53 protein-coding genes and 4 pseudogenes (2 of these 57 running past the window's edge) are annotated in these 54,442 nt (G+C 72.1%); 35 read left to right on the top strand and 22 right to left on the bottom strand.

Translation table 11 applies throughout. From position 1 onward, the window contains the following. Positions 1–283: the 3' portion of a hypothetical protein gene (locus M6G65_RS08830; protein ID WP_250103832.1), read on the top strand. Its footprint begins 38 nt before the window's first position; only the last 283 of its 321 coding nucleotides appear in the window; its start codon lies beyond the left edge, outside the window; it ends in the stop codon at positions 281–283. A 35-nt stretch (positions 284–318) separates the two neighbouring features. On the opposite strand, the gene M6G65_RS08825 is transcribed toward M6G65_RS08830, so the two are convergent. The 4 genes from M6G65_RS08825 to M6G65_RS08810 all read right to left on the bottom strand — a co-directional run bounded on the left by M6G65_RS08825 (position 319) and on the right by M6G65_RS08810 (position 1,988). Further along, entirely contained in the window at positions 319–492 is a 174-nt protein-coding gene (locus tag M6G65_RS08825) for a hypothetical protein (protein WP_238195802.1), read from the bottom strand. Between the two features lie 220 nt (positions 493–712). Continuing rightward, positions 713–1,195 carry a DUF2721 domain-containing protein gene (locus tag M6G65_RS08820; RefSeq protein WP_238195803.1) on the bottom strand — a complete coding sequence of 161 codons (483 nt, stop codon included), beginning with the start codon at positions 1,193–1,195 and terminating at the stop codon, positions 713–715. Positions 1,196–1,404: 209 nt separating this feature from the next. Further along, positions 1,405–1,557: a hypothetical protein gene (locus M6G65_RS08815; RefSeq protein WP_192709268.1), complete on the bottom strand. Its 153-nt coding sequence runs from the start codon at positions 1,555–1,557 to the stop codon at positions 1,405–1,407. 38 nt (positions 1,558–1,595) lie between these two features. After that, the gene (locus M6G65_RS08810) at positions 1,596–1,988 is read right to left on the bottom strand and encodes a hypothetical protein (protein ID WP_238195804.1); all 393 of its coding nucleotides are present in this window, start codon (positions 1,986–1,988) and stop codon (positions 1,596–1,598) included. Between the two features lie 656 nt (positions 1,989–2,644). Here M6G65_RS08810 and M6G65_RS08805 point away from each other — a divergent pair. Next, on the top strand, positions 2,645–3,490 hold the full coding sequence (locus tag M6G65_RS08805) for an outer membrane protein (protein WP_238195805.1): 846 nt from the start codon (positions 2,645–2,647) through the stop codon (positions 3,488–3,490). Positions 3,491–3,691: 201 nt separating this feature from the next. On the opposite strand, the gene M6G65_RS08800 is transcribed toward M6G65_RS08805, so the two are convergent. Then, positions 3,692–4,207, bottom strand: coding sequence for a DUF5872 domain-containing protein (locus M6G65_RS08800; protein ID WP_238195806.1), 516 nt, complete (start codon positions 4,205–4,207; stop codon positions 3,692–3,694). 274 nt (positions 4,208–4,481) lie between these two features. Between M6G65_RS08800 and M6G65_RS08795 the strand changes: the two genes are divergently transcribed. The 7 genes from M6G65_RS08795 (at position 4,482) to M6G65_RS08765 (ending at position 8,733) form a co-directional block, all read left to right on the top strand. After that, positions 4,482–4,697, top strand: a complete 216-nt coding sequence (locus M6G65_RS08795) for a hypothetical protein (protein WP_238195807.1) — start codon at positions 4,482–4,484, stop codon at positions 4,695–4,697. Positions 4,698–4,757: 60 nt separating this feature from the next. After that, a complete protein-coding gene (locus M6G65_RS08790; protein WP_238195808.1) occupies positions 4,758–5,762 on the top strand; it encodes an SDR family oxidoreductase in 1,005 nt (334 codons plus the stop codon). Positions 5,763–5,865: 103 nt separating this feature from the next. Further along, positions 5,866–6,078, top strand: a complete 213-nt coding sequence (locus M6G65_RS08785; protein WP_238195809.1) for a hypothetical protein — start codon at positions 5,866–5,868, stop codon at positions 6,076–6,078. A gap of 155 nt (positions 6,079–6,233) precedes the next feature. Then, positions 6,234–6,776 (top strand): sigma-70 family RNA polymerase sigma factor, encoded by a 543-nt coding sequence (locus tag M6G65_RS08780; protein ID WP_192709274.1) that lies wholly within the window; start codon positions 6,234–6,236, stop codon positions 6,774–6,776. After that, complete coding sequence (locus tag M6G65_RS08775) at positions 6,773–7,597, top strand: anti-sigma factor family protein (RefSeq protein WP_250103831.1); 825 nt, start codon at positions 6,773–6,775, stop codon at positions 7,595–7,597. The genes M6G65_RS08780 and M6G65_RS08775 overlap by 4 nt, the downstream gene beginning before the upstream one ends. A gap of 192 nt (positions 7,598–7,789) precedes the next feature. After that, positions 7,790–8,452, top strand: coding sequence for a helix-turn-helix transcriptional regulator (locus M6G65_RS08770; protein ID WP_250103830.1), 663 nt, complete (start codon positions 7,790–7,792; stop codon positions 8,450–8,452). Between the two features lie 53 nt (positions 8,453–8,505). Then, positions 8,506–8,733, top strand: a complete 228-nt coding sequence (locus tag M6G65_RS08765) for a DUF1127 domain-containing protein (RefSeq protein ID WP_250103829.1) — start codon at positions 8,506–8,508, stop codon at positions 8,731–8,733. A gap of 28 nt (positions 8,734–8,761) precedes the next feature. On the opposite strand, the gene M6G65_RS08760 is transcribed toward M6G65_RS08765, so the two are convergent. Next, entirely contained in the window at positions 8,762–9,781 is a 1,020-nt protein-coding gene (locus M6G65_RS08760; protein ID WP_238195813.1) for a zinc-dependent alcohol dehydrogenase family protein, read from the bottom strand. A gap of 220 nt (positions 9,782–10,001) precedes the next feature. Here M6G65_RS08760 and serA point away from each other — a divergent pair, with 220 nt between their 5' ends. Beyond that, positions 10,002–11,225 carry a phosphoglycerate dehydrogenase gene (gene serA / locus M6G65_RS08755; protein WP_238195814.1) on the top strand — a complete coding sequence of 408 codons (1,224 nt, stop codon included), beginning with the start codon at positions 10,002–10,004 and terminating at the stop codon, positions 11,223–11,225. Positions 11,226–11,483: 258 nt separating this feature from the next. Here serA and M6G65_RS08750 read toward each other — a convergent pair whose 3' ends face one another. From M6G65_RS08750 to M6G65_RS08730, 4 genes are all read right to left on the bottom strand, one after another. After that, the gene (locus tag M6G65_RS08750; RefSeq protein ID WP_238195815.1) at positions 11,484–13,496 is read right to left on the bottom strand and encodes a family 2A encapsulin nanocompartment cargo protein cysteine desulfurase; all 2,013 of its coding nucleotides are present in this window, start codon (positions 13,494–13,496) and stop codon (positions 11,484–11,486) included. Further along, positions 13,483–14,886 carry a family 2B encapsulin nanocompartment shell protein gene (locus M6G65_RS33435; protein WP_284042376.1) on the bottom strand — a complete coding sequence of 468 codons (1,404 nt, stop codon included), beginning with the start codon at positions 14,884–14,886 and terminating at the stop codon, positions 13,483–13,485. The genes M6G65_RS08750 and M6G65_RS33435 overlap by 14 nt, the downstream gene beginning before the upstream one ends. Positions 14,887–15,321: 435 nt before the next feature. Beyond that, positions 15,322–16,167 carry a serine O-acetyltransferase gene (cysE, locus tag M6G65_RS08735; protein ID WP_238195816.1) on the bottom strand — a complete coding sequence of 282 codons (846 nt, stop codon included), beginning with the start codon at positions 16,165–16,167 and terminating at the stop codon, positions 15,322–15,324. 40 nt (positions 16,168–16,207) lie between these two features. Then, complete coding sequence (locus tag M6G65_RS08730) at positions 16,208–16,414, bottom strand: hypothetical protein (RefSeq protein WP_192709282.1); 207 nt, start codon at positions 16,412–16,414, stop codon at positions 16,208–16,210. A 535-nt stretch (positions 16,415–16,949) separates the two neighbouring features. Between M6G65_RS08730 and M6G65_RS08725 the strand changes: the two genes are divergently transcribed. The 3 genes from M6G65_RS08725 to M6G65_RS08715 all read left to right on the top strand — a co-directional run bounded on the left by M6G65_RS08725 (position 16,950) and on the right by M6G65_RS08715 (position 18,811). Then, a complete protein-coding gene (locus M6G65_RS08725) occupies positions 16,950–17,228 on the top strand; it encodes a hypothetical protein (RefSeq protein ID WP_192709283.1) in 279 nt (92 codons plus the stop codon). Positions 17,229–17,268: 40 nt separating this feature from the next. Continuing rightward, positions 17,269–18,501, top strand: coding sequence for a COG3904 family protein (locus tag M6G65_RS08720; protein WP_238195817.1), 1,233 nt, complete (start codon positions 17,269–17,271; stop codon positions 18,499–18,501). An 88-nt stretch (positions 18,502–18,589) separates the two neighbouring features. Beyond that, the gene (locus tag M6G65_RS08715; RefSeq protein WP_250103828.1) at positions 18,590–18,811 is read left to right on the top strand and encodes a hypothetical protein; all 222 of its coding nucleotides are present in this window, start codon (positions 18,590–18,592) and stop codon (positions 18,809–18,811) included. 32 nt (positions 18,812–18,843) lie between these two features. Here M6G65_RS08715 and M6G65_RS08710 read toward each other — a convergent pair whose 3' ends face one another. From M6G65_RS08710 to M6G65_RS08690, 5 genes and pseudogenes are all read right to left on the bottom strand, one after another. Continuing rightward, positions 18,844–19,650 carry an ABC transporter ATP-binding protein gene (locus tag M6G65_RS08710; RefSeq protein WP_238195818.1) on the bottom strand — a complete coding sequence of 269 codons (807 nt, stop codon included), beginning with the start codon at positions 19,648–19,650 and terminating at the stop codon, positions 18,844–18,846. Continuing rightward, positions 19,647–21,014 carry an ABC transporter substrate-binding protein gene (locus tag M6G65_RS08705; RefSeq protein ID WP_250103827.1) on the bottom strand — a complete coding sequence of 456 codons (1,368 nt, stop codon included), beginning with the start codon at positions 21,012–21,014 and terminating at the stop codon, positions 19,647–19,649. The genes M6G65_RS08710 and M6G65_RS08705 overlap by 4 nt, the downstream gene beginning before the upstream one ends. 257 nt (positions 21,015–21,271) lie before the next feature. Beyond that, positions 21,272–22,294: pseudogene (locus tag M6G65_RS08700) on the bottom strand (branched-chain amino acid ABC transporter permease); the annotation flags it as partial. Between the two features lie 6 nt (positions 22,295–22,300). After that, positions 22,301–23,194 carry a branched-chain amino acid ABC transporter permease gene (locus tag M6G65_RS08695; RefSeq protein WP_238195820.1) on the bottom strand — a complete coding sequence of 298 codons (894 nt, stop codon included), beginning with the start codon at positions 23,192–23,194 and terminating at the stop codon, positions 22,301–22,303. Then, positions 23,191–24,108 carry an ABC transporter ATP-binding protein gene (locus tag M6G65_RS08690; protein ID WP_238195821.1) on the bottom strand — a complete coding sequence of 306 codons (918 nt, stop codon included), beginning with the start codon at positions 24,106–24,108 and terminating at the stop codon, positions 23,191–23,193. The genes M6G65_RS08695 and M6G65_RS08690 overlap by 4 nt, the downstream gene beginning before the upstream one ends. 453 nt (positions 24,109–24,561) lie before the next feature. Here M6G65_RS08690 and M6G65_RS08685 point away from each other — a divergent pair, with 453 nt between their 5' ends. Both M6G65_RS08685 and M6G65_RS08680 read left to right on the top strand, forming a co-directional pair. Beyond that, positions 24,562–25,302: a Crp/Fnr family transcriptional regulator gene (locus tag M6G65_RS08685; RefSeq protein ID WP_238195822.1), complete on the top strand. Its 741-nt coding sequence runs from the start codon at positions 24,562–24,564 to the stop codon at positions 25,300–25,302. 57 nt (positions 25,303–25,359) lie between these two features. Continuing rightward, positions 25,360–26,094: an HWE histidine kinase domain-containing protein gene (locus tag M6G65_RS08680; RefSeq protein WP_238195823.1), complete on the top strand. Its 735-nt coding sequence runs from the start codon at positions 25,360–25,362 to the stop codon at positions 26,092–26,094. Positions 26,095–26,184: 90 nt separating this feature from the next. Here the strand turns inward: M6G65_RS08680 and M6G65_RS08675 are convergent, their stop codons facing one another. Beyond that, complete coding sequence (locus tag M6G65_RS08675) at positions 26,185–26,871, bottom strand: Crp/Fnr family transcriptional regulator (protein WP_238195824.1); 687 nt, start codon at positions 26,869–26,871, stop codon at positions 26,185–26,187. A 359-nt stretch (positions 26,872–27,230) separates the two neighbouring features. Between M6G65_RS08675 and urtA the strand changes: the two genes are divergently transcribed. From urtA to M6G65_RS08645, 6 genes are all read left to right on the top strand, one after another. Then, positions 27,231–28,472, top strand: a complete 1,242-nt coding sequence (urtA, locus tag M6G65_RS08670; protein WP_238195851.1) for an urea ABC transporter substrate-binding protein — start codon at positions 27,231–27,233, stop codon at positions 28,470–28,472. 176 nt (positions 28,473–28,648) lie between these two features. Then, positions 28,649–30,220, top strand: coding sequence for an urea ABC transporter permease subunit UrtB (urtB, locus tag M6G65_RS08665; protein WP_238195825.1), 1,572 nt, complete (start codon positions 28,649–28,651; stop codon positions 30,218–30,220). Positions 30,221–30,371: 151 nt separating this feature from the next. After that, positions 30,372–31,526, top strand: a complete 1,155-nt coding sequence (gene urtC, locus M6G65_RS08660) for an urea ABC transporter permease subunit UrtC (protein WP_238195826.1) — start codon at positions 30,372–30,374, stop codon at positions 31,524–31,526. Further along, the gene (gene urtD, locus M6G65_RS08655) at positions 31,523–32,320 is read left to right on the top strand and encodes an urea ABC transporter ATP-binding protein UrtD (protein ID WP_238195827.1); all 798 of its coding nucleotides are present in this window, start codon (positions 31,523–31,525) and stop codon (positions 32,318–32,320) included. The genes urtC and urtD overlap by 4 nt, the downstream gene beginning before the upstream one ends. A gap of 2 nt (positions 32,321–32,322) precedes the next feature. Then, positions 32,323–33,018: an urea ABC transporter ATP-binding subunit UrtE gene (gene urtE / locus M6G65_RS08650; RefSeq protein ID WP_238195828.1), complete on the top strand. Its 696-nt coding sequence runs from the start codon at positions 32,323–32,325 to the stop codon at positions 33,016–33,018. Positions 33,019–33,468: 450 nt separating this feature from the next. Continuing rightward, positions 33,469–33,678 (top strand): hypothetical protein, encoded by a 210-nt coding sequence (locus tag M6G65_RS08645; protein ID WP_238195829.1) that lies wholly within the window; start codon positions 33,469–33,471, stop codon positions 33,676–33,678. Positions 33,679–33,695: 17 nt separating this feature from the next. Here the strand turns inward: M6G65_RS08645 and M6G65_RS08640 are convergent, their stop codons facing one another. The 3 genes and pseudogenes from M6G65_RS08640 to M6G65_RS08630 all read right to left on the bottom strand — a co-directional run bounded on the left by M6G65_RS08640 (position 33,696) and on the right by M6G65_RS08630 (position 36,280). Further along, on the bottom strand, positions 33,696–34,739 hold the full coding sequence (locus tag M6G65_RS08640; RefSeq protein WP_238195830.1) for a fumarylacetoacetate hydrolase family protein: 1,044 nt from the start codon (positions 34,737–34,739) through the stop codon (positions 33,696–33,698). Positions 34,740–34,871: 132 nt separating this feature from the next. Beyond that, a complete protein-coding gene (locus M6G65_RS08635) occupies positions 34,872–35,162 on the bottom strand; it encodes a hypothetical protein (protein WP_373323716.1) in 291 nt (96 codons plus the stop codon). 75 nt (positions 35,163–35,237) lie between these two features. Continuing rightward, positions 35,238–36,280: pseudogene (locus M6G65_RS08630) on the bottom strand (YihY/virulence factor BrkB family protein). 124 nt (positions 36,281–36,404) lie between these two features. Here M6G65_RS08630 and M6G65_RS08625 point away from each other — a divergent pair. From M6G65_RS08625 to M6G65_RS08610, 5 genes and pseudogenes are all read left to right on the top strand, one after another. Further along, the gene (locus tag M6G65_RS08625) at positions 36,405–37,745 is read left to right on the top strand and encodes a glycosyltransferase family 2 protein (RefSeq protein WP_238195832.1); all 1,341 of its coding nucleotides are present in this window, start codon (positions 36,405–36,407) and stop codon (positions 37,743–37,745) included. Positions 37,746–37,748: 3 nt separating this feature from the next. Further along, positions 37,749–38,993 carry an NAD-dependent epimerase/dehydratase family protein gene (locus M6G65_RS08620; RefSeq protein WP_238195833.1) on the top strand — a complete coding sequence of 415 codons (1,245 nt, stop codon included), beginning with the start codon at positions 37,749–37,751 and terminating at the stop codon, positions 38,991–38,993. Next, a pseudogene (locus tag M6G65_RS33955) lies at positions 38,990–39,061 on the top strand (hypothetical protein); the annotation flags it as partial. The gene M6G65_RS08620 and the pseudogene M6G65_RS33955, both read left to right, overlap by 4 nt. A 95-nt stretch (positions 39,062–39,156) precedes the next feature. Next, positions 39,157–40,515 carry a GMC oxidoreductase gene (locus M6G65_RS08615; RefSeq protein WP_250103826.1) on the top strand — a complete coding sequence of 453 codons (1,359 nt, stop codon included), beginning with the start codon at positions 39,157–39,159 and terminating at the stop codon, positions 40,513–40,515. Next, entirely contained in the window at positions 40,512–42,137 is a 1,626-nt protein-coding gene (locus tag M6G65_RS08610; RefSeq protein WP_250103825.1) for a hypothetical protein, read from the top strand. Before M6G65_RS08615 ends, M6G65_RS08610 begins: the two co-directional genes overlap by 4 nt. A gap of 127 nt (positions 42,138–42,264) precedes the next feature. Here M6G65_RS08610 and M6G65_RS08605 read toward each other — a convergent pair whose 3' ends face one another. Further along, the gene (locus M6G65_RS08605; protein WP_192709303.1) at positions 42,265–42,825 is read right to left on the bottom strand and encodes a PAS domain-containing protein; all 561 of its coding nucleotides are present in this window, start codon (positions 42,823–42,825) and stop codon (positions 42,265–42,267) included. 373 nt (positions 42,826–43,198) lie between these two features. Here M6G65_RS08605 and M6G65_RS08600 point away from each other — a divergent pair, with 373 nt between their 5' ends. Then, positions 43,199–43,846 (top strand): ParA family protein, encoded by a 648-nt coding sequence (locus M6G65_RS08600; RefSeq protein WP_192709304.1) that lies wholly within the window; start codon positions 43,199–43,201, stop codon positions 43,844–43,846. Then, entirely contained in the window at positions 43,830–44,156 is a 327-nt protein-coding gene (locus tag M6G65_RS08595; protein ID WP_192709305.1) for a ribbon-helix-helix domain-containing protein, read from the top strand. The genes M6G65_RS08600 and M6G65_RS08595 overlap by 17 nt, the downstream gene beginning before the upstream one ends. 135 nt (positions 44,157–44,291) lie before the next feature. Here the strand turns inward: M6G65_RS08595 and M6G65_RS33430 are convergent, their stop codons facing one another. Next, entirely contained in the window at positions 44,292–44,420 is a 129-nt protein-coding gene (locus tag M6G65_RS33430) for a hypothetical protein (RefSeq protein ID WP_284042375.1), read from the bottom strand. 36 nt (positions 44,421–44,456) lie between these two features. Here M6G65_RS33430 and M6G65_RS08590 point away from each other — a divergent pair, with 36 nt between their 5' ends. The 4 genes from M6G65_RS08590 to M6G65_RS08575 all read left to right on the top strand — a co-directional run bounded on the left by M6G65_RS08590 (position 44,457) and on the right by M6G65_RS08575 (position 49,029). After that, complete coding sequence (locus tag M6G65_RS08590) at positions 44,457–45,722, top strand: septal ring lytic transglycosylase RlpA family protein (protein ID WP_250103824.1); 1,266 nt, start codon at positions 44,457–44,459, stop codon at positions 45,720–45,722. 149 nt (positions 45,723–45,871) lie between these two features. After that, a complete protein-coding gene (locus tag M6G65_RS08585) occupies positions 45,872–47,104 on the top strand; it encodes a D-alanyl-D-alanine carboxypeptidase family protein (RefSeq protein WP_238195836.1) in 1,233 nt (410 codons plus the stop codon). Positions 47,105–47,114: 10 nt separating this feature from the next. After that, positions 47,115–47,837 (top strand): dTMP kinase, encoded by a 723-nt coding sequence (gene tmk, locus M6G65_RS08580; protein ID WP_250103823.1) that lies wholly within the window; start codon positions 47,115–47,117, stop codon positions 47,835–47,837. A gap of 139 nt (positions 47,838–47,976) precedes the next feature. Further along, entirely contained in the window at positions 47,977–49,029 is a 1,053-nt protein-coding gene (locus M6G65_RS08575; protein ID WP_238195838.1) for a DNA polymerase III subunit delta', read from the top strand. 107 nt (positions 49,030–49,136) lie between these two features. Here the strand turns inward: M6G65_RS08575 and M6G65_RS08570 are convergent, their stop codons facing one another. Further along, positions 49,137–50,639, bottom strand: a complete 1,503-nt coding sequence (locus M6G65_RS08570) for a Dyp-type peroxidase (RefSeq protein WP_250103822.1) — start codon at positions 50,637–50,639, stop codon at positions 49,137–49,139. A gap of 1,141 nt (positions 50,640–51,780) precedes the next feature. Between M6G65_RS08570 and metG the strand changes: the two are divergent. The 3 genes and pseudogenes from metG to M6G65_RS08555 form a co-directional block, all read left to right on the top strand. Beyond that, positions 51,781–53,357, top strand: a pseudogene (gene metG, locus M6G65_RS08565) (methionine--tRNA ligase). A gap of 17 nt (positions 53,358–53,374) precedes the next feature. After that, a complete protein-coding gene (locus M6G65_RS08560; RefSeq protein ID WP_238200303.1) occupies positions 53,375–54,175 on the top strand; it encodes a TatD family hydrolase in 801 nt (266 codons plus the stop codon). A gap of 23 nt (positions 54,176–54,198) precedes the next feature. Continuing rightward, positions 54,199–54,442, top strand: partial view of an MBL fold metallo-hydrolase gene (locus tag M6G65_RS08555; protein ID WP_250103821.1) — the 5' end (the start) only. Its footprint extends 560 nt past the window's final position; the window shows 244 of its 804 coding nt (coding positions 1–244); the start codon lies at positions 54,199–54,201; the stop codon falls past the right edge of the window.

The following is a 54,442-nucleotide window of genomic DNA, read 5'->3' as shown; positions in this document are numbered from 1 at the left end:
CGCCATGACCGGCCCGGACGCCGCCACGGACCCGGGCTCGGCTCCGCCGCCGGCGCGCTACCGGCTGCAATGTGTCGTGCACCGGGAGAGCGCGAGCGGCATCATCATCCACGACGAGCCGATTTTCGGGCTCTCCGAAGACGCTGCGGTTGCGGACGCGAAGGCGCGGTTTGCGCATCTGCTCGCTGGCCGCTCGGGCTCGGCGGCCCTGCGGGATGCGGCCGGACGGGTCGTCTGGTCCACGCAACAGAAGGCTTCGGCCGGGGTGCCCAAACCCCTGTAACGGCCCGTCCGGTCGCGCGGTGCCGCCGGCAGGCCTCAGCGATTCGGTTCCAGGTCGATCACCGGGCCGCCGACATCGAAGAACTCGTCCTCGAAGGACAAGCTTTCTCCAAGTTCATCTTCCTCTCTCCGCCGCAAAGGCACGATGGAGGACAGTACTCCGAGGCAGAGCGCTCCGGCAATGAAGGCAATCAGGATGGCGATGCTCATGACGGAACACCCGGACGCAGCGTGCAGCTGCAGCAAGCACCGACAAGATTAAGACTCGGTTCCCGGTCGACGCAATCGAAATCGGCGCCGCCGGTGACCGCAGGCCGGATCCGGCCCCGAACGGCAGGGTCCGGCCTTGGCCCGGCGGCCGTCAGCCCACCGGCCGGTGCAGCCCCGAGCGGGACCGGAGCCCCTGCGCGGGCCGTGATTCGCGCCCGGCTCAACCCTGCGCGGGGACCTTATCCTTCTGGTGATCGACCTCGTCGCGGATGCCGTGGCCGGCCATCAGGATCTCGGCCATGAACGCGCCGATCGCCGCCACCGTGCAGACCAGCGCCGCCCCGAAGCACGCGAACAGGATCGACGCCGTGGCGGCGTCGCGCAGCGCCCCGACGAACAGGGTCAGCACCGCCATGCCGATCAGGCTGCCCCCCAGCGAGGCCAGCACGACGGCGAGGTCGAGGACGAAGGAGCGCCGCCGCAGGAAGGTCAGGCGGCGGCCCAGGCGTGCGGCCTCGGCGCTCGTCGCCTTGGCGGCCTCCGCCGAGAGCGCGTCGACCTTGTCGGAGATCCGGCCGAGCCGGGTCGAGAACACGTTCAGCAGGGTCGCGAGCGCCGAGAGCAGGAACGCGGGCGCGAGCGCCACCTGGATGATATGCGCGATGCTGTCGGGCTCGGTGGAGCTGAGGGAGAATCCGAACATCGACGCTACGCCCGCGGCCGCGTCATGCCCGGGCAGATCTCGGGGCCAATCGGGGGGCCAATCTCGGGGATGGGCCGGAAAGCGGCAGGGGCTCGCGAATGTACCATGCCGGGAGGGTCACCACGGGAGGCCCTCCGCGTGCAACCCGACGACCAGCAGCGCCAGGGCCGTGAGGAACGCGACCGTGAGGTAAGGGGCCGGGGTGTCGGTCACCGGAGCCTCCACACCCGCGGATTGGTGGCGACCACCGCCAGGACGTAGAAGGCCACGCCGAGCGGCGTCCCGTAGGCCACGACGGCAACGCCGATCCCGATCCAGGCCGACAGAAGGGCCAGCATCGACAGCAGCGCGAGCGGGTTCATGCGCGTCTCCCCGAGGTTTCAACCGCTGGGCCGGATCGTCATCGTGCGGGCGCCCGTGACTGCGCGACGAACGCCGTCGGCACATAGCGCCGGATGCAGGCGAGGGAAGCCGCGAGCGCGGGCCGGCTGAGGAACGGCCCGAACACGACCGGCGCATCGCCCGGCGGCGCCGCGAAGGCGTCGCCCGCATCGAAGCGGGCCGGGAGCCCGCAGCCCCGGCCCGCTTGCGCGATCGCCGCGCCCGCGGGCGTGAGGTCTTCCGGCCCGATGAAGCGCGTCAGCAGCGTGCTGCGGATCGAGCCGGCATAGATCCACCAGCCGACCGTCTCCTCCTCGACCGCCCCGGCCGGCCTCGACAGCCCGGACAGCGCGGCGGCGACGAGTCCGCACGCCGTGAGCTGCCGCGCGATCCGCCCGTCTACCCTCGGCATCCGTCGCTTCTCCACAGGTCGCCTGTCCTGTCCCCGCACAAGTCCTGCCGATGGCCGAGCGTGTGCGGCCTGCGGTTCCGACCCGCAACCCGGCGGGTTCAAGCCAGGTTACGATGATCAGAACGGTGATGCCAAGAACTGGTCCGCGCCGTGACAGTTTCCGAGCGCAGGGACTTCGCCGCGCGCCTGGATCAGGACTGTGCGGCGGCCGCCCCGGCCCGCAGAATGACGTCCCGGCTGCGGACCGAACCCGGACGGCGATTGCCAGGCTGCCGGCCGTTCACGCCGGTCCGGCAACCGGCCGCATCGTAAATTAATGTTAACCGCGTTCCGCACCCCGGAGCAGGCTTGCGGGCCGATCGCCGGTAGGATCTAAGAAATGATGAAGCTTCCTGGTTGGTCCTGGGAACATTCACGAGCGAACTCGAGCCCCGCCCGCCACCGTGCGGCGGGGCTTTTTGTTTCCAGAAACATTCGGATACGCTTTCACATCGCTGCTTGAGCCGGCGAAAAGCGGGATGTGCTCTAACGCACCAGGCCGCCTCGGCCCGAAAGCCTGGATTCCAGGCTGTTGCAGCGATGCACTATCGCGTCCTCGCATCCTGTCGTTCTTGTCGCCGGGTCAACATCCCGCCCAACGGGAGACAGAGGACCAGATGACCAAGACGCTTCTTCTCGCGAGCGCCGCCACGGCTCTCCTGGCCGGCGCCGCCTCGGCCGCCGACCTGCCGCGCCGCGCCGCTCCGCCGCCGGTGTTCACCCCCGTCCCGGTCTTCACCTGGACCGGCTTCTACGCGGGTTTCAACGCCGGCTACGCCTTCGACGCCAGCAGCAACAACACCAACAGCTTCGCCGTGCCGGGTGGCCCGGGTGGCTTCACGGGCGGCGGACCGGGCACGACGGCCTTCTTCAGCCAGCGGAACCAGGAAGGTTTCACCGGCGGTGGCCAGATCGGCTACAATGTCCAGTTCACCCCGGGCTCGGGCGTGGTCGTCGGCATCGAGGCCGACGCGCAGTACCTCGACTTCGGCCGCAACCGGAACAACGGCTTCGCTGCCGGCCTGTCGCCTGCCTACTACGTGACCGACCCGCGCGGCCTGTCGAGCCTCGACTTCTTCGGCACCGTGCGCGGCCGCATCGGCTACGCCTTCGACCGCGTGCTGGTGTACGGCACCGGCGGCTTCGCCTACGGCTCGGGCAGCGCTGACCGCTCGTTCGGCGGCTTCGCCGGCAACGACAGCTTCCGCACCGGCTACGCCGTCGGCGGCGGCATCGAGTACGCCCTCCCGACCGACTCGTTCCTGAACTTCTTCCGCTCGTCCGCCGTGACGCTGAAGGTCGAAGGCCTGTACGTGAACCTCGACCGCAACACCCGCAACCAGGGTGCGCTCGTGATCAACGCCGCCTCGAACGTCCCGGCCTATTACAGCCCGGTCGGCCGCCGCGACGACGAGTTCGCCGTGGTCCGCGCCGGCCTGAACTACAAGTTCGGCTCGTACTAAGGGCACTTCGCGAACGCTCCCTTCGCGCCGAACGGCGCGGAGGGGGCCTCCCGGTGACCGGGACCTTGCGCGGCCTCCGGCCTGCCGCACCCCGCTCGACCTTGAGCATCCCCAGCCCGATCAGACTGGCCGCTTGAGCCGAGGCGCGTCCCGGGAGTCACTCCCGGGACGTTTTGCCGTCTGGAGAGCCTCTGGCCGGGTTCAGGCGTGGACGGCGTGCTCGAGCTGCGCCTTCGACATCCGCGACCGGCCCGGCACGTTCTGCGCGCGGGCCTTGCGCATCAGCTCCGCCTTCGTCGTGGTGTCCTTGTCGCCCTTGCCGGTCTTGCGCGCCGCGGCGGACTTCTCGGCGGCCGCCTTCGGCTGCTTCGAGAACTGCTTGCCCTTGCGCGTGTCGGCCCGCTTCTTGGCCGTGCTGGCCGCGTATTCCGTGTCGGTCAGGCTCTCGCGGGCCTTCTTGGGCAGATAGCGCTCGCCGGTCTTGCCGCTCGCCTCGCCCGACTTCGTGCCCCACTCCTCGTCGGTCCACTGCTTGAGGTGGTTGTCGTCCGCCTTCTTGCCGGCGTAGCCGCCCCCTTCCTTCTTGTATTCGGCCGTCGCCATCTGCGCCTTGCGCGCCGACCACTGGCCAAGCTTGCCGCCCTTGTTCGACTTCGTGACCTGCGTCTTGACCTTGTCCCACAGCTTGGGATCGGTCTTTTTGGCAGTTCCTGACATCGTCGCGCCTCGCGAAAAAAGATTTGGCGGACAACACGGGACGTGCTGCTCCGTTCCTGCGGTCCGGTGACCCGGCACGAAGCCGGCCCCAGGGCGGGGGCGATCTCGGGCACGGCGGTCGCAGGCCGCGCATCCTGTTCCCGGCACATCCGCTGCTGGGCGCCTTGCTCGCGGCCCTGCAGAGCGTCCCGGATACGTCGGCGGTCTCGCCGGGTTGGCCACGAGGGATTGGCGCGCCGGACGCCGACCTCACGGACTTCGAAAAGGATGCAGCATGGCCGACGCGCCGGACGATACGCAGGCCCAGCGGATGCCCCACGGCAAGCCTGAGAGCGAAGGGCTGGCGAATGCGCCCCTCGACACCGCGACCGGCACGGTCAAGCCGCAGGACGGTCCGATGGAACGGGCCGGCACCGAGAAAGAAGAAGCGCGCCGGGGTGGAACGAGCCTCGGGGCGGAGCGGGACCGGCCGAGCGGCAGCCGGGGCTGAGCGCGGACGGCGCGCCCCGGGCCGGAACCCGGACGCGCGACCACGGAGAGAGGAAGACGCATGCGGATTCGGCACAAGCCCCTGCGCGAGCAGGTGATCGTCATCACCGGCGCCTCCAGCGGGATCGGCCTTGCCACGGCCCGCGCGGCCGCGCGCCGGGGCGCCCGCGTCGTCCTGGCGGCGCGCAACGCCGCCGCCCTCGACGACATCGTTCACGACATCCAGGAGCGGGGCGGCGAGGCCCGGGCCGTCGTGACCGACGTGTCGCGCCGGGAGGATATCGAGGCCCTGGCCGCCGAAGCCGTGCGCGCCTATGGCGGCTTCGACACCTGGGTCAACAATGCCGGCCTCTCGATCTTCGGCCGCCTCGAGGAGGTCTCGGACGCGGACCATCGCCGGCTGTTCGACGTCAATTTCTGGGGGATCGTCTACGGCTCGACCGTGGCGCTGCAGCACCTGAAGCGATCAGGCGGCGCGCTGGTGAACCTGGGCTCGGTGGCCTCCGATCTCGCCTTCCCGATCCAGGGCATGTACTCCGCCTCCAAGCACGCGATCAAAGGCTTCACGGACGCGCTCCGGATGGAGCTGCAGGAGGAGGGCGCTCCGGTCTCGGTGACGCTCATCAAGCCGGCCTCGATCGACACGCCGTTTCCGGAGCACGCCCGGAACTACATGACGCGGGCCCCGAAGCTGCCGCCGCCGGTCTACGATCCGGCGGATGTCGCGGAGGCGATCCTGTACGCCGCGGAGCACGGTCCGCGGGATGTCTATATCGGCGGCGGCGGCAAGCTGATGAGTTCGCTGCGCAAGCGCGTTCCCGCGGTGACCGACTGGATGGGCGCCGCCGTGGTGTCCAAGACCCAGAAGGCCGGGGTGGCTGGGCGGGACCGGAACGGAGCCCTCTACGCGGCCGGCCGCGACGGCGCCGTCCGGGGAGGCTCGCCCCACCACGTCATGCGCAGCGTCTACACGCAGGCCTCGATCAACCCGGTCCTCACCGGGATCCTGCTCGCGGGCGCCACGGCGGCCGCGGCCTCGCTGCTGGGCCGCCCGGGCCGGTCCTAGGCGCCCGCGACGCGAGGCCGTCCCCGCCCGGCAGGGAAGCCGATCTTTCAGCGCGGGATCGCGCGCATCCGAGCGCGCGATCCCGCTTCTGTCGGGAGAGTCCATGGCCCGCGATCAGAGCGGCGGCGCGACGCCATCTCCCGAGGAGCGGGCAGCGGGGATCCGCGCCGGCCGGAAGCACCTCGGCGAGGACGGCCGGCCGCTGACGCGTCCCACCTCCGACGCGCAGGAGGCGGCCGACCGCACCGCGATGACGGTGACCGGGAAGCCGGAACCGATCCCGTGCGCCACCGAGGACGGCCTGGACAAGGCCTAAGCCTTCACGGGCGCGTTCCCCCGGCGTTGGCCCGGGAATAAAGCCGGCGGCCTGCCGGTTCTTGATCCCGTGACTCAGGGCTGCAGGGTGGCGCCCCATGGCTTCGCTGGATCTCGACGGAGGCCCCCGGCCCTCTGCGCCGCCGGGTGGATCCTATGACCACCCTGGCGCGCGCGCGCTTCAGCCAGCTCGTCCTGCCGCGCCTCGACGAGGGCTACCGCCTCGCGCGCTGGCTCACCGGCAACGCCACCGATGCCGAGGACGTGATGCAGGAGGCCTGCCTGCGCGCCTACCGGGCGATCGAGGGTTTCGCCGAGGGCAACGCCCGGGCGTGGTTCCTGACCATCGTCCGCAACACGGGCTATTCCTGGCTGCAGCGGCACCGGCCACGGGCCGTGATCTTCGCCGAGGACCTCGCGCCGGAGGCCCAGGCCGCGTTGGAGACCGGAGGCCTCCTGGCCCAGGCGCCGGAGACGCCCGAGGCGGCGCTCATCGCCCGCGACGATGCGGGGCATCTCGCCCGGGCGGTGGAGGCCCTGCCGGTCGCCTTCCGGGAGGCGCTGGTCCTGCGCGAGTATCACGGCCTCAGCTACCGGGAGATCGCCGCCGTGACGAACGTCCCGATCGGAACGGTGATGTCGCGCCTCGGCCGCGCGCGGCAGCACCTGCTGGCTCGGCTCGCGGAGGACGGGCGATGACCGACGACGACGAGACTCTCCTGCTCCTCAGCGCCTACGCGGATGGCGAGCTGTCGCCCGGCGAGGTCCTGGCCATGGAGCGCCGCCTCGCGGCCGAGCCCGGAGCACGGGTTGCGGCGGAGCGTCTGCGCACCCTCTCGACGGCGCTGCGCGAGACCCTGGCCGGCCCCCCCGCCCCGGAGGCCCTGCGGGCGCGCGTGATCCAGGCGATCGGCTTCGCGGATCCGCCGCCCGAGCACGCATCGGAAGGCGCGTGGGGCGGCCGTTCGGGAGGAGGCTGGCACGGGTCCTGGCGCGGGTCCTGGCGCGGATCCTGGCAGGCGCTGGCCGCGACGCTCCTTCTCGGCCTCGTCGGCGGCGCCGCGCTCGGCAGCGGCGCCTATCGCGATCGCCCGGAGACACCGGCCACGATCGAGGCCGTGCTGGCCGGCCACCTGCGCGGCCTCGCGGCGCCGCAGCCCTTCGACATCGCCTCCTCCGACCGGCACGTGGTCAAGCCCTGGTTCAACGGCCGGACGACCATCGCCCCCGACGCGCCGGATCTCGCCGACCAGGGCTTCCCGCTGATCGGCGGCCGGGTCGACATCGTCACCCACACGCCCGTGCCGACCCTCGTCTATCGCCGGGACCGGCACGTGATCAGCGTCACGGTGGTCCCGGCCGCCGACAGCCCGCCGGCCGGCGAGGCGCGGCGGGACGGGTCCACGATCGAGCGCTGGAGCCTCGGCGATCTGACCTACTGGGCGGTGTCGGACCTGAACGCGCGCGACCTGCGCGGCTTCGCCGACCTGTACCGGTCTCGGACCGGGCGACCGGGATAGCCCCCCCGGGAATACAATCATCGTCCCAAGGTTTATAACTCTATCGCCCCATCTATTTGATGAGGATCCGCGCGTGATCGCCGAACTTGGACCGAATAGGGCAATAGCCGGAGACGTATCCGGATCTGCGCCCGGACCCGTGCGGGCCGGCGGCTGATCGCCGGCGGGAGCGACCGCACCGCCTTCGACCCGGTGCTCGCCGAGACGGCGCTTCACCTGCTGATCGAGCATTTCGAGCAGGGGCTGGCGGTCACCGACCGGTGCGGACGCGTGCAGTTCCTGAATCGCGCCGCCCGCGCCTATCTCGGCCGGGGCCTCCTGCGCCTCGAGCGAGGCTGCCTGCGCGGGACCAAGCCCGCGGATTCCGCGGCCCTGCGCAGGATCATCGCGGATGGCGTCGCCGGGCTCGGCGGCTCGGTGCGCCTCGAAGGCGGCGGCGCTCCGCTGCTGGTCGCCGCCTGCGCGATCCCTCCGCCCGCCGGCGCAGTGCCTGAGGGCGCCGTGCTCCTGCGTCTCGTCGATCCCGCGGCGGCGCGCCTGCCGACCGCCGCAATGCTGCAGGACCAGTTCGGCTTCACCCCGGCCGAGGCGGCTCTGGCGGTGGACATCCTGGCCGGACACGATCTCGCGGCGAGCGCGGCGCACCGCCGGATCACCCGGAACACGGCGCGCGTGCATCTGCGCCACCTCTTCGAGAAGACCGGCGCCCGCCGGCAGGCGGAGCTGATGCGCCTGCTCCTGCTCTGCCCGCAGCCGATCGCCGCCGCACAATCTGGCGGCACCGAAATATCCGCTTTCGGGCCGTTCAGTAGTTCAAATGGAGGATGCGAATACAGATCAATACAGCGAAGTTGACTCGGCCGATCGTGGATAGACCACAGATCTCTCGGCTCAACGGAGGCTGAATAATGATCTTCTCGCTCCTGAGCTCTATCCAGAAGCGTCGCACGGCGGCGCGGAATTTCCGTGTCCTCTCGGCTCTCGGCGACGAGATGCTCCACGATATCGGTCTGGACCGGCGGACGCTCCACGCCTTCTGCGAGAACGGCTGCACGCACACGCCCGTCCCGCCGAGCCGGCCGGACGCGCCCTGGGCGGCCGTGATGCCCGGCCCGGTTGGAGCCGCCTTCCGCTGAGCGCCCGATCCGGCCCGCTCGGGGCCGCTCAGATCTCGACGCAGATCTTGCCGAAGTGGCGGTTGCTCTCCTGGTGGCGGAACGCCGCGACGAGCTCGTCGAGGGGATAGCGGCTGTCGACCACCGGCCGCAGCCCGCAGGCCTCGATCCCGCGGACCATCGCGATCTGGTGGCGGCGGCTCCCGACGAGCACGCCCTGCAGGCGGATCTGCTTCAGAAGCGCCGGGACCAGGGGCAGCGCGCCCGCCACGCCCGTCAGGATGCCGATCACCGAGATGTGACCGGCGACCCGGACGGCGGCCATGGACTGTTCCAGCGTCGCCGGCCCGCCGACGTCGAGGACGTGATCGACGCCGCGCCCGTCCGTCAGGCGCCGGGCGGTCTCGCCCCAGGCCGGATCGGCGCGGTAGTTGATGACGTGGTCGGCGCCGAGCGCGCGCAGGCGCTCCAGCTTGGCGTCGCTGGAGGAGGTGGCGATCACCGTGGCGCCGGCCGCCTTGGCGAATTGCAGGCCGAACAGCGATACGCCGCCGGTGCCCTGCACCAGCACGACGTCGCCGCTCTTCAGGCCGGCATCGGCGTGCAGCGCCCGCCACGCGGTCAGGCCGGCGGTGGTCAGCGTCGCCGCCTCGGCGTGATCCCAGCCCCGGGGGGCGCGGGTGAAGGCGGTGGCCGGTGCGGTCACCCGCTCGCGGGCGTAGCCGTCGACCCCGTCGCCCGGAACGGTGGCGAAGCCCTCGACCAGCGGCGTGCCCTCGAGCCAAGTCGGGAAGAAGGTGCTGACCACCCGGTCGCCCACGGCGAATTCGGTCACGCCCGGCCCCACGGCCTCGACCGCGCCGGCCCCGTCGGACATCGGGATGCGCGGCTCGCTCGGACCCCACATCCCGCTGACCACGGCGTAGTCGTGATAGTTGAGGGAGCTCGCCCGGAGGCGGACGGTGATCGCGCCGGGTCCCGGCTCCGCCACCGGCCGCTCCCCGAAGGTCACGTGTTCGAAGCCGCCGCCCGGCTGGACGATGACGGCCCGGGCTGTCGATCCGGTCATGACGCACCTGTCGCTCCGCGGCCTCCGCGGCCGGGAGGCGGACCCTGGCAGGTGGCGCGGCCGACGTCGAGGGGCAGGGCGGTCTCGGTCAGCCCGGGCCCGTAGCCCGCGGCGGGCGTTCCGGCCCGGTGGGGCGCGCATGCGCCGCGCGCCCTTGCCGCTGCGCTGCGCCAGCGGCAAGGTCATAGGTCAGATTCCGTCCGTCGAAGGAGGACAGACCGTGTTGACCGAGCGCGTCGTTCTGACCGAAAGCATAGCGCCGACAGCGTCCAAGGTCTTCACGCAGGCCGGGATCGGCGACATCCGGCAATTGCCTCGGGCCGTCGGCCCCGGGGATTCCGGTGATCTTGCCGGCGCCACGGTCCTCGGCATCCGCTCGCGCACGAAAGTCACCGCCGCGCTGCTCGACGCGCTGCCCGATCTGACCGCCGTCGGTTGCTTCAGCGTCGGGACCAACCAGGTCGACCTCGAGACGGCGCGCGCCCGCGGCCTGCCGGTCTTCAACGCGCCGTTCTCGAACACGCGCAGCGTCGCCGAACTCACGATCGGCGAGATCGTGATGCTGCTTCGGCGCATCCTGCCACGCTCGGAATCCGCCCATGCCGGCGGCTGGGACAAGTCGGCCACCGGCGCCTTCGAGGTGCGCGGCAAGACCCTCGGGATCGTCGGCTACGGGAATATCGGCGCGCAGCTCTCGAACCTCGCCGAGGCGATGGGCATGCGCGTGATCTTCTACGACCTCACCGACAAGCTGCGCCACGGGAACACCGAGCCCGCCGAGAGCTTCGAGGCTCTGCTCGCCGCGAGCGACGTCGTCAGCCTGCACGTCCCGGAGACGCCGCTGACCCACGGGCTCATGAGCGCGGACCGGATCCGCGCGATGAAGCCCGGGGCCTACCTGATCAACAACAGCCGCGGCACCGTCGTGGACCTGGACGCGCTGGCCTCGGCCCTGCGCGACGGGCATCTCGCCGGGGCCGCGATCGACGTCTTCCCGGTGGAGCCCACCTCCAATGCGGAGCGCTTCGTGTCGCCCCTGCAGGGCCTCCCGAACGTCATCCTCACCCCGCATGTCGGCGGCTCGACGGAGGAAGCCCAGGACCGCATCGGCGCGGAGGTGGCCCGCAAGCTGGTCGACTACGTCCAGACCGGCTCGACGCTGGGCGCGGTGAACTTCCCGCAGGTGCAGCTGCCGCCGCGCCTGTCCGGCGCGCGCTTCCTGCACGTGCACCGGAACGTGCCCGGCGTGCTCGGGCAGATCAACGCGATCTTCTCGGGCCGCGCGCTCAACATCGACGCGCAGTACCTGCAGACGGACGGCGAGTTCGGCTACGTCGTGGTCGATGCCTCGGTGCGGCCGGACGAGGCGGAGGCGGTGCACCGCGCGCTGCGGGCCATCGACGGCACGGTCCGGACGCGGCATCTCCGGCCGGCGGCGGGGTGAAGAGCCCGGCCTCAAAAGGTCCGGGACCAGCCCTCAGAGTGTTCGGCTTCCACCCCGTCATCCCGGGGCGCCGCAGGCGAGACCGGGATGACGGGGTTGTCGTCGGAGCAGCCGATCCCCGCCCAAACACCTTGAAAGCGCTGGTCCGGGATCTGCTGCGGGTGCAGGACGGAGCCCTGCCGAGACACAGCATCAGGGCTCCGCCCCGATACCCCGCCCAAGGGCCTGCCCTTGGGAATCCCGGAACAGGGCGCCGGCTCAATGCCGCGGCAGGGTGTGCAGCGCCCTCAGGAAGGCGTCGACATCCGCGCGGGTGTTGTAGAAGGCGAGCGAGGCCCGCACCGACTGGTCGACCCCGAACCGGCGCAGGGCCGGCAGGGCGCAGTGGTGACCCGAGCGCACGGCGATTCCGTGCGCGTCGAGGTGGTGGGCCACCGCCTCGTTCTCCTGCCCCTCGATCACGAAGGACATCACGCTCGCCTTCTCCCGGGCGGTGCCGATCAGGCGCAGGCCCTTCACGTCGGCAAGCCCGCCCTGCGCATACGCCAGAAGATCGTGCTCGTAGGCGGCGATCGCCGGCATGCCGATGCCCGCGAGGTAGTCGAGCGCCGCTCCGAGACCGACCGCCCCGGCGATGTCGGGCGTGCCCGCCTCGAACTTCTCGGGCGCGCCCTTGTAGACGGTCTTCGCGAAGGTGACGTCCTCGATCATATGGCCGCCGCCCTGCCAGGGCGGCATCGCCTCCAGCAGGTGGGTCTTGCCGTAGAGCGCGCCGATGCCCGTCGGCCCGAACACCTTGTGGCCGGAGAAGACCAGGAAGTCGGCGTCGAGGGATTGGACGTCCAGCGGCATATGCGGCGAGGATTGCGCCGCGTCGACCAGCACCGGCACCCCGTAGGCGTGGGCGAGCTGGATGATCTCCCGCACCGGGTTCACGGTGCCGAGCGCGTTGGCCACCTGCGTCACAGAGACGATCTTCGTGCGGCCCGACAGCAGCGCCGCGTACTGCTCGAAGATGATCTCGCCGCGGTCGTTGACCGGGATCACCCGGAGCGTCGCCCCGGTCTGCTGCGCCAGCAGCTGCCAGGGCACGATGTTGGCGTGGTGCTCGATGGTCGAGACGATGATCTCGTCGCCCGGGCCGATATGGGCCCGGCCGTAGGACTGGGCGACGAGGTTGATCGCCTCCGTGGTGCCGCGCAGGAAGACGATGTCGTCCTTCGACGGGGCGTTGAGGAAGCGGCGCACCGCCTCGCGGCCGCCCTCGAACAGGTCGGTGGAGCGCGCCGCCAGGGTGTGGGCGGCCCGGTGGATGTTCGAGTTGTGCCGCCCGTAGAATTCCGAGGTCGCGTCGATGACGGCTTGCGGCTTGTGGGTGGTGGCGGCGTTGTCGAGCCAGACCAGCGGGTGGCCGTTGACGCTCTGGTGCAGGGCCGGGAAGTCCCGGCGGACATGCTCCACGTCGAACGGCGCCGCCACCGGGCTCGACCCGTGCGACGTCACCCGCGGCGCCGGGCCCGGGTCGCGGGCCGGTTCCACCCGCGGGCTCGCCGGCGCCCTGCGGGCCGGCCCGGGGCCGAGGTTCAGGAAGTAGTAGTCGGAGGGCGGTGCCTCGGGCGCCCGGGACAGCCGGCCGGTCCGGGCGAAGCTCTCCTGCGCCGCATCGCGGCCGGCCTTCGACGGGTCGGCCGGCACGAGAGTCGGCGCGAGGGCGTGCGCGAAGGCGTTGGCGCGCGGGTGGTCCGCGGCGATCTGCCGGTGCAGCTCCGGACCGCCGGGGAGGGCGGTCGCCAGCGCTGGGGCACCGGCGAAGGCGAAGTCCGGCAGGTCGGGGCGCGGGCTCGCCGGGTGGACCGGCGGGATCGCCCCCACGTCTGCGAAGGCCGGGCTCGCGGGTGCGAGATTCGGCAGGGTCGGCCCGGAGAGGCCCGGCAGGCCGACCGGCGGCGCCCCGAAGGCGCGCGCCGCCAGCGCCGACGCGTCCGGCTGCAGGCCGGCGGGCTGGCCGCCTGCGGGTGCCGAGGGGTCGCCCAGGGGCGCGCTCGGCAGCGGCGCGCCGCCCGGGCCCTGGGGCAGGCTCTCGAGAGCCTGCGGGACCTGGGGGCCGGCGGGGATCGCCGGGGCGAAGGGCTGGCTCGCGGCCTGCCCCTGCCCGACGATCTCCCGGGCGAGGCGCCCGACGAGATCCGCGTGGAGACGGTCGGACGGCGCCAGATCGCCCGGACTCGCCCCGGGCAGCCCGTGGGCGAAGGCGGCCTCAGGCGTAGTCATGGTAATTGCCCAGCAGCACGTTATCGAGGCGGGCGATCGCGTCCTCGACCAGCACGGCGGCCGAGAAGTAGCGGGTCACGAGGTGCGAGGCGATCGAGTGGTCGTTGGTGCCCATGTAGCGCACCGACAGGCCGGGCTCGATCTCGCCGGTCACGCCGGATTTCTGCAGGCCGACCACGCCCTGCTCGCCCTCGCCGACCCGCAGCAGCAGGATCGAGGTGGTCTCGGCGCCGGTCACCGGGTCGATGTCGATCGGCAGCTTGTCGCTCGGCACCAGCGGCACGCCGCGCCAGGTGATGAACGGCGCGCCGAACAGGTGGACCACCACCGGCGGCACGCCGCGGCGGGTCGCCTCCCGGCCGAAGGCCGCGATGGCGCGGGGATGGGCCACGAAGAAGGCGGGCTTCTTCCAGACCAGCGTCAGCAGCTCGTCGAGATCGTCCGGGGTGGGCGGACCGCCGCGGGTGGGGATGCGCTGGCGCGGGCCGACCTCGCCCAGCAGGCCGAACTGCGAATTGTTCAGGAGCTCCCACTCCTCGCGCTCCTTCACGGCGTCGACCGTGAGGCGGATCTGCTCGCGGAGCTGGTCGATCTCGTTGGAGTAGAGATCGGTGACCCGCGTGTGGGTGTTGAGGATCGTCTGGATGGTCGAGAGGTGGTACTCGCGCGGATCGACCTCGTAGTCGGCGAAGGTCGTGGGCAGGCGCGGCTCGCCGGCATGGACCGCCAGCAGCTCGATGCCCTGTTCGCCGTAGGAATTGGTGTGCCCTTTGAGGCGGTCGCGCTCCTCGCGGTACTGCGCGATCTTGGCGCGGATCTCCTCGCTCTCCACCGCGGCGGCGTCGAGGGTCAGGAGGGTCACGGCCGACAGGGCCTTCACGGCCGGGGCGGGCGCACGCTCACCGGCGAGACCGGCATCGCCGAAATAGTCGCCCTTCGTGGCCAGGCCCTGGCGCAGGCGGCCCTTGTAGGGGCCCGACAGGGTCAGCTCGACCGTGCCGTCGGCCACGACCGTGAGGCTGCGGCCCGCGGACCCCTCCTCGTGGATCACCGCGCCGGCCTGGTGCCGGCTCTCGGTGAACTTGGCCGCCAGTGCGGCGAGCTCGGAATCGCCGAGCCGGCTGAACAGCGGCACGGCACGCAGCGAGGCGGGACGGATCACCCGGCCCTTGCCATCGCCCTTGTCCTCGGCGGCGAGATCGATCCGGCCGGGCTTGGCCAGCACGACGGCGCGGCGGTTGACGCGGTAGACCCCGCCCGCCACGTCCACGAAGGGCAGGAGCCGCAGGAGCCAGCGCGGCGTGTTGGCCGCGTTCTGGACCGAGGTGACGGTCGCCGTCGCAAGATTGCGTGCCGCCGTGGCGCTCACGCTCAGACCCGGTCCGCTCATCGTTCGTCCTCACTCCAGTCAGGGTTGCAGGCGCGCCGCATCGATCCGCGCGGCGGCTTTTCGCCCCGCAGCCTGTGCAGGGCGGTCGTAAAACGTCGCGATCAAGACTTGATGACGAGAACGGCCTGTCGAATCCGCATCGCCGACAGATGAATCAGGTCTTTCCCGGCGGCTGGATCGCACTTGTCCGCCGCTCAGCCGGCCTCGATGCATCCCGTGTCCGGCAGGGCCTGGATAAAGTCTGATTCGGCCGAGGGTCAACGAAATGATTTCCCTATTTTCACCCCCTACCTGGAAGGCAATCCTCTGGCATGCACAACGCATAGGACATCACATTCGCCCGGACGCGAGTTCCGAGAATTTAATTTCGTCGGATCGGCGTACGCGGCGGTGGCCGGACGACTTTGTTTTAAGAGAAGAATTTCTCGGCGTGCCTCAGATCCCGTCCCCGTAGCCGAAGGACTGGTCCATGCTGAGTGCCGGCTCCTCGTCCACGGGCAGGCGCGAGACGACCCGGGCCGGCACGCCCGCCACGGTCGTGTGGGGCGGCACGTCCTGCAGCACCACCGCGGCGGCCGCGACCTTGGCGCCCGCCCCCACCCGGATGTTGCCCAGCACCTTGGCGCCGACGCTGAGCAGCACCCCGCGCTCGATCTTGGGATGCCGGTCGCCGCTCTCCTTGCCGTTGCCGCCGAGCGTCACCGACTGGAGGATCGAGACGTCGTCGGCGATCACCGTGGTCTCGCCGATCACCACCCCGGTGGCGTGGTCGATGAACACGCCGGAGCCGATCCGGGCCGCCGGGTGGATGTCGCAGCCGAACACCTCGGAGATCCGGCTCTGGACGTGCAGCGCCAGGGTCGCCCGGCCCTGGTGCCAGAGCCAGTGGCCGACCCGGTAGGCCTCCAGCGCCGCCAGACCTTTGTAGAACAGGAACGGGTCGAGGTAGCGGCGGCAGGTCGGGTCGCGCTCGCGGATCGCCACGAGGTCGCGCACCGCGTGGGCGCCGGCCTGCGGGTCCGCCTCGAAGGCTGACAGGCACAGGTCGCGCATCGACAGCCGGGCCAGGTCGCCGTCCCCGAGCCGGTGGGCGAGGCGGTAGGCGAGGGCCTGGGCCAGCGAGCGCTGGTCGAGGATCGTCGCCTGGATGACCCCGGCATAGAGCGGCTCCTCGATCAGGGCCGCCTCGGCCTCGGCGCGCAGGGCCGCCCAGACCTCGGATTCCGCGGTGCTGCGGCTCGTGGCGCGCAGGGGCGGCTGGGTCGAAGCCAGGGCGGTCATCGCAGACCGATCGCGGCGGGGGCGGGCGCGTCGACGCCGATCACGGAACGGGCCGGAACAGGTCGGGCAGGTAGCGCTCCAGGATGGCGTACCCCTGGAACTCCACGTCCACCGTGGCGGGTGCGTCGCCCGCGCGGTGGATGCCCACCACCCGGCCCCGGGCGTGACGCCAGATGCCCAGGATCTCGGCGAGGTCCGGCCGCGCGAACACGACCGCGTCGCCCTGCATCATCGTCGCTGAGGCCATCCGGCCGGTCCCCCTGGATTGGCCGCGCGCGGCGGCTCGATTCTGTGGCGGTCGTCGCCGGACCTGCGATCGGCCCGGTCGCGAAAAGTCATTTTCGAATGCCCCGGGCGGCGGAGAACGTTTCGGTCGCACACGGCCGGAACGGGAGCATCATTTTCACTAAGTCCTTGTTACAGAACGATATTTATGGATCGGACCGCATTTGGCAAGTCCCGCTCGCAGGGACGTGTCCGCAGGTGCGGGGCGCGTGATCGCGCGCAGCCGCGGCGGTCGCTCCGCGCCAGACCTCACCTTCTGCTCCGGGATGCACCTTCGGCGAACAACCTGCGCTGCAAGTCCTCGCCAATTTGGCAGCACATTCTCGAGCCCGGCCCCTAGATTGAAGGGATCGACGGACAGTCGATGCAGAGCCGGATGAGGTTTGCCGTGAGCGCCAGCAAAGATCGGATCGCCCTGATGACTGTGCCGTGTCTGCCGTGTTGCCGCGCCCAGGAGAAGGAGACCGCACGACATCAGACACGAGAGGCGACCAGCGATGCTGACCTATGAGACGGCCCGGAACACCCAACCTGACCTGAGCGCCGAAACGGCCGCGTCCCTCGGCCGAGCCCTGTCCCGGAGCGTCCGCTCCCACCCCTCCCATGAACGCGCCGCCCTGGCGAGCGCCCTCGACGACGGGCTGATGCCCGACGAGGTGGCCCGGATCCTCGCCGGCCGGCGGGTGGCCGAGGCTTTCCCGGTCCGCTGGGGCGAGAGCCCGGAAGCCTACGCCTCCCGGACCGTCTCCGAGATGTTCGTCGCCTACCTCCAGTAGCCGCGCCCGCCGCCCCGATCACCTGGACTGGAAACCTGCCATGTCGGTCTTCCCCCGCGGGTGGAAGCGCCGGACGGGAACGGCTGCCTGCGCGCTTGCCCTGGCGCTCGGCACCGCGGGCCCGACCGCCGCCGGGCCCCTGCCGAAGGGCCGCGCCTCTGCGGCGGACGCGCCGGACATCCCGGCCCGGCTCACGATCGGCCCGGGCGGCCGGGACCTGCGGCTCGCGGGCGACCTCACCGAGGGCGTCGCCGCGCGGGTCGCGGGGGTCCTCGCCGCGCAGCCGCAGATCGCGCGCATCCACCTCACCAGCGACGGTGGCCTGGTGGAGGAGGGGGCGGCGATCGGGGCGCTCGTGGCGGCGCGGGGGCTGTCCACCTACGTGCCCGATGCCTGCGCGTCGGCCTGCACGCTGATCTTCGTCCGCGGCCGGACCCGCGCCCTCGCGACCGGAGGACGGCTCGGCTTCCACGCGCCCTACGAGCTCGGTGCGCACGGCCGGATGCGCCCGGTGGATTCCGCGCCGGAGCGGGCGGCCTATCGGGCCGCCGGCCTGCCGGCCGCCTTCGTGGCGCGGGCCCTGGCGGTGCCCCCGGCCGGGATCTGGATCCCGGAGGCGGAGGAGCTGCGCGCGGCCGGCATCGTCACCGAGATCGTCGGCCCGGACCGCTTCCCCGATTCCACCCTCGACGCGGATCCGAGCGAGGCCGGAGCTCGGGCCGCGATCCTGCGCGCCCTGCCGATCCTGCGGCAGGCCGAGGCGGCGGGGCTCGATCCGATCGCCCGGTGGTACCGGGACGGCTACGCGGCGGGACGGCCGGAGGCGGAGGCGGCGGCAGGCCTGAAACGGCTGGCGGCCGCCTATCTGCGGCGGCGCTTCCGGGCGGCCGATGACGGCGTCGTCCGGGCACTGGGGCGCCGGGTCCTGGCGATGATGCGGGCCGCCGGGCCGCGGGACGCGGCCGCCTGCGGGGCTCTGGCCGCCGGCGACTTGGTGGCGCTCGACGCGCGGCTCCGCGCCGAGAGGCCCGGCGCGTTCGGGCTGGCACCGCTCCTCGCGCGGACGCGCGGGGCATTGCCGGGCCGGAGGGACCCGTCCGATCCCGACGCGGGCGCCCCGATCCCGAGCCCGCTCCGATCGGAGGATTGCGCCGGGCGGATCGCCGGCGCGACGCACGCCCTCGCGCTGCCGCCCCGCCAATCGGCGGCGGCGCTCCGGTCCCTGTTCCTGGCCGAGCCGCAGCAGACGCTCGCCAACGGCACTGCGCCGTAGCGCCCCCCTCGACACGCGGCGCCGGCGCCTATCTTCGCACCGTCGGTCGGGCCACGGCAGGGCGCCGACCGGTCGGGAGGAAGGACGGATGCCGGATTATCGCCTGCGCGGGGCGGCTCGTGGCGAGGACGGGGAGATCGGCGCGCCGATCGTCGACGAGGTGCTCACGGCGGTCGACGCCAAGGAGGCGGTGCGGCTGGCCAACAGCCGCTCGGTCACGGTCGGCGACGAGGCGGTCAACGCCCTCTGGCTGGTCGATGCGAACGGGACCCTGCTCTGGTCCCTGCGCCGGGCCGACCGGGAGAGCTGACGGCGCCGTCCCGCGCCGCCCCGGCGCGGTCGTCAGGCCGGCGCGCGGACGCGCGAATCGGGCGACCGGTCGGAGGCGGCGCGCGCGGCGCCGCCGAGATACAGGGCCTGGACGTCGTCCCGCGCCCGCAGGGCCGCCGCGCTGCCGGCGAGCGCGCTGCGTCCGTTCTCCAGCACCACGGCGTGGTGGGCGTGGCGCAGGGCGAGACGGACATTCTGCTCGGCCACCAGCAGGGTCAGGCCCTCCGTCCGGTTCAGGCCGGTGAGCACCCGGTAGATCGCCTCCACCACCTTGGGCGCGAGCCCCATGGAGGGCTCGTCGAGGACGAGGAGCCGGGGCCGGCCCATCAGCGCCCGGCCGATCGCCGCCATCTGCTGCTCGCCGCCCGAGAGCAGGCCCGCGGCGACGTCCCGCTTGGCGGCGAGTGCGGGGAACAGGCCGTAGACCCGCTCCAGGTCGGCGCGCACGGCCCCGCGGCCCGAGCCGCGCCCGAGGCCGCCCGCGACGAGATTGTCCCGGACGCTCAAGGCCCGGAAGCAGTGGCGCCCCTCCAGCACGCCCACGAGCCCGGCGCGGACGAGGGCGTCGGTCCGGGTCCGCGTCACGTCCCGTCCGTCGAAGGCGAGGCGCCCGGCCGTGACCTGCCCGCGCAGGGCCGGCAGCAGGTTCGACACGGCCCGCAGCAGCGTGGTCTTGCCGGCGCCGTTGGCACCGACCAGGGCGGCGATCTCCCCCGCCCGCACCGCGAGGCCGACGCCGTGCAGGGCGTGGACCGCCCCGCCGTAGACGACCTCCAGCGCTTCGACCTCGAGGAGCGGCCGACCGGCGCCGTCGCTCATCGGCCCGCCGCGGCGGCCTGCTGGCCGCCCTGGCTGTCGGCGGCCTCCTCGGCCGCGCAGTCGCGCGGGGTGATGCCGTGCTCCTTGGCGTAGGCGGTCGGCGAGGCCTCGATGATCGGGCGCAGGCTCGCCCAGTCGGGGGCGATCCAGTCGGACACGACGGCCCACTTCGCCCCGTCCCATTGCTGGAAGGTGACGCGGCCCTCGCCCTCGTGGTTGGCGCAGGTGACGTTGATCGAGTGGAACAGCCCCTTGGCGCCCAGCGCCGCCACCCGGGCCTCGTCGAGGCGCAGGTGCTCGAAGCCCCAGCGGACCTCGTCGCCCGTGAGGGTCCGGTGGCCGAACCGCGTTTGCGCGATCCGCACCGCCTCGACGTTGAGGAGGCCGTTCAGCACCCCGAGATTGTGGTAGACGCTGCCGATGCGTTTCCGGTCGGCGAGGTTGCCGTGGCCGGGCTCGTAGACCTTGCCGACGACCTCCTGGATCACCGGGTAGGCGGTACCCGAGGCCTGGGTGGTGATCGCGACGTAGCCCTTGGCGGCCTCGCCCGCCGGGATCACGTCCTCCTCCGAGTTCGACCAGACGTTGCCGACGATCCGGTCGGCCGGGAAGCCGGTCTTCTGGGCGGTCTTCAGGGCCACCGGGTTCATCACGCCCCAGCCGCGCAGCACCACGAAGTCGGGCCGCAGGCGCCGGATCGTGAGCCATTGCGACTGCTGCTCGTTGCCGGGATGGGGCACCTCGATCTGTTCGACGGTGAAGCCGTAGCGCTTGGCGAGCTGCGCGTAGATCGGGATCGTCTCCTTGCCGTAGGGCGAGCCGTGGTAGAGCACCGCGACGGTCTTGCCCTTCAGCTTGTCGAGCCCGCCCGCCCGGGTGCCGAGATACTGGATGATGCCGCTCGTCTCGCTGTAGGGGTTGAGCAGCAGCGGGAACACGTACGGGAAGACGCGGCCGTCGGTGGAATCGGTGCGGCCGTGGTTGATCGTGACCAGCGGCACCTTGTCGGCGGTGATCCGGTCGATCATCGCGTAGGCGATGCCCACGGAGAGCGGGTTCCAGGCGGCGATGCCGGGCCGGGATTTCAGCCGCTCGTAGACCTCGACGCCGCGCTCGACCTCGTACTGGGTCTCGCCCTCGCTCCAGGTGAGCTTCACGCCGTTCACGCCGCCGTCGCGGGCGTTGATCAGGGTCAGGTAGTCGATGAAGCCCCCGAAGAAGCCGGTCCCGCCGGCCGCGTAGGGGCCGACCCGGTAGCTCTGGAGCGGGAAATACTGCTCGTCGGCGGTCGCGGCACCGGCGGCACCGGCGAGGAGGATCGCGCCCGCGAGGAGCGCGGCGCGGAGGCGGATCTTCGGCATCATGGGCGTCCTGTGGTTGTTCGGGCAGGGGGCGGGCGCCAACCCCGTCAGTCCGGGGCGCCGCAGGCGAGCCCGGACCCGGAGGGGCAAGCCGGAGGCGGGCAATCCAGAACCACTGGCGGTGCCGTGACCTGGCCTGTCGGCGGCTCTGGATCCCGGGCTCCGCTGCGCGGCCCCGGGATGACGGGGCGTTGCGCGGGGCAAGCCGATTGGCCGTCGGCGAACGGGGTCCGGGTGGTGCGGCGGCGGAGGCGATCGGATCGCCTGACGGCGGCCACGGCCCGGTCGAGCAGGGCCGCGAGCCCCGCGGGCTCGCGGATCAGCACGGCGACGATCAGGGCGCCGAGCACGATGCGCTGGACCATCTCCAGGGTGCCGGAATCGAAGCCGTCGCCGAGGAGCGCCGCGCCCAGGCGGGCGAGCAGCAGGGGCAGCACCACGATGAAGCCCGCGCCCAGGAAGGCGCCGCGCAGGGTGCCCAGGCCGCCGATGATGACGATGAACAGGATCTGGAAGGAGCGGTCGAGGTTGAACCCCGCCGGCTCGACGGTGCGCAGATACGCGAAGGCCCACAGCACCCCGGCGATCCCGATCACGAAGGACGAGACCGCGAAGGCCAGGAGCTTGGTCCGGGCGACCTTCACGCCGACGAGGCGCGCGGCGGTCTCGTTGTCGCGGATCGCCACGAGGTTGCGGCCCGTGGGCGCGATCACGAGGCGCCACGCGAGGACAGTCAGCAGCGTGACCGCGCTCAGCGAGAACAGGTAGCGCCCGCGCGGATCGTCGAAGGACAGGCCGGCCACCACCAGCCGGGGCGCCGTGATGATGCCCGAGGGGCTGTCGTTGGAGATCCAGCCGATCCGGTTCAGCGCCCAGGCGACGAAGAACTGCACGGCGAGCGTCGAGACCGCGAGGTAGAAGCCGCGCAGCCGCAGCGCCGGCAGGCCCGCCGCCAGCCCGGCGAGGGCGGAGACGAGGCCGGCGAGCAGGATCGCCGCCGGCAGGGGCAGGCCGGGCAGGCGCAGCGACAGGTTGAAGGCCGCGTAGGCCCCCACCGCCATGAAGGCGGCCGAGCCCAGCGAGAGCAGCCCGGCATAGCCGGTGAGCAGGTTGAGCCCGAGGCCGGCCAGCGCCAGCGCGAGGAACGGCGTCAGCAGCGCCTCGAACAGGTAGCTCGTGCCGACGCGCGGCACGATCCCGTAGGCCACGACCAGCAGGGCGGCGAGGCCGAGGGCGCCGGCGGACAGGCGGGGGCGCGGCACGGCGCGGGGGAGGGCGATCATGGCGGCTCAGACCCGCTCGACGGCGCGCAGACCGAACAGGCCCGAGGGCCGCACCAGCAGGAATCCGAGCGCCGCCACGTAGGCGATCCAGCCCTCGATCCCGCCGCCGATGACCGGCCCGAGATAGACCTCCGACAGCTTCTCCACCGCGCCGACGATCAGCCCGGCCACGATCGCCCCGGCGATCGAGTCGAAGCCGCCGAGAACCAGGACCGGCAGCGCCTTCAGCACCACCAGCGACAGGGAGAACTGCACGCCGAGCCGCGCGCCCCAGAGCAGGCCCGCCACCAGCGCGACGATCCCGGCGGCGATCCAGACCGCCGACCAGATCCGGGGCAGGCGCAGGCCGGTGTTGAGGGCGGCCAGCGGATCGTCCGCCACCGCCCGGAAGGCGAGGCCCGTGCGGGTGTAGCGGAAGAAGGCGGAGAGGAGCGCCATCATCAGGCCGGCGGTCGCGGCGGCGAACAGGTCGAACCGGCTGACCAGCACGCCGCCGAGATCGAGCGGCGTGTCGTCGATGCCGAGGTCGAGCCCGTGGACCTGGGTGCCCCAGGCGAGCTGGGCCGCGCCCTCGATCACGTAGGCGACCCCCAGCGTCGCCATGAACAGGGTGATCGGCGGCTGGTTGACCAGCGGCCGCAGCACCGTGCGCTCCACGCCGAGCCCGACCACCACCATCACGGCGAGCGTCGCGGCCAGTGCCGCCGGGAAGGGCAGGCCGCGCTCGGTCAGGCTCACGAAGGTGAGGGCGGCGAACAGCACCATCGCGCCCTGCGCGAAGTTCAGCACGCCCGAGGTCTTGTAGATCAGCACGAAGCCGATCGCCACGAGGGCGTACATGACGCCCGAGAGCAGGCCGCCGACCACGACCTCGACCAGGAAGGCGAGATCCGGGCTCATGCGGCCATCGCGTCCGCATCGGCATCCGCGAGCCCCAGATAGGCGGCGATGACGGCCGGGTCGGCCTGCACCTCCGCCGGCGTGCCGGTGGCGATGCGGCGGCCGTGGTCGAGCACGGTCACCCGGTCGGAGAGGCGCATCACGACGCCGATATCGTGCTCGATCAGCACGATCGCGGCGCCGGAATCCTCCCGCGCCGCCCGGATGAAGCCGGACATCTCGGCCTTCTCGGTGGCCGTCATGCCGGCCATCGGCTCGTCGAGGAGCAGGAGACCCGGCCGAGCCACCAGGGCCCGGCCGAGTTCGACCCGCTTCTGGAGCCCGTAGGGCAGGCTGCCCGCCGGTCGGTCTGCCACGGCGGCGAGGCCGAGGCGGCCGATCACCGTCTCGGCGGCGTCGCGGTGCGCCCGCGCCTCACGCCGGGCCGCCGGCAGGCCCAGGATCTGAGGCCAGAGCCCGGCCCGCCGCGCCGCGGCGAGCCCCGACAGGACGTTGTCGCGAACGCTCAGGCCCGCGAACAGGGCGAGGTTCTGGAAGGTCCGGGCGACGCCGAGCGCGGCGAGCCGCCCCGCCGGGACCCGGGCGAAGGCGGCCTCTCCGATCCGCACGCACCCGGCCCCCGGCGCGTAGAGGCCGGTGATCGCGTTGATCAGCGAGGATTTCCCGGCGCCGTTCGGCCCGATCACCGCGTGGATCTCCCCCGCGCCGACCGCGAGATCAATCTCCGCGAAGGCCACCGTCCCGCCGAAGGCGAGGGACAGGCCCTCGACCGACAGAACCGGCTTCAGGCGGTCCTGGTCCGCCGCACCGCGCGGCGCCGGCTGGCCGCCCGCGCGGGCAGCCAGTCGGTGGTCGGGCCGGGGCACGGCCTTCCTGTCCCGTCCCGATCGGACGCGGCGCAGCGCAGGCTGCATGATCTCGAAATCCGTCCAGGACGCGGCGACCGCGTCGGTAGAACCCGGCGGCGCCTGTTGAGAGAAGACGATACGCCAGACGCCGGCCGATCGTTGCTTGACAGGCCGGCGTCTTTACACGCCAATCTTTGATGCGTGACTTCCGTCAAGTCAAAAGCATAGCCGTTCTTATTTCGGCAGACTGCGCGAACATTCTCCCGCGGCCAGCCCGGCACGCGGGATCATTTTCGCCTTGCCCGGCCGCGGGGCAGCGTCATAGCCCGACAGCCCGTCGGCTTGGACCGGCCGGCTTGGACCGACCGGCTTGGACCGACCGCAGAGCGCGCCGGCGGAGGATCGATCAGCCTGCGTCCTGCAACAGCCCTTTCGACACCATAATCTAATCTGTATAAGTATTCATTGGCCGGATCTGAATGTAGGCTCCTGTTCCCACGCCAATGCGGAGAACCAGTCGTGTCAAATCCGCTCGTGCGCAAACTGGAACGCTACGTCCATCTCCCGGAGGCGGACCGGCTGTGCTTGGCCGGATCGATCGGCCCGGAGCGCATGGTCGCCGCGCGCACCGACATCATCCACGAGGGCGACGACCCGCGCGCCGTCAACGTCATTCTCGACGGCTGGGCCTGTCGCTACCGGCAATTCGCCAACGGGCGCCGCCAGATCGTCTCGCTGCTCCTGCCGGGCGATCTGTGCGACCCGCACATCTTCCTCCTCGACGAGATGGACCACACGATCGGGGCGATCACACCCGTGCTCCTCGGCCAGATCTCCGGGCCCGCGCTCCAGGCGGCCGTGGCGCGCAGCCCGCAACTGGACCTCGCCTTCCACCGCGAGGCGCTGGCCACCGCGGCGATCCAGCGCGAGTGGACGGTCAGCCTCGGCAGCCGCACCGGCATTGAGCGCCTCGCCCACCTGTTCTGCGAGCTGCACGCCCGGCTGTCCGCCATCGGCCTCGCGGACGGACATACCTGCCCGATGCCGATCACGCAGAACGACCTCGGCGACGCGATGGGGCAGACCAGCGTCCACATCAACCGGACGCTGCAGGAGCTGCGCGGCATGGGGCTGATCACCCTGCGCAGCCGCCGCCTGACCATCCACAATCCTTCGGCCCTGGCCCGGCTCGCGCATTTCGACGCCGCCTACCTTCACCTGACGGCGGAGAACGACCGCCCCGTCGCACGCCAGGCGTGAACCGCGCCCGCATCGCGGCGATTGAGCCCAGTTGGACGACATCCGGAGAGGCCCTGCATGACAGACCCCCGCGACTTGGCCGCCCGCGACATGGCGGAGCGCCTCGCCGCTCTGGAGGCCGACAATGCCCGCTTGCGCCGGCTGCTCGACGAGGCCGGCGTGCCCGACAGCCTGCGCCACGGGATGCGCAACACGATGGCGATGATGCGGACGGTCATCCACCGCTCGGCCGAGCAATCCGCGGATGTCGAAACTTATGTCGCGCATCTCGACGGCCGGTTCGGGGCCGTCATGCGCGTGCAGGCCGCCACGGACGCGTTCGGCGATGCCGACCTGCACACCCTGATCTCCGACGAGCTGATGTTCCACCTCGTGCGCGAGGGCGAGCAGGCCGCGCTCACCGGGCCGCGGGTGCGGCTCCGGCCGAAGGCCGCCCTGGTCCTGGCGCTGGCGCTGCACGAGCTGACGAGCAATGCGGTGGAGCACGGGACCCTGGCGCTCCCGCAGGGCCGGGTCACCGCCGCGTGGCGGGTCGCCGACGCGGAGCCGGGGCCGCCGGTCCTGACCCTGGACTGGGCCGAGACCGGCGGCAGCGGGGTGCAAGCACCGGCCCGGCGGGGCTTCGGCACGGACGTGCTGGAGGACATGCTGGCCTACGATCTCGGCGCGCAGACGAGTCTGCGCTACGCGCCGGACGGGCTGCGCTGCACGATCCGCCTGCCGCTCACCGACCGCGTCGGGCACAGCGTGGCGGAGGATCCCGAGACGGCCTGGGAGGGTGAGGCCCGGTGAGGCAGGCCCGCACGGGGACGCGTCCGCGTCCCTAGACGCGCGTGAACGGGCACGCCTGCGCCGAACCGGCGTCTCCTTCGGCGAAGCGCGCTAGACGGCCCCCGCGGGGCCGTAGATGGCGCCCGCCAGATCCTCCAGCTTCTCGCGGTCGACCACCGTGATGCGTCCGCGCCGCGCCCGGATCATGCTGGCCCCTTCGAGCAGGTGGGTCGCGGTCGTCACGGTGGGCCGGCGCACGCCGAGCATCTTCGAGAGCACTTCGTGGGTCAGGGGCAGCTCGTCCTGCTCCAGGCGGTCGTGGATCATGAGGATCCACCGGGCGAGCCGCGCCTCGACGGTCAGGTCGGCATTGGCGTAGACGGTCTGCCCTACCTGCACGAGCAGGCTCTGCACGTAGCGGCCGAGCACCCGGCGCAGGCTGGCGCTTGCGTCGAGGGCATCCTCCAGCGCGCCGGCCGCGATGCGCAAAGCCTCGCCGCTGGCCTGCACGATCGCCGTCTGGGGCGTGGTCTGCGCGCCGAGCGCGATCGGCACGCCGATGAAGCCTTCCCGTCCGGTGAGGCCGACCTCGATGCGGCCCTCGCATGTGTCGGCCACCAGGGAAACGATCCCCTCCTCGACGAAGTAGGCCTGTGCAATCGGCTGCTGGGGCGCGATCAGCACCGCGTGCAGCGGCAGCGGGACCGGCTCGAGCTGCGAGGCGAGACGGCTGAAATCCTCCGGCGCCAGGGCGGCGAGCAGACGGTTGCGGACGGCAGATTGCTGCGGCTGAGCCATGGGCTGCTCCCGGTCCGGGCAGGAGCACGGGCGATCTCCCAGTCACCCGCGCCCGACGATCCGGCGGATGATCGCCACTGTCTCACACCAGACCGAAGGCCAGTATGGGGTAGATTAGTTTTCGCCAGTCGATCCAACCGGATACCTGTTCCGCGGTGCCCGCGGCTCCGGATTCGTGCCTCCGGCGCCGCCGAGACAGGCAGCTGCCGCCCCACGAGACGGTCGCGCGGCGGCGACTGCCTAAATATGTGGCACATGAATTGCGAGGCCGCAGCGTCTCAACGAAGACGACGAAGGGCACCGCCGTGAAAGCATTTGGAACTTGGGCGTCAGCCGCCGCGCTGGCCGCCGGGCTCGCGATGAGCACGCTGGGGGCGGGCGCCGCCCGGGCGCAGGAGACCATCAAGATCGGCATCCTGCACTCGCTCTCGGGCACGATGGCGATCTCCGAGACCACCCTCAAGGACGCGATGCTGATGCTCATCGCCGAGCAGAACGCCAAGGGCGGCGTGCTCGGCAAGAAGCTGGAGCCGGTGGTGGTCGATCCGGCCTCGAACTGGCCGCTCTTCGCCGAGAAGGCCCGCGAGCTGATCAGCAAGGACAAGGTCGCGGCCGTGTTCGGCTGCTGGACCAGCGTGTCGCGCAAGTCGGTGCTGCCGGTGTTCAAGGAACTCGACAACATCCTGTTCTACCCCGTCCAGTACGAGGGCGAGGAGAGCGAGCGGAACGTGTTCTACACCGGCGCCGCCCCGAACCAGCAGGCGATCCCGGCGGTGGATTACCTGATGTCGGAGGATGGCGGCGGCGCCAAGCGCTGGGTGCTGGAGGGGACCGACTACGTCTACCCGCGCACGACCAACAAGATCCTCGAAGCCTACCTCAAGTCCAAGGGCGTCAAGGATGAGGACATCCTGATCAACTACACGCCGTTCGGCTTCTCGGACTGGCAGACGGAGGTGTCGAAGATCAAGGCGTTCGGCTCGGCCGGCAAGAAGACCGCCGTGGTCTCGACCATCAACGGCGACGCCAACGTGCCGTTCTACAAGGAACTCGGCAACCAGGGCGTCAAGGCGACCGACATCCCGGTCGTGGCCTTCTCGGTGGGCGAGGAGGAGCTCGCCGGCATCGACGCCAAGCCGCTGGTCGGCCACCTCGCCGCCTGGAACTACTTCGAGTCGATCAAGACGCCGGAGAACGAGGACTTCATCAAGAAGTGGCAGGCGTTCCGGAAGAACCCGAAGGCCGTCACCAACGACCCGATGGAGGCCCACTATATCGGCTTCAACATGTGGGTGAAGGCGGTGGAGAAGGCCGGCACCACGGACCCCGACAAGGTGATCGACGCGCTGCCGGGCATCGAGCAGAAGAACCTCACCGGCGGCACCGCGAAGATGCTGCCGAACCACCACATCACCAAGCCGGTCTTCATCGGCGAGATCGAGTCGAACGGCCAGTTCGACGTGGTGTGGAAGACCGAGGGCCTGATCCCCGGCGAGGCGTGGTCGAAGCAGCTCGAGGGTTCGAAGGACCTCGAGGCCGACTGGGTCAAGCTCAAGTGCGGCAACTACAACACCAAGACCAAGTCCTGCGGCGGCGCCTGAGGCGCTGCTCGTCCCCTCCCCAGGCGATCCCGGGCCTGCCCGGGATGCGCTCACGCTTGCGGGGAGGGGTAGGGGTGGGGGTGGTTCAGAAGGCACCGCTCCGCTGATCCTGCACCACCCCCACCTCCGGCTCCTCCCCGCAACGGGGAGGAGAGTTCGGCCGCGCCAGAAGTGCCATGCTCCGTCTCCTCACCCTCCTTTACCTGCTGCTCTGCGCCCCGGCCCTCGCCCAGGCGCCGGATCCCTACGCGCAGCTCGCCGGTGACGGCTATGCCGAGATCGAGGCCGGCGTCTCCGGCCTCGCCGCCTCTGGCGACCCGCGCGCCGACGCGATCCTTTCGGCCCTGTCGGACGGCCGCCTGCTGGTGAGCCCGGGCAAGACCCTGCTGATCCGGCAGGGCGGCGCCGTCGTGGATGCGAAGTCCGGCGCCCCGGCCGCCGACAGCCCCGACCTCAAGCCGGTGCGCGCCAACAACCGCGTCCGCCGGGCGATCGAGGCCGCCCGCGGGCAGCTCGACCTCGCGAGCCCCGACCCGGCCAAGCGCCGCGCCGCCGCCGACGCGGTGTTCAAGGCCCGGGATGCGGCGGCGCTGCCGGCCCTCGACGCGGCTTTGGCCCGCGAGACCCATCCGGGCGTCCGGCAGGCGCTGACCGAGGCGCGGGCCGCCGTGCTGCTCGGCAGGCCCGGCACCGCGGAACCCGACCGGATTGCCGCAATTCCCGCCATCCAGGCCCGGGGCGATGGCGACGCGATGGGCATCCTGCGCGGTCTTGCGGCGGATCCGAGCGAGGCGGTGCGGGGAGCCGCTGCCCGCGGCATCGCGGCGATCGAGACGCGGCTCGCGATCCTCGGGGCCCTCCAGAACGTCTGGTACGGCATCTCGCTGGGCTCGGTCCTGCTGCTCGCGGCCATCGGGCTCGCCATCACCTTCGGGGTGATGGGCGTGATCAACATGGCGCACGGCGAGATGGTGATGCTCGGCGCCTACACGACCTATCTCGTCCAGGAGCTGATCCGCACCAAGGCGCCGTCCCTGTTCGGCTGGTCGCTCGCGATCAGCATCCCCTGCGCGTTCCTGGTCGCCGGCCTCGTCGGCGTGCTGATCGAGCGGTTCATCATCCGCTTCCTGTACGGGCGGCCCCTGGAGACGCTGCTCGCCACCTTCGGGGTCAGCCTCGCGCTGCAGCAGGGCGTGCGCTCGATCTTCGGCCCGACCAACCGCGAGGTCGGCGCCCCCGCCTTCATGAGCGGCGCCTTCGATCTCTACGGCCTGTCGATCACCTGGGGCCGGATGTGGATCATCGTGTTCGCGCTGGCGGTGTTCCTGGGCCTCCTGTTCGTGCTCCGAAAGACGTCGTTCGGCCTGAAGACCCGGGCGGTCACCCAGAACCGCCGCATGGCCGCCGCGATGGGCATCCGCACGCCCTACGTCGACGCGCTGACCTTCGGCCTCGGCTCCGGCATCGCGGGGATGGCCGGGGTGGCGCTCTCGCAGATCGACAACGTCTCGCCCAATCTCGGCCAGGGCTACATCATCGACTCGTTCCTCGTGGTGGTGTTCGGCGGCGTCGGCAATCTCTGGGGGACGCTGGTGGCAGCACTGACGCTCGGCGTCGTGAACAAGCTCGCCGAGCCGTATATCGGCGCGGTGCTGGCCAAGATCGGGCTCCTGATCTTCATCATCCTGTTCATCCAGAAGCGCCCGCGCGGCCTGTTCGCGCTCAAGGGCCGGGCGGTGGAATCGTGAGGGGGCCGCGTCCTTCCCTCCCCCTTGTGGGGAGGGATCGAGGGTGGGGGTGGCGCAGGAGGCACCGCCGCGCCCGATCCGGGACCACCCCCAACCCTACCCCTCCCCGCAAGGGGGAGGGGATACACGCAGCGCCCTCGGGATCCGCGCTATGAGCCCCCGCACCCCCCTCATCGACCGGAAGGGCTGGATCTTCCTCGCCGTCCTGGCCGCCTTCTGCCTCGCCGTGCCGGCCCTGAACCTCGCGGTGCCGGAGGGCTCCGGCCTGCACCTGCCGACCTACCTGGTCTCGCTGTTCGGCAAGTACCTCGCCTACGCGCTGCTCGCGGTCAGCCTCGACCTCGTCTGGGGCTATTGCGGCATCCTCTCGCTCGGCCACGGGGCGTTCTTCGCGCTCGGCGGCTACGCGATGGGCATGTACCTGATGCGCCAGATCGGCGCCCGGGGCGTCTACGGCAACCCGGTCCTGCCCGACTTCATGGTGTTCCTGAACTACAAGGCGTTGCCCTGGTACTGGTACGGCTTCGACCACTTCGCCTTCGCCGCCCTGATGGTGCTGCTGGTGCCGGGGCTGCTGGCCTTCGTGTTCGGCTGGCTCGCCTTCCGGTCGCGGGTCACGGGCGTCTACCTGTCGATCATCACCCAGGCGCTGACCTACGCGCTGATGCTCGCCTTCTTCCGCAACGACATGGGGCTCGGCGGCAACAACGGGCTGACCGACTTCAAGGATTTTCTGGGCCTCTCGGTTCAGGCCCAGAATTTCCGTGTCGGCATCTTCGTGGCGACGGGCCTCGCGCTGGCTTTGGGCTACCTGATCGCCCGGATCATGACCGTGTCGGCCTACGGAAAGATCCTGATCGCCGTGCGCGATGCCGAGAGCCGCACCCGCTTCCTCGGCTACCGCCCGGAGCACTTCAAGACGCTGGCCTTCACGGTCTCGGCCATGATGGCCGGCGTCGCTGGCGCCCTCTACGTGCCGCAGGTCGGCATCATCAACCCGGGGGAGTTCGCCCCCACCAACTCCATCGAGACGGTGATCTGGGTGGCGGTAGGCGGGCGCGGCACGCTGGTCGGCGCGGCGCTCGGTGCCGTGCTGGTCAATTACGCCAAGACCGTGCTCACCGGCGCGATGCCCGACGCGTGGCTGTTCGCGCTCGGCGGCCTGTTCGTCGTCGTGACGCTGTTCCTGCCGCGCGGCCTCGTCGGCACCGCGATCGAGCGGTTCGGCTCCCGGCGCGCGGCGGCCAAGCTGCCGCCGGAGCCCGCCATCGCCCCGAAACTCGCGGAAGAAGGGCAGGGCTCGTGAGCGCCGACCTCCTCGAACGACCGGATGCCCGCGGCCCCGCCAACCGGAAGCGCGAGACCGACGCGCTCCTCTACCTCGACGACCTGCGGGTGACCTTCGACGGCTACAAGGCCCTGCGCGGCCTGTCGCTGACGCTGGCCCGCGGCGAGCTGCGGGCGATCATCGGCCCGAACGGCGCCGGCAAGACCACCATGATGGATTGCATCACCGGCAAGACCCGGCCGGACGGCGGCATCGCCCTGTTCGACGGCACCCACGACCTGCTCAGGAGCGACGAGCCGGCGATCGCCGACCTCGGTATCGGCCGCAAGTTCCAGAAGCCGACCGTGTTCGAGAGCCACACGGTGGCCGACAACATCCTGCTCGCCCTCAAAGGTCCGCGCGCGGCCTTCGCGTCCCTGTTCGGGTGGCGCAACCGGGTGGAGGCCACGCGGATCGATTCCCTGCTGGAGACCGTCGGCTTGCTCGCCCACCGGGGCCGCCCGGCCGCCGATCTCAGCCACGGCCAGAAGCAGTGGCTGGAGATCGGCATGCTGCTCGCGCAGGATCCCAAGCTGCTGCTGGTCGACGAGCCGGTGGCCGGCATGACCGACGCCGAGACCGCTGAGACCGCCCGCCTGCTCCGCCGCATCGCGGGCGAGCACGCCGTCCTGGTGGTCGAGCACGACATGCACTTCGTCCGCGACCTCGGCTGCCGGGTCACCTGCCTGCACGAGGGCGCGGTGCTGGCCGAGGGCTCGATCGACGCGGTCTCGGCCGACCCGCGGGTGGTCGAAGTCTATCTGGGACGATGACCATGCTCTCCGTCGACGGCATCGACCTCTATTACGGCGCCGCGCAGGCGCTCCGCGGCGTCTCCCTCACGGCCGAGGCCGGGCAGGTCACGACGGTGCTGGGCCGTAACGGCGTCGGCAAGACCTCGCTGCTGCGGGCGATCGTCGGCCAGCAGCCGGTGCGCTCCGGCGCGATCCGCCTCGACGGCCGCCCGATCCAGGATCTCGCCCCCTACGACCGGGCCCGGGCCGGGATCGCCTTCGTGCCTCAGGGCCGCGAGATCTTCCCGCTGCTCACCGTCAAGGAGAACCTGGAGACCGGCTTCGCGCCGCTCAAGCGCCGCGACCGCCACATCCCGGGGGAGATCTACGACCTGTTCCCGGTGCTCAAGGACATGCTGCACCGGCGCGGCGGCGACCTCTCGGGCGGCCAGCAGCAGCAGCTCGCCATCGGCCGGGCGCTGGTGACCCGGCCGAAGCTCCTCGTCCTCGACGAGCCGACCGAGGGCATCCAGCCCTCGATCATCAAGGATATCGGCCGGGCGATCACCTACCTGCGCGGCAAGGGCGAGATGGGAATCGTGCTGGTCGAGCAGTATTTCGAGTGGGCCCGCGACCTCTGCGATTCCTACGCGGTGATGGATCGCGGGCAGGTGGTGCTGGCCGGGCCCCGGGCCGGGATGGTCGAGGCCGACGTGCTGCGGTGGATGTCCGTCTAGCTCCGGCGACGCGAGAGGGCCGCCAGGCGCCGCGACCGCGCGGAGCGTGTCGGCGCCGTCGGGCGGCCGCAGCACAGGCGCATAGGGGCGACGGAGGCGCCGGTCCGCGGAGGGGCTCCAGGCTGAAGACCGTACCGATGATATCGAGGGCGGCCACCTTCGGACGCTGTGCCAGGGAGGCCTCGCGGCGCGGCGGACGGCGGGAACAGGCCCGCGTCCGCTTCCGGACGTATTCAGGAATCGCAGACGATTACACGAACATGTCCGGCGAAAACTGTGGATTTTGCCCTAATTGGCCAAGTTAAACCACAATTCGGGTTCGCCATGGCGGCTCAACACAGGAGCGCCCATGACGATCCTCGATCCGATTACCGGCGAACTGGTCACCATCGCCGTGCCGCGGCCCCGTCCGCGAGGCGGCGCCCGCTGAGCGGGCAGGGCGGGCTTCCGGTGGCCGCCCCCGAGCGCCAAGCCCACCGACGCACCGGCTGCCACACGGGGCCGGACGCGCCGATCCAGATCCGGACCGTCCCGCCGGGCCTGCTGCTGGTCGGCGGGGATCCGGGCGGCGAGCGGACCGGCGCGGACCTGATCGCCCAGGCCCGGGCGGCCCGCCGGGAGACCGCGGACCGCGCCGCAGATACCGCGGACCGGGGCTGACGCGTCCCGGCCGCGACTCAGGCGGGCACCGCCTGGATCACGTTGCGCAGGGTGCCGAGGCCGACGATCTCGGTCTCCATGACGTCGCCGGGCTTGAGGAATTCGGGCGGCTTGCGCGCGTTGCCGATGCCGGGCGGCGTGCCGGTGGCGATGATGTCGCCGGGCACGAGGGTGAGCCCGCGCGACAGCTCGGCGATGATGCGGGCGACCTTGAAGTACATCTGCTTGGTCGAGGCATCCTGCTTCACCACGCCGTTGACCCGCGTGATCAGGTGCAGGTCGCCCGGATCGAGATCGGAGGCCGGCACGATCCAGGGGCCGATCGGGCCGTAGCCGTCCAGGCTCTTGCCCTTGAACCACTGGCCGCCGTGGAGCTTGATCTGCATGTCGCGGGCGGTGGTGTCGTTGATGACGCTGTAGCCGAAAACGTGGCCCATCGCGTCGGCTTCCTTGATGTTGCGGCCGGCCGTGCCGATGATCACCGCGAGCTCCACCTCCCAGTCGATCGCGGTCGAGACCTCCGGGTCGTACGGGATCGGGTCGTAAGGCCCGTTCACGGTGTTCACGCCCTTGGTGAAGAACACCGGATGCGCCGGGTACTCGGCGTTCGTGCCGCGGACCGCCTGCCCTTCCGCGAAATGCTCCAGGTAGTTCCAGCCGACCGCGTAGATGTTGCGCGTCGGCGCGGGAATCGGCGCCAGCAGCCGGACGGTCTCGACCGAGGGGCCGTCCCCCGAGGCCGCGGCCTGGCGGACGGCCGCGAGGGCGGCGGGCCCCGCCTCGATGAGCGAGACCATCCGGGCCGGGTCGAAGCCCTGCGCCGCGCCGCGCGACAGGTCGACGACGCGCCCGTCCGCACGCACGGCGCCGAGGCGCGGCGCGCTGCCCGCGTCGGGCCTGAAGGTGACGAGGCGGAGCGCATCGCCGCCGGCAGGTGGGATCGGACGCCCCGGGCCGGAGGCGGGATTCTGCGCCGGGGCCTGCGCGAGGGCCGGCCCGGCCAGGGCACCGGCGGCCGTCGCGGCCGCGGACAGGTGCAGGAAATCACGCCGGGTGCTCATGGGTCGCTCTCCTCCGCGCCCGCCCTTCGACGGGGCGATGCGCGCGAAGCTTCGAACACCTGCATTCAAAATGCAATCACGGGGCAGGGGGCAGCGGGGCGCGGATCGAGAACACGTGACCGGGCCGCGCGGTCAGGCCGGCGCGTCGCCCGCGAGCGCCTCGGCCGCGTAGCGCGCGCGGGCCGCCGCATCCGGGGACAGCCCGGCCCGCGCACACCAGGCCGCGAAGGCGTCCGGCACGATCGGGACGCGCACCACCGAGACGCCGCTGCGCTGGACCTCCCGCTCCATCTGCTCGGTGGCGACGCGCCACGTCTCGTAGAGCGGCGGCAGCTTGTCGCCGTCCGCGAGGCGCGCGCGCAGCGCCGCGTAGGAAGCCTCCTCATACCAGGGCAGGCCGACAGAGCGGGGGCGGTCCATCATGGGCCTCTTCGAACGGTCACGCTGACGGGCGTCAACGGTCCGAGACCGCCGCCGGTTCGGCGGCGTCGCCCCTGTTCAGCCTTCCGCCGGCCCGAGGGTGTCGGCCGCGTAGGCCTCGCGGGCTCCGAGCGGCTTCGGCCGTCCCGTCGTGCTGTCGCGCGCCGTCTGCCGCTCGATCTCGGCGTTCAGCTCGGCGCCGAGCAGCACGATGACGACCGAGAGCCAGATCCACGTCATGTACCCGACGGCGGCGCCGAGGGATCCGTAGACCCGGTTGTAGCTGTCGAAGCTGGCCACGTACCAGGAGAAGGTGACGGAGGCGCACACCCACGCGACGGAGGCGGCGACGCCGCCCCAGCTCACCCAGCGCCATTTGGCCTCGCGCCGGCTCGGGCCGTAGCGGTAGGTCAGGGCCAGCCCGAGGCCGACGAGGAGCAGCAGCCCGGGCCAGCGGACGATGCGCAGCGTCACGTCGGTCAGCACACCGAGGCCGAGCCGGTTGAGGACGATCGGCAGGATCACGACCATGCCGGTGGCCGTGAGGGCGAACAGGATCCCGGTGAGCGTGAACAGGAGCGTCGTGGCGTAGAACCGGATGAGCGAGCGCTTCTCGCGCTCCTTGTAGATGACGTTGAGCGCGTCGAAGAGGGCGCTCACCCCGAATTCGCGCTCCAGAACGCGATCGCGACGCTCGCGAGCGAGGCCGTGCCGAGGGCGCCGGTGCCCTGCCGGGCGATGCGGACGAGCTGGTCGGACAGGAGCGTGAGGACATCGTTGGGTAGCACGCCCGCGAGCAGGCTCACGTGCTGGCTGATGACGTGCGGGTCCGAGAACAGGCTGTAGACCGACACGATGGTGGCGAGGGCCGGGAAGGTCGACAGCAGGGTGAAGAAGGCGACGCCCCCCGCCGTGGCGAGCACGCGGTCGCGCGGCACGGCGCGCAGGACGCGCCAGAGGATGTCCCGCCACCCCGGGGCCGGGATCTGGGCGGGATCGTCGGCGTCACGCCCGCGGCCGGGCTCGCGCGCGCGGCGGCGGGCGCCCGCCGGGTCGGGCCGCCGCGTGCCGACGGAGCGCCAATCCTCGGCCTCGTCCTCGTCCTCGTCCTCGTCCTGAATCTCGTCCGGGCTCACGAGAGATCCTGCGCGGCGTTTCCCCGGCACGCACTATGACGTGGATTGGCGGCGCGCCAAAAGCCGCGTGCGCCCGTGAACCGCCTGTTAAGCCTCTTGGCGCTTCCTCGTGGCCCGGAAGGCCCGCCCCGCCCGGGCGCGCGAGACCATCGAGACGCCGCGCTTGTCCCACGCACGCGCCCACGACCTCGCCGCGCGCTTCGGCGTGGAGACCGGCACCGGCGATGCGGCGCGCGCGGCGCCGGGCCCGGACTGCCTGCTGACGATCCTGATCCCCTGCCTCAACGAGGCGGAGACGCTGGCGGCCTGCATCCGCCACGCCCTGGCCTATCTCGCGGAATCCGGGGTGGCCGGCGAGGTGCTGGTCGCCGACAACGGCAGCACCGACGGCTCGCAGGCCATCGCGGCGGCGCTCGGCGCCCGCGTCATCCCGGTCGCGGTGCGCGGCTACGGCGGCGCCCTGGCCGGCGGCATCGCGGCGGCGCGCGGGCGCTACGTCATCATGGGCGATGCCGACGACAGCTACGACCTGCGCAACCTCGACGCCTTCGTGACGGAGCTGCGGGCCGGGGCCGACCTGGTGATGGGCAACCGCTTCCGCGGCGGCATCGGGGCCGGCGCGATGCCGTTCCTGCACCGCTACCTCGGCAACCCGGTCCTGACCGCGATCGGCCGCCTGCTGTTCCGCAGCCCGGTGCGCGACTTCCACTGCGGCCTGCGCGGGTTCGACCGCGCGCGGATCCTCGGGCTCGGCCTGCGGACCACCGGCATGGAATTCGCCAGCGAGATGGTCGTCCGGGCGAGCCTCGCGGGCCTTGTGATCCGGGAGGTGCCCACCACCCTGCGCAAGGACGGGCGCAGCCGGCCGCCGCACCTGCGCACGTGGCGCGACGGCTGGCGGCATCTGCGCTTCCTGCTCCTGCACAGCCCGCGCTGGATGTTCCTCTATCCCGGCCTGGCGCTGTTCCTCGGCGGCGCGATCCCGGCGCTGGCGCTGCTCGGCGGCCCGCGCCACATCGGCCCGCACCTGTCGCTCGACATCCACACCTTCGTCGTCGCCTGCGTGGCGATGCTCGTCGGCATCCAGATCGTCACCTTCGGCATGATCGCCCGGCGCTACGCCGCGCGGCAGGGGCTGCTGCCCGGCGGCCGCCACGGCCGCGTGCTCGGCGCGCTCAGCCTCGAGACCCTGCTCATCGCCGCCCTCCTGCTCCTGGCGGCCGGCGGCGCCGGGATCGGGTGGTCGGTCCTCGCCTGGAGCCGCACCGGCTTCGGCGAGCTCGCCGGCGGCGCGCTGCTGCGGCCGCTGATCCTCTCGGCCTGCTCGGTGGCGGCTTCGGTGCAGCTGGCCTTCTCGGCCTTCCTGCTGGGCATCCTCGAGCTGCCGGGCGGCGACGCCCGCGCCCGCCTGGCGAGCCTCCACGCGGCGATCGGCGCGGTCGAGGCCTAGCGCATGGCGGAGATCCGGCACCTGATCGTCACCGGGGCGAGCGGCTATGTCGGCCGTGGCCTCGTCGCCGCGGCGCTCGCCGAGGGACGCGCCGTCACGGCGCTCGGGCGCGGGGCGCGCGGGCTGCCGGCCGGCCTCCGGGTCGTGCCCTGGAGCCTCGGCGACCCGCTGCCGCCCGCCTGCCTCGACCCGGCCCTGCCGCCGGACCACCAGGCGCTGGTCCACCTCGCCCATGACTGGCGCGAGCGGGCGCCGGGCGACGACCGCAACCGCGTCGGCACCCGCCTGCTCCGGGACGGGGCGCGGGCCCTCGGCCTCGGCCGGATCGTGTTCGCGTCCTCGCAATCGGCCCGGCCCGACGCGCCCAACGCCTACGGGCGGGTGAAATGGGCGATCGAGCAGCTGTTCGACGGCCCCGGCGAGCTCTCTCTGCGGATCGGCCTCGTCTACGGCGGCCCGCCGATGGCGATGTACGGCCTCCTCCGGCGCCTCGCGCGGCTGCCGGTCATCCCGATGGTCGCCCCCGGCACGCGCGTCCAGCCGATCCATCGAACCGAGGTCGCGCGCGGCGTCCTGCTCGGCCTCGACGGGCCGCTCCGCGGTGCCGTCGGCCTCGCCGGTCCGGTCCCGGTCACGTTCGGGGCCGTGCTGACCGCGCTGGCGGTCGGCACCGGCGGCCGCCAGCCGATCATCGTGCCGATCCCGCTGCGCCTCGCGCTCCTCGGCTGCGCGGCGCTGAACGCGATCCCGTTCGGCCCCCGGATCGACCGCGAACGCATCCTCGGCCTGGCCGGCACGCGCCCGATGCCGAGTGCGGCGGACCTGGCGCGCCTCGGGCTGCCGGTCCGCCCGCTCGCGGACGGCCTGCTCGGCGAGCCCGCCGCCCGCCGGGCGCTCCTGGAAGAGGGCCGGATCCTGGAGCGCTACGTCCTGCGCGCGCGGCCGGGCGGCGCCCTGGTCCGGCGCTACGTGCGGGCCCTGACCCGCGACGGCGCGGTCGCCCCGCTGGCGCTGCCCCTGCCGGTCCGGGCCGCGCCGGGGCTGCTGCGCGTCATCGAACCCCTCGACCGGAACGCGCCGCTCGCCCGGCGCCTCGCCCTCGCCACGCGGCTCGTCGAGGCGAGCCCTGCCGGCGAGGCGGCGCTCGGCCGACCCGGCCGGGCGCGACGGCTCGCCGGCCTCGCCGCCGACGGCGCGTTCGAGATCCTGGCGATGCCGGTCCGCGCCACCCGCGCCCTGCTGCGATGACCGCGCCGGACGCCGACGTGGTCGTCGTCGGCAGCGGGCCTGCTGGCGTCAGCGCCGCCTGGCCGCTGGCGGAGGCGGGCCTGCGCGTCCTCCTGCTCGACGCCTCGGAGCCGGGCGCGGGTCCCGGCCTCGCCCCGGCTCGGCACCGGGCCGATCCGGACCATTGGAAGACGCGCTTCGGCGCCGACCTCGCGGCGGTCGAGGCGCCGCCGGACGTGTCGCCGAAATTCGGCACGCCCGCGCGCGCGCCGCGCGCGCCGGCTTTCCGGATCGGATCGGGCTCTCGACCGCCGGCTTCTTCGCCGCCGGCTCCCTCGGGCGCGGCGGCCTCTCGACGATCTGGGGGGCGCTCGCGACGCCGTTCACCGCCGCCGAGCGCGCCGACCTGCCGTTTCCCGCCGCCGAGCTCGACGCCGCCTACGCGCGCGTCGCCCGCAGAATCGGGCTGGGCCCGCCCGCCCCGCCCTCGAGCCCGGCGGCCCGGCTCGTCCTGGCGCGGCACGCCTCCAGGCCCGGGCGGACCGGTGTCCGGCTGGAACCGGCCCCGAACGCCGTGCTGGACGCGCCCCTCGACGGCCGGCAGGCCTGCAACCTATGCGGGCTGTGCCTCTACGGCTGCGACCGCGGCAGCATCTACGCCAGCGATCTGGAACTGCCGGCCCTGACCCGCCGGCCGAACTTCGCGTACCGGCCCGGCCATCTGGTCCGCGCCGTCGAGGCCGACGGAGCGGGCCACCGCCTCCGGGTCGAGACGCGCGGCGGGGCCGTGACTGTGACGGCGCCCCGGGTGGTGCTCGCCGCCGGCACGATCGCCACGACCGGGCTCGCCCTGGCGCGGCTCGGCCTGTTCGACCAACCGGTGCGGCTCCTCAGCAACCCGGCGGCGGCGGCGGCCTTCCTGGTGCCGCGCCTCGTCGGGAGCGACCGGCCCGCGGGCGGCCTGGGCCTCGGGCAGGTGTTCTACCGGGCGGGCGACGCGGCGGGCGTGCTCTACGGTGCCGACACGCTCCCCCTCGACATGCTGGCCGGGCGCCTGCCGGTGGGGCGGCCCTTCGCCCTGCGCATGGCCCGGGCGCTCGCGCCGGCGCTGCTGCTGGCGACCTGCTACCGGCCCGGCGCGCAGAGCCGGAACACCCTGACGGTGTCGCGGGCAGACAATGCGACCCGGCTGTCGATCCGCGGCGAGCGGACGGCCGAGGCCACGGCGAGCCTCACGGCGGACCTGTCCCGGCTCGGGCGCGCCCTGCGGCGCGCCGGCGCGCTGGCGCTGCCGGGCTCGACCGCGCTCCTGGAACCCGGGGCGGACGCGCATTACGCGGGGACGCTGCCGATGGGCGGGGGCGGCCCGGCCGCCACGAGCGCGGACGGCGCGCTGGCCCGGGTGCCGGGCCTCTACATCGCCGACGGCGCCGCCCTCCCGACGCTTCCGGCCACGCACCCGACCCTGACCATCATGGCCAATGCCGACCGGATCGGCCGCGCGCTCGCCCGCCGCGCGCGCTCCGGCGAAGCGTCGCGATGATCGGCGTGCTCCCCCTGCAGCCGGATCGGCCCGGACGCTCCGGGCTCCCGGTCCGATCCGGGGTCCCCGCGATCCGCGCCGGGACGGGCGGCGCGGCCCTGCCGGAGCCCGGGCAGCGCTGGATCGACCGGGCCGCCCTCGGGCTGACCGCCGCCGCATGCCTGGCCTATCTCTGGGTCGCCCTCGCGGCCTCCCGGAAGCCCTACTGGATGGACGAGGTCCTCGCGGTCTGGACGGCGCGCCGCGGCAGCGTTGCGGCGGTGTGGGAGGCGCTGCGTCAGGGCGCCGAATTCTCGCCCCCGCTCTACCATGTCCTGCTGCGGGCGATCCTGGCCGCCGGGTTCGGCGACCCCGTGATCCTGCGCCTGCCCTCGATCCTGGCGATCGCCGTCGTCGCGCTCGCCGCCTTCGTGCTGGCGCGTCGACGGTTCACCCTCCCGGTGGCGTGCCTCGCCCTGGTCTTCTGCCTGTCGGGGCCTCTGGTCACCTACGCCATCCAGGCCCGGCCCTATGCCGGCGTGGCGGCGTGCTTCGCGCTGGCCTGCCTGCTCTGGGACGGGCCGGCCGCGCGGCCCGTCTCCGGCCGGCGCGCGCTCGGGATCGCGCTCCTGCTCGCCCTCGCCGTGGGGATGCATTTCTACGCGATCCTGCTGGCCGCCGCCCTCGGCCTGATGGAACTCGTCTGGATGCTCCGGCACCGGCGCATCCGATGGCCGATCGTCCTGGCGCTCCTCGCCGCCGCGGCCTCGCTCCTGCTCTGGCTCCCGATCATGCGGGCGGTGAGCGCCTACAACCATGGGGACACGGCCGCGCCGGACTACTATGCGCGGCCGACGATCGAGCGCCTGGTCGCCACCTATGTCGAGATGGCCGGCGGGGACGATCTGCTGCCGCCGGCGCCCCTCGTGATCCTGCTGGCCGCGATCGGCGCCCGGCTGCTCGCCGGCCGCCGCGGCGGCGCGCGGGCGGACGGCCTCGGCCCCGTCGCCGGAATCATCTGCGCCGTCCCCCTGCTGGTGTTCGCCTTCGCGGCCGTCGTGACCGGGACGTTCAACGCCCGCTACGTGATCGTGACGGTGCTGGGCGTCAGCCTCCTCGTCGCGCAGGGGGTTGCCGCGCATCGGCGCAGCGACGTCATCGCCTGTGCCCTGATCGGGGTCTCGGCCGCCGCCCTCCTCTGGACGGCGGGCAGGCCGTGGACCTTCCGCAGGGAGGCGGCGATCGACCTCGCGACCCGTGCCCCGGCGGGCCTGCCGATCGCGACCGGCAACGGGCTGCGCTTCTTCGAGATCTACGACGGCGTCGACCGGGCGACGCGCAGCCGGCTGGCCTTCCTGCAGGTCCCCGATCTCAGCCGAAGCCCGGATCCGACCAACGATCATCAGGTCGCGCGCTGGGCGCGGATCGATCCCGCGCTGCCGATCGGGCCGATGGACGCGTTCCTCGCCGCCCATCCCGAATTCCTGCTCTACACCGACACGACCGTCCCGGATCAGGCCGCGGACCTGCTGAGGGAGCGCGGCTACGCGGCCGCGCCGGTCCTCGCACGCGCCGGGATGAGCCTCCAGCTGGTCCGCCGCCCGACCGCGGGGCGTCCGGATCCGGACGCGAGCCGGCGCTGACGCCCGGCGCCCCACGCCGCGGCATCCGACACGCAGGCGTGACGGCTGTGGCCCGGATGGCCGGCCAACCGCCGAGCCCGATGCGCGCCCGGACCGGAACCGCGCTCCGCGCCCGGGTCCCGGCGCCTCAGTGGCGCGGCTCGTCCTCCGGCTCGGGCAGGAAGCGGGCGAGTTCGAAGCCGATCTCGATCATCAGGTGCTCGATGCGGTCCGTGAGCGCGGGTCGGTGCAGGGCGCGGGCGAGGTCGCGCAGGGCGATGATGTGCTCCGCCATCCGGTTCACGACGCGCTCGCTCTGCACGAGATTGGCCGCCTGCTCCTCGGTCCGGTCGATGGCGATGCCGCGGCCCCGGATCGCCCGGCCGGTGGGATCGCGCTCGATCCGGCCGCGCATCAGCAGCGTGCGGATGCCGGTCCGGGTGTCCCGGGTGCGGAACTCGGCCTCCATGGGACCGCCGGTCTCGGCCACCGCGTGCAGGTAGCTCTCGATCCGGATGCGGTCCTCGGGATGGGTGCGGTCCAGGAAGGCTTCGAGGGACACGCCGCGCGCCGCCGCCTCCGGGTCGAGGCCGAGCAGGCCCGCCAGGGAGGCCGAGAGCGCCAGCTGTCCGGCCCAGTAATCGTGGACCCACGTGCCGACCACGCCCGAGGCGTCCAGGACGGATTGCGGGATCGGGGCTTCGGCCATGCCATTCCTCGCCGAGACGTCCGAGATCTTTAAACTTGAGGTTTCCACCTCCAGCAAGCTCCTCATCTCACCTGCGAGCACGCTACGGTATCCTGGTGGCGCTGGGAAGGCTGTTAACCCATTCTACGCCAGAAATCTTAACCTGAAGTTTAAGAACCTGTCGTCGAGGACTGCCACGCGCAGGGGAAGTCCTGGCAGGACGCCCTCTTAACCCCCGTTAACCATACCGGCCGCACCGTACCCGGGAGCATCCTTGGGTCACAGGATCGTGGCACGCCGCGACGCAGTCACCTGAGGTTGGTCCCGTCGGTGCAGCGACCGGGAGTCGCGGCCGCCCGGACGGAGTCACGGGGCCTTCTGGAGGACGCCCAGGATGAAAGCGATCACCTTCGTCACGCAGAAGGGCGGCAGCGGCAAGAGCACGCTGTGCATCTCCCTGGCGGTGGCCGCCCGGGAGGCGGGCCATACGGTCTGCATCCTGGAGATGGACCGCCAGGCCACGATCTCGGACTGGCTGGACCATCGCACGGCCGATGGGCCGGAGGTCGCCCAGATCGACGCCACGCAGATCGACGCCGTGATGGAGCGCCTGCGCGACTCGGCCTACGACTACGTGTTCATCGACACGCCGGGCGTCGATTCCACCGGCACCCTGTCGGCGATCCGCGCGGCGGATCTCTGCATCATCCCGTGCCGGCCGACGCCCGCGGACCTGCGCGCCTTCAAGCCGACGCTGGCGGCCGTCTACCGGCTGGAGAAGAAGTTCGCCTTCGTGCTGAACCAGACCCCGCCGCGCTCGTACCGGGTCCGCGATGCGGCGGACGGGCTCGCGGTGCTCGGCATCCTGCCGGACGTGAACATCGTCGCCCGCACCGACCATCAGGACGCGATCGGCCTCGGCCAGGGCGTCACCGAATTCAACCCCAAAGGCCAGGCCGCCGGGGAGGTCCGCCGCCTCTGGTCCTGGATCGAGCGCCGCACGCAGTCCCTGAGGACGGGTCAGAATGTCCAAGCCGCCTAAGCTCAGCCTCGCGGCCATCGTCGCCTCGGCGAGCCCACCGGCCCGATCCGTCCCGGCCCATCGGCCTCAGGGCGCCGAGATCGTGGCGCTGGCCCTCGCGCCGCCGGCGCCGAAGCCGGCGGCCACGCTCAAGCAGCGCGCCCGCCAGATGTCGGTCTACCTGGAGCCCCCGGTCTACGACCAGCTGCGGGATCTCGCCTATGCCGAGCGGACCAAGATGCATGCCCTCCTGCTGGAAGGTCTCGACCTGCTGTTCAAGCAGCGCGGCGCCCGGTCCATCGCGCAGCTGACCGAGACGCAGCCGCGCTGAAAATCCGGCCGCGCGCCAGAGCGGCCGATCACCCCAGCGCAAATTCGGATGCCTCCCCAACGCGTTCAGCGTTGTTCCTCCCGCGCAGCATGAACTGCGTGGATCGCCGGCACGGCGGCCGAACCCCGCCGCCGTTCAGGCTTCCTTTACGCGACCGATACAATTCTCGGTGGACCGGCTGACCGCCTCCAGGGCCAGCCGGATCCGGTCCGGTGCCGGGCCCCGGTCACGCGTAGAGTTGGTGAAGTCCACGATGGTGCGCACGACGCTCCCCGGCCGGCGCGCCTCGCCCTGCGGCTCATGGCCGTGTCGGGCGTGGCCCTGGCCACGGCGAACTGCGCCACCGCGCCCCAGCAGAAGCTGGCCGCCGGCAACGGCATCGATCCGAAATACGGGGTCAAGGCCAGCCCGCGCCTCTACAACGAGGGCGACGTGATCCCGAAGGGCGGCGGCCGCCGCTACACCGGCAAGCCCTACGTGGTCGCCGGCCAGACCTACGTGCCCAAGGAGGATCCGAACGGCTACGTGCGCGAGGGCCTCGCCTCCTGGTACGGCTCGGCCTTCCACGGGCGCATGACCGCCAACGGCGAGGTGTTCGACCGGCACTCGATCGCGGCGGCCCACCCGACCCTGCCGCTGCCGAGCTACGCCCGGGTGACCAACCTCGACAACGGCTACTCGATGGTGGTGCGCGTCAACGACCGCGGCCCCTACCATGCCGGCCGCGTCATGGATGTCTCGGAGGAGGCGGCCGACGCGCTGGGCTTCCACCGCCGCGGCACCGCGCATGTGCGCGTCGAGTATGTCGGCAAGGCCTCGGTCGCCGGCAGCGACGACCGCAAGCTGCTCGCGAGCCTGCGCACCGACGGACGTCCGGCCGGCCGCTCCGCCGTAATGGTGGCCGATCTCGGCCCCGCGGAGGAGACCGAGCGCTACGCGCGCTCGGCCCCCGCGCCGCTCGCCTTCAAGCCTGCCCAGGAACCCGCACAGGACCCCGCACAGGCGCGCGAGGAGCCCGCCGAAGCGGCGCCCCGTCCCGAGCGGCCGGCCCCGGTGCGCGCGCCGATCGTGCTGGCCTCGGCGGCCGTGACGGTTCCGGCGGCCGTGCAGCCCACCGCCCCGCGCGTGCGGGAGTTCCGGCCGCAGCCCGTGCAGGCTGCCGCGTCACGGGGCGCCGCCCTGACGGTGGCGGGCCTCAACCCGGCCCTGGCTCACGGCGCGCCGCCGGCGCCGGGGCGCGGGGCCGTCCTGAAGATTGCGGCGGGCCACGCGGCGCCCGTGCAGGCCGCGCTGCGGCCGACCGCAGCGCCTGCCCCCGCGCGGCTCGCCAAGGCCGCGCCCGCAGCGCTGCCGCCCTCGGCCAAGCTCGCCATGGCGCGTCTGGCCAGCGCGGCGGCACCGAAGGTCCCCGCGGGCGCGGCGGTCCCGTCCAAGGCCCCCGGAACCGCGGGGATCACCAAGGCCGCCGCGACCGCCCGGTCGGCGGCCCCGGCCAAGGGGGCGGCCCCGAGCAAGACGGCGGCGCCTGCCGGCGCGCACCACGCCCGCCTCGCCGGGATCTACTGAGGACGGCCCGGCGGCGCCCCCGCAGCCTCTTGACCGCGATGCGGCATTTCGCATTCGATCCCGGCGCGAAACCGTAATATGGTCACGCTTGTTATCCGGAAACGGCCGAGGCTCTCCCGGCCCGACGGCAGGCGTGGGACGGAACGGCGATGCGCAGACCCCTTCTCACACTTCTCGCGGCCGCCTGCGCGCTGGGCGCCGGCCTCGCCGCCGCCGCCGCGCAGGGCTTCCAGACCGCGGCCCCGCACGCGATCCTGATCGACGCCGATTCCGGCTCGGTTCTGTTCGAGAAGGCCGCCGACGAGCGCTTCTCCCCGGCCAGCATGGCCAAGCTGATGACCACCGACATCGTGTTCGAGGCGCTGAAATCCGGCCGCCTGTCGATGGACACGGAGTTCACCGTCACCGAGGACGCGTGGAAGCGCGGCGGGGCGGGCGGGGGCGGCTCGTCGATGTTCGCGCAGGTCAACAGCCGCATCAAGATGGCGGACCTGCTGCGCGGCCTGATCGTGCAGTCGGGCAACGACGCGGCGATCACCATCGCGGAGAACATGGCCGGCTCCGAGGAGGCCTTCGCCGGGCTGATGAACCAGCGCGCCAAGGAGATCGGGCTGACCAACTCGACCTTCCGCAACGCCACCGGCTACGCGGCGCCCGACCAGAAGGTCACGGCCCGGGACATGGCGAAGCTCGCGCTGCACATCATCGAGACCTACCCGGACTACTACAAGATCTTCTCCGAGAAGGAGTTCACCTGGAACAAGATCCGTCAGCAGAACCGCAACCCGCTGCTGGCCCTCGACATCGGCGCGGACGGGCTCAAGACCGGCTACCTGGAGGAATCCGGCTACGCGCTCACCGGCTCGGCGGTGCAGAACGGCCAGCGGCTCGTGCTGGTGGTCTCGGGCCTCAAGACCGCCCGGGACCGCGCCGCCGAATCGCGCAAGCTGATGGAATGGGGCTTCCGCGCCTTCGAGCCCCGGCAGGTCTTCGCGCCGGGCGAGACCGTGGCCGAGGCCTCGGTGTTCGGCGGCCAGTCGGGCTCGGTGCCGCTGGTGGCGAAGAAGCCCGTGCGGGTGCTGCTGCCCCGCGGCTCCAGCGACCGGGTCAGCGCCAAGGTGATCTATACCGGGCCGCTCGTCGCCCCCGTGGAGGAGGGCCAGCGGGTCGGAATCCTGCGCATCCAGCGCGGCGACACCGTCGCCCTCGACCAGCCGCTCGTCGCCGGCGCCGCGGTGGAGCCCGGCACCCTGTCGCAGCGGGCGATGGATGCGGCGCTGGAATTCGGCACCGGCCTCGTCCGCAAGGCCCTCGACCGGGCCGGCAAGGGGAGCGACAAGGGCAGTGACAAGGGCGCTGCCGGGGCGGCCAATCCATCGTGACGGCGCGGGCGTGACCGTGCCGCGGCTCGGGGATTCCGCGGAGGCGGGCGGCGCCTTCATCACCTTCGAGGGCGGGGAGGGGGCCGGCAAGTCGACCCAGATCGCCCGCCTCGCCGCGACCCTGCGCACGCGCTCGGGCCGGCCCGTCTGCGTGACGCGCGAGCCCGGCGGATCGCCGCGGGCCGAGGAGATCCGCACGGCGCTGCTCGACGGCGTCGCCAAGCCCTACGGCCCGTTCGCGGAAGCGCTGCTGTTCAGCGCCGCCCGGATCGATCATCTCGACCGGCTGATCCGCCCGACTTTGCGCCGGGGCGAGACCGTGCTGTGCGACCGCTTCATCGACTCGACCCGCGCCTACCAGGGCGCCGCGGGCGGGCTCGATCCCGGGGTCGCCGACGCCCTGGAGCGGATCGTCGTCGGCCCGACCCGGCCCGACCTCACCCTGATCCTCGACCTTGCCCCCGAGGCCGGCCTCGCCCGCGCGGCCGGGCGCGGCGCCGGGACGGGGCAGGGGGCCGACCGGTTCGAGGCCGAGGCTCTCGACTTCCACATCCGGCTGCGGGAGGCGTTCCTGGCGATCGCCCGGGCCGAGCCGGAGCGTTGCGCGGTGATCGACGCGTCCCGCGAGCCCGACGCGGTCGAGGCGGCGATCCGCTCCGCCGTCGCGGCCCGGCTGCCGGCGCTCCTGCCCGACCGGCCGGCGGGGGAGGACCGGAGCGGCGATGCGGCGTGAGTTGCGGTGTGCGGCTATACCCGGCCCGACCGATCCCGTTCCCGCCAGCAACCGTGTCGGCGGCCCCGGCGGGAGCGACGAACCCGCAGGCAGCGCCCTGAAGACCGTTCCATGAAGCCCGTCCCATGAAGACCGTCCCATGAAGCCCACCGACCGCGCCGCCGACGACGTCGAGCCCGGGGACCTCGCCGGGATCCCGCGCCCGCGCGAGACCCTCGGGCTCGTCGGCCACGCCGCCGCGGCCGACGCCTTCGCGGCCGCCATCGCGGCGGGGCGCCTGCACCACGCGTGGCTGATCGGCGGCGCCCCCGGCATCGGCAAGGCGACCCTGGCCTACCGGGTCGCCCGGCGCCTGCTCGCCTACCCCGCGGGCGGGGGCCCGGCGGGCCTCGCCGTGCCGGCGGACGACGCCGTCCTCGGCAAGGTGGCGGGCCTGTCGCACCCGAATCTGGTCGTCCTGCGCCGCCACCGGAGCGCCGGCGCCAAGACGCTGCCGACCAAGATCTCGGTCGACATGGTGCGCCGCGCCCTCGACCTGTTCGCCACGACGGCCGCGGATTCCGGCTGGCGCGTCTGCATCCTCGACAGCGCCGAGGACCTGAACGCCAACGCCGCCAACGCCCTGCTCAAGGTCCTGGAGGAGCCGCCGCCCCGGGCGCTGTTCCTGATCCTGTCCCACCAGCCCGGCCGGCTGCTCCCGACCATCCGCTCCCGCTGCCGGGCGCTGATGCTGCGCCCCCTCCCGGCCGAGGACGTCGCCCGGGTGGTGCGCGGCCTGCCCGAGCCCTTCGCGCAGCCCGACGAGACCGCCCTGGCCCGGGCGCTGGCCCAGTGCGAGGGCTCGGTCGCCCGGGCACTGGCGATGCTCGATCCGGTCACCGCCGGCCTCGTGGCCGAGATCGAGACCCTGCTGGCACGGGCGCGCAATCCCGACTGGGGCCGGGTGCTCAAGCTCGCCGAGACCCTGGCGGGCCGCGACGCCGAGGCGCGGTTCGAGGCCGCCCAGGACGCGGTGCTGCGCTTCGTCTCGGCCGAGATCGACCGGCGCCGGGACGAGCCCCCCGCCCGCCTCGCCGCCTTAGTGGAGGTCGCCGACCGGTTCGGCCGCGCCGCCCGGGAGGCGGCGATCTACAATCTCGACCGGCGCCCGGTGGTGCTGTCCCTGTTCGGGGATCTCGCGGAGGTCGCGTAGGCTTCGCCCCTGGGCAGCCGGGGCGGCTGTCCAGGGGCGAAGCGGTGCGGGACGGACCAGGGACGTCGCGTCGCCCGCCGCCCGACCGTAGCGGAGAGCCGGCGGAGCTAGAGCGACCGGAGGGCCGGGATCGAGGGCGCAAAGAAATACTCTCCGCCCTCCATGCGCACGAAGCTCCTGAGATTCAGATCGGGCTTCCTGGCGACGTTCCTGGAGATCGGCGCGGCCCCCCTGAAGGGCCGGACGGTGCTCGGACTCTGCCCGATGATCGGGTCGATCCCGCTCTCTTCCTGCGAGAAGTCCGCCGCGTTGCTCCATTGCTGCTGAACGAACTCGAACTGGTTCTCGATGGACGTGACATAACACTTGAAGAGAAGCCCGCGCGTGTGATCCCCGCCGTTCGAAGTTCCCGACAGGGCTTCTTCCTCGGTCAGCTCAGGACCGAACGCGATCCCGCGCCGCAGCATGCGATGGGTCTGGGTGAACGCCTCCGCCCGGTCCACATCCGCCTGCGGGGGGCTGGTGTCATGACGGACATCGTCCCGCGGATAGGTTTTGCGGATATGGGCGGCCCAGGGGCAGATCAGCCCCTCCCGATCGCCCCCGAACTCAAATTTGTTCGCGTCGGGCGTGTTGTCACCCAGGGCACGGTTGTCCCGTGTCGGGGCCTGGATGAGTGCAGCGCCGCTCTTCCAGCGGCCGACCAGCTGCGCGCCGAGCAAGTCGGGATCGGCCTGATCGGATGAGGCCGGAAGGCTCTGGGAGGCCTTCTTCACGGAGGCATTGAATTCCGGAACCAGCTGGGCCAGGCGCCGGATGACGAGAAACGACCCATTGAGCATGAACGGGATTGGGGGCGTCCTCTCAGGCCCCTTCTCGGGGAACGAGGCGGCTCCGGGATTCTGGGCCGGATAACCGAACACGAATTCGCCGGGCCACAGCACGTCCTGACCGGGGGCGGCCTGATCCGGCTCGCTGTCCTGGCCGTTGCTGTCCTTGAGCCCGGGATTCAGCGCGACCGTCTCGGCGATCCGCCCCCGAATGCCGGGTTGCGAGACCCCGTCCGCATAGCCGAAATGCTCGTGGCCCAGGACCGGCTCCGGGCGGACCTGCCCCACCTCCTCATCGATCAGGCGCCATCCGTTGGCACCGGGAGGCGCCAAGCGAAGCGACATCACGTTCGCGACCTCGGCATGCGTGGCTCCGGTCACGATGAAGACCCCGTGCAGCCGCTTGGACGGCCGCAAGGAGCGCCAGGATGAAGCGGGCGGATCGTTCAGAACGGCTTGCCGGCTGGCCATTCCGCCCTTGAAAGCGTCGATTCCGGTCGCACCGGAGACCTGGCTGACGCCGATCCGGACCAATCCTGCGGCCGTGAACGCGATGTTCAAGCCGGGGGTCGGGATGAGCGCGTTACCGACCTGTTTCTGTGCGGCGATCTCGTCGCGGAACCGCAGACAATCCTGCATGCTGGTGATGTCGAGCCGCTCAAGGAATTCCTTGAAGGCCGCGACGTCGATCACCTCGAAAAACATGAGATGCTCATGACGTTTCGGCAGACCGACCAGGATGTCGCCCTGTATGTCGGCAATCGGAAACAGGGGCTCCAAGCTCGCATCATGAGACATTGAAAAACCTCCCCGCATATCGGCACGAACGGCCCAAAATCCGGTTTGATCTCAAATCGAATGAGTCATCAATGTCCGCATTCTGGTTCGCATAGAAGATTCAAGCAACGAAATATCCGCATCGTCTATTCGAATGACGTCGAATAGATGCATTTGGATATTTAATACACAAATTGAAGACACGATTTCGGAGACGAATGTGCGAATCGTGTCCCCATTCCGGCAGAATGTCCTCACGTCGCGGAGCCCGCCGGTCGCTGCCCGGCGTGATGCTGCCGGATCGCGCCTCCGACCCCGGGGCCCTGAAGACGGGAGGGCGCAGTCGATAGGCCAGGGCGGTCGCGCTCGGGTTCCAGACACTGCCCGGCGCGGCCACGCGGCACGCCCCGCCCTTGACAATCTTCCTATTTTGTGCTCATTAGCCGCCACCTGCCCACGGCGGCCCGGGCGCGATCCCGGGGCGTCCTTCGGGGGCCCGCCCGGTGGCTGACCGGGCGGGTTCGTGGCGCGGGGCGGTGCCCGCGTCGGTGGCTCTCAGCCGCCATCGCCCCGGGCGGCGTGCCGGTACGGGGCGTGTCTCGGTGGCGGGCGTGAGACCGGGCGGCAGTCTGCCCGGCGGGGGCCGAAACGCCCTCGCGCCGACCCGCCACTGGGCCGACCCTACGCACCCTGCGGATCCGCCCACTACGAGGCGGGCACACGGCTGGAAGGCCCGTGCACTGATAGCGGGTTCCGGAGGTTCGCCTCGCCTGAGACCGCTTGGCAGGCACCGCGCAGGACCGGGGCGCCGCAAGACACCGCGACGAGAAAGACGGCACCGGCCGGGGACCATGCCCGGTCGATGCCGCGGGCGCCGCGGGGATCGGATCCCGCGCGTTGACTGGCCGACACCTGGGTTCCCGCGGCGTCCCGCGTCCCGCGTGTTCGTCTCTTGGGCCATGCCCCCGGCGCCAACCGCGCGCGGGGACGATCGCGCATGGCGGGAGACGACCGAGATTTTCCCGCCTCCCGGGCTGGCCGACGACGCGATGGCGTCGGTCCCACGGGCGGCAACGGTTGCGTCCCGGCTCCGGCCGCGCGACAACGCGGGCAGCCTCCCGCGCTCATCCGGAACACCACAGACGTGACGTCCAACGCCCCGGCGAATTCCCGAAAAACGTTCGGCCTCTCGACCGCGATCTCCTACCCCAACGGCGCGCCCCATATCGGCCACGCCTACGAGGTGATCGCCGCCGACGCGATCGCGCGCTTCCACCGGCTCGACGGCTACGACGTGCTGTTCTCCACCGGGACCGACGAGCACGGGCTGAAGATCCAGCAGGCCGCGACCCGGGCCGGCACCACCCCGCGCGCCTTTGTCGACGGCACCGCCGCCCGGTTCCAGGCCATGGCCGACCGGATGGACTGCGCCTACGACCGCTTCATCCGCACCACCGAGCCCGACCATTACGCGGCCGCCCAGGAGATCTGGCGCCGGATGGAGGCCAACGGCGACATCTACCTCGACAAGTACGCCGGCTGGTACTCGGTCCGCGACGAGGCCTATTACGACGAGGCCGAGACCCGGCTCCTGGAGGACGGCAGCCGCCGCAGCCTCGCCACCGACACGCCGGTCGAGTGGATGGAGGAGGAGAATTTCCTGTTCCGGCTCTCCGCCTACCAGGACAGGCTGCTGAAGCTCTACGACGAGCAGCCCGGCTTCATCGGGCCGGAGACCCGGCGGAACGAGGTGGCGAGCTTCGTGCGCTCCGGCCTCAAGGACCTCTCGGTCAGCCGCACCAATTTCGACTGGGGCGTGCCGGTGCCCGGCCATCCGAACCACGTCATGTACGTGTGGGTCGACGCGCTCACCAACTACCTGACGGTGACGGGCTTCCCGGACGAGTCTAATCCCAAAAAGAAATTCTGGCCGATGGATCTGCACATCATCGGCAAGGACATCGTCCGGTTCCACGCGGTCTACTGGCCGGCCTTCCTGATGTCGGCCGGCCTGCCGCTGCCAAAGCGCGTCTTCGGCCACGGCTTCCTGCTCTCCAAGGGCGAGAAGATGTCGAAGTCGCTGGGCAACGTCCTCGACCCGTTCGAGCTCGCCGACACCTACGGCGTCGATCCGGTGCGCTACTTCGTGCTGCGCGAGGTGCCGTTCGGCGGCGACGGCAGCTACAGCCACGAGGCGATCATCGGCCGGATCAACGCCGATCTCGCCAACGATCTCGGCAACCTCGCCCAGCGCTCGCTCTCGATGGTCGCCAAGAACTGCGACGGCGCGGTGCCGGATCCGGGCAGCCTGGACGCGGCCGACACGGCGCTGCTGGCCCAGGCCGATGCCCTGCCGGCGCGGGCCCGGACCCTGATGGGCGAGCTCGCCCTCCACACCGTCCTGGCCGAGATCTGGGCCGTGGTGGCCGAGGCCAACCGCTACTTCGCGGCCCAGGAGCCGTGGAAACTGCGCAAGTCCGACCCGGCGCGGATGAACGCGGTGCTGTACACGACCCTGGAGAGCTTGCGCGCCTTCGGCATCCTGACCCAGCCCTTCGTGCCGGGGGCGGCGGAAAAACTCCTCGACCTGCTGGCGGTGCCGGCCGACCGGCGCCAGCTCGCCGATGTGGGGGAGGGGGGCGCCTCGTGCCCGGCACGGTACTGCCCGCGCCCGCGCCGATCTTCCCGCGCTTCGAGCGCCCCGAGACGCCCTCCGCCTGACGGCCCTCCGAGACCCGATGCTCATCGACAGCCACTGCCATCTCGACTTCCCGGATTTCGCCGCCGACCTTCCGGGCGTGATCGCCCGCGCCAAGGCCGCCGGCGTCACCGGCATGCTCACGATCGCCACCCGGGTCGCCAAGGCCGACACCTACCGGGCGATCGCCGAGGCCCATCCCGGAATCTGGTACACGATCGGCACCCATCCCCACGGGGCCGCCGAGGAGCCGGACGTCGCCGCCGAGACGATCGCGGGCCTCGCCCAGGCCAGCCCGCGCTGCGTCGGGATCGGCGAGGCGGGCCTCGACTACCACTACACCGACGCCGCCCCCGAGGCCGTGCAGGAGCGGGTGCTGCGCGCCCATATTGCGGCGGCCCGGCTCTCCAGGTTGCCGCTGGTGATCCACGCCCGGGACGCCGACGACCACATGGAGCGGGTGCTCGCCGACGAGATGGGCCGAAAGCCGTTCCGGGCCGTGCTGCACTGCTTCTCGTCGGGGAAGCGGCTGGCGGAGGCCGGCGTGGAGCTGGGGCTGTTCGTGTCCTTCTCGGGCATCGTCACGTTCCGGCGCTCGCACGACCTGCGCGACATCGCCCGGGGCGTGCCCCTCGACCGGATCCTCGTGGAGACCGACGCGCCGTTCCTGGCGCCCGAGCCCCATCGGGGGCGGACCAACGAGCCGGCCTATACGGCCGACACCGCCCGGTCCCTCGCCGAGACCCTGGGGCTGCCGGCCGAGGACTTCGCCCGGATCACGACGGCGAATTTTTTCGCGCTGTTCGACAAGGCCGCCGGTACGGCTCCGGGCGCCGCGTGACGCGTGAGGAGCGGGAGATCCGGATGGCGAGCCTGACCCTGCGCATCCTCGGCTGCGGCTCGTCCGGCGGAGTCCCGCGGGTCGGCAGCGGCTGGGGCGCCTGCGATCCGGCGGAGCCGCGCAACCGCCGGCGGCGCTGCTCGATCCTGGTCGAGCGCGCCTCGGAGACCGGACGGACCACGCTGCTGGTCGACACCTCCCCGGATTTGCGCGAGCAGCTCATCGACGCCGACGTGACGCGCCTCGACGGGGTGCTCTACACCCACG

Source organism: Methylobacterium tardum, assembly GCF_023546765.1.
Lineage (GTDB): Bacteria > Pseudomonadota > Alphaproteobacteria > Rhizobiales > Beijerinckiaceae > Methylobacterium > Methylobacterium tardum.
The sequence above is the reverse complement of the archived record's forward strand: the minus strand, read 5'-3'. Positions and strand labels throughout refer to the sequence as shown.

Excerpts from the sequence above, each read along its gene's own strand:
- M6G65_RS08825 (WP_238195802.1), bottom strand. The coding sequence starts at position 492 with ATGAGCATCGCCATCCTGATTGCCTTCATTGCCGGAGCGCTCTGCCTC.
- M6G65_RS08820 (WP_238195803.1), bottom strand. The coding sequence starts at position 1,195 with ATGTTCGGATTCTCCCTCAGCTCCACCGAGCCCGACAGCATCGCGCAT.
- M6G65_RS08815 (WP_192709268.1), bottom strand. The coding sequence starts at position 1,557 with ATGAACCCGCTCGCGCTGCTGTCGATGCTGGCCCTTCTGTCGGCCTGG.
- M6G65_RS08810 (WP_238195804.1), bottom strand. The coding sequence starts at position 1,988 with ATGCCGAGGGTAGACGGGCGGATCGCGCGGCAGCTCACGGCGTGCGGA.
- M6G65_RS08805 (WP_238195805.1), top strand. The coding sequence starts at position 2,645 with ATGACCAAGACGCTTCTTCTCGCGAGCGCCGCCACGGCTCTCCTGGCC.
- M6G65_RS08800 (WP_238195806.1), bottom strand. The coding sequence starts at position 4,207 with ATGTCAGGAACTGCCAAAAAGACCGATCCCAAGCTGTGGGACAAGGTC.
- M6G65_RS08795 (WP_238195807.1), top strand. The coding sequence starts at position 4,482 with ATGGCCGACGCGCCGGACGATACGCAGGCCCAGCGGATGCCCCACGGC.
- M6G65_RS08790 (WP_238195808.1), top strand. The coding sequence starts at position 4,758 with ATGCGGATTCGGCACAAGCCCCTGCGCGAGCAGGTGATCGTCATCACC.
- M6G65_RS08785 (WP_238195809.1), top strand. The coding sequence starts at position 5,866 with ATGGCCCGCGATCAGAGCGGCGGCGCGACGCCATCTCCCGAGGAGCGG.
- M6G65_RS08780 (WP_192709274.1), top strand. The coding sequence starts at position 6,234 with ATGACCACCCTGGCGCGCGCGCGCTTCAGCCAGCTCGTCCTGCCGCGC.
- M6G65_RS08775 (WP_250103831.1), top strand. The coding sequence starts at position 6,773 with ATGACCGACGACGACGAGACTCTCCTGCTCCTCAGCGCCTACGCGGAT.
- M6G65_RS08765 (WP_250103829.1), top strand. The coding sequence starts at position 8,506 with ATGATCTTCTCGCTCCTGAGCTCTATCCAGAAGCGTCGCACGGCGGCG.
- M6G65_RS08760 (WP_238195813.1), bottom strand. The coding sequence starts at position 9,781 with ATGACCGGATCGACAGCCCGGGCCGTCATCGTCCAGCCGGGCGGCGGC.
- M6G65_RS08750 (WP_238195815.1), bottom strand. The coding sequence starts at position 13,496 with ATGACTACGCCTGAGGCCGCCTTCGCCCACGGGCTGCCCGGGGCGAGT.
- M6G65_RS33435 (WP_284042376.1), bottom strand. The coding sequence starts at position 14,886 with ATGAGCGGACCGGGTCTGAGCGTGAGCGCCACGGCGGCACGCAATCTT.
- cysE (WP_238195816.1), bottom strand. The coding sequence starts at position 16,167 with ATGACCGCCCTGGCTTCGACCCAGCCGCCCCTGCGCGCCACGAGCCGC.
- M6G65_RS08730 (WP_192709282.1), bottom strand. The coding sequence starts at position 16,414 with ATGGCCTCAGCGACGATGATGCAGGGCGACGCGGTCGTGTTCGCGCGG.
- M6G65_RS08725 (WP_192709283.1), top strand. The coding sequence starts at position 16,950 with ATGCTGACCTATGAGACGGCCCGGAACACCCAACCTGACCTGAGCGCC.
- M6G65_RS08720 (WP_238195817.1), top strand. The coding sequence starts at position 17,269 with ATGTCGGTCTTCCCCCGCGGGTGGAAGCGCCGGACGGGAACGGCTGCC.
- M6G65_RS08715 (WP_250103828.1), top strand. The coding sequence starts at position 18,590 with ATGCCGGATTATCGCCTGCGCGGGGCGGCTCGTGGCGAGGACGGGGAG.
- M6G65_RS08710 (WP_238195818.1), bottom strand. The coding sequence starts at position 19,650 with ATGAGCGACGGCGCCGGTCGGCCGCTCCTCGAGGTCGAAGCGCTGGAG.
- M6G65_RS08705 (WP_250103827.1), bottom strand. The coding sequence starts at position 21,014 with ATGATGCCGAAGATCCGCCTCCGCGCCGCGCTCCTCGCGGGCGCGATC.
- M6G65_RS08695 (WP_238195820.1), bottom strand. The coding sequence starts at position 23,194 with ATGAGCCCGGATCTCGCCTTCCTGGTCGAGGTCGTGGTCGGCGGCCTG.
- M6G65_RS08690 (WP_238195821.1), bottom strand. The coding sequence starts at position 24,108 with ATGCAGCCTGCGCTGCGCCGCGTCCGATCGGGACGGGACAGGAAGGCC.
- M6G65_RS08680 (WP_238195823.1), top strand. The coding sequence starts at position 25,360 with ATGACAGACCCCCGCGACTTGGCCGCCCGCGACATGGCGGAGCGCCTC.
- M6G65_RS08675 (WP_238195824.1), bottom strand. The coding sequence starts at position 26,871 with ATGGCTCAGCCGCAGCAATCTGCCGTCCGCAACCGTCTGCTCGCCGCC.
- urtA (WP_238195851.1), top strand. The coding sequence starts at position 27,231 with ATGAGCACGCTGGGGGCGGGCGCCGCCCGGGCGCAGGAGACCATCAAG.
- urtB (WP_238195825.1), top strand. The coding sequence starts at position 28,649 with ATGCTCCGTCTCCTCACCCTCCTTTACCTGCTGCTCTGCGCCCCGGCC.
- urtC (WP_238195826.1), top strand. The coding sequence starts at position 30,372 with ATGAGCCCCCGCACCCCCCTCATCGACCGGAAGGGCTGGATCTTCCTC.
- urtE (WP_238195828.1), top strand. The coding sequence starts at position 32,323 with ATGCTCTCCGTCGACGGCATCGACCTCTATTACGGCGCCGCGCAGGCG.
- M6G65_RS08640 (WP_238195830.1), bottom strand. The coding sequence starts at position 34,739 with ATGAGCACCCGGCGTGATTTCCTGCACCTGTCCGCGGCCGCGACGGCC.
- M6G65_RS08635 (WP_373323716.1), bottom strand. The coding sequence starts at position 35,162 with ATGATGGACCGCCCCCGCTCTGTCGGCCTGCCCTGGTATGAGGAGGCT.
- M6G65_RS08620 (WP_238195833.1), top strand. The coding sequence starts at position 37,749 with ATGGCGGAGATCCGGCACCTGATCGTCACCGGGGCGAGCGGCTATGTC.
- M6G65_RS08610 (WP_250103825.1), top strand. The coding sequence starts at position 40,512 with ATGATCGGCGTGCTCCCCCTGCAGCCGGATCGGCCCGGACGCTCCGGG.
- M6G65_RS08605 (WP_192709303.1), bottom strand. The coding sequence starts at position 42,825 with ATGGCCGAAGCCCCGATCCCGCAATCCGTCCTGGACGCCTCGGGCGTG.
- M6G65_RS08600 (WP_192709304.1), top strand. The coding sequence starts at position 43,199 with ATGAAAGCGATCACCTTCGTCACGCAGAAGGGCGGCAGCGGCAAGAGC.
- M6G65_RS08595 (WP_192709305.1), top strand. The coding sequence starts at position 43,830 with ATGTCCAAGCCGCCTAAGCTCAGCCTCGCGGCCATCGTCGCCTCGGCG.
- M6G65_RS08590 (WP_250103824.1), top strand. The coding sequence starts at position 44,457 with ATGGCCGTGTCGGGCGTGGCCCTGGCCACGGCGAACTGCGCCACCGCG.
- M6G65_RS08585 (WP_238195836.1), top strand. The coding sequence starts at position 45,872 with ATGCGCAGACCCCTTCTCACACTTCTCGCGGCCGCCTGCGCGCTGGGC.
- M6G65_RS08575 (WP_238195838.1), top strand. The coding sequence starts at position 47,977 with ATGAAGCCCACCGACCGCGCCGCCGACGACGTCGAGCCCGGGGACCTC.
- M6G65_RS08560 (WP_238200303.1), top strand. The coding sequence starts at position 53,375 with ATGCTCATCGACAGCCACTGCCATCTCGACTTCCCGGATTTCGCCGCC.